The sequence below is a fragment of the Polaromonas sp. P1_H6 genome, assembly GCF_056405195.1.
The window spans coordinates 1-56,842 of sequence record NZ_JBFUCN010000009.1 but is presented as its reverse complement, the minus strand read 5'-3'; the positions used below and the strand labels follow the sequence as shown (position 1 = coordinate 56,842).

The following is a 56,842-nucleotide window of genomic DNA, read 5'->3' as shown; positions in this document are numbered from 1 at the left end:
CGCACGCTGGCCGGCGCCATGGCGCTGAGCCTGTTCGCGCAGGCCGGCTTGATCACGCACCTGTATTCGCTGCTGGTTTCGGCCCTGGGCGCCCMGGGCGCGGGCCTGGCGATGGCGCTGGCGACCGCTTGTGCGATTGGCGGGCGCACCATCGTGGCCAAATGCATGCCGGCCGGCGCCGACCGGCGGCTGGTCGCCAGTGTGAGTTACGCGGTGCAGATCGCCGGCTCACTGGCTTTGGCCTGCGCAGCGGAACACCAGGGCGCGCTGATCCTGCTGGGCGTGGTGCTGTTCGGCGTCGGCATCGGCAACGCGACCTCGCTGCCTCCGCTGGTGGCGCAGGTGGAGTTCGTCAAGGAAGACGTGGCGCGCGTGGTGGCGCTGATCGTCGCGATGTCGCAAGGCCTGTGGGCGCTGGCGCCGGCCACGTTTGCCCTGCTGCTGGTGACCAGCCATGGAAGCCCCGCGCACCTGGGTGCCGGCACGGGACTTTATTTCGGCGCGACGGTGCTGCTGCAGCTGGCCGCGATTGCCTGCATGCTGGGCGGCCGCAAGCCCGCAGGCTGAAGTTCAGCCCAGGCGCGGCGTGGAATCCGGCAAACAAGCCGCGGCGCGCGCCAGCAGCAGCTCGCGCTCGCGCAGGTTGCGCGTAAGCGAGGCGGCGCGTTCGAATTCGGCATGGGCCTCCTCGAGGCGTCCCAGCTTGAACAAAAAGTCGCCGCGCACGCTGGGCAGCAGGTGGTAGTTTTTCATCAAGGGCTCGGCCAGCAGCGCGTCGGCCACCTCCAGCCCCGTGGCAGGGCCGAAAGCCATGGCCAGCGCCACGGCGCGATTCAGCTCGACCACCGGCGAGGGCGCGAGCTGCGCCAGCGCGTCGTAGAGCGCGGCGATGCGCGTCCAGTCGGTGTCTGCCCCCGTGGGCGCGCGCGCATGGCAGGCGGCGATGGCGGCCTGCAGCGCGTACGGCCCCAGCGCGCCGCCCAGTGCCTCGGCGCGCGCGAGTGCGGCAAAGCCGCGGCGTATCAGCAAATGGTCCCAGCGCGCGCGGTTCTGTTCCAGCAGCAGGATGGGCTCACCCGATGGCCCGGTGCGCGCCTTGGCACGCGAGGCCTGGATTTCCATGAGGGCGACCAGGCCGTGGACTTCGGGCTCCTGCGTCGCGAGCTCGGCCAGCACACGCCCCAGCCGCAGGGCTTCGTCGCACAGCGCGGGCCGCATCCAGTCGCTGCCCGAGGTGGCCGAATAGCCTTCGTTGAAGATCAGGTAGATGACTTCCAGCACCGAGGCCAGCCGGGCATCGCGCTCTTCGGGGCCGGGTACTTCAAAGGGAACGCGCGCCTCGGCCAGGGTGCGTTTGGCGCGCACGATGCGCTGGGCCACGGTGGGCTCAGGCACCAGGAAGGCGCGCGCGATCTCGTCGGTGCTCAGGCCGCCCAGCAGCCGCAGCGTGAGCGCGATGCGCGCCTCGGTGGACAGCACCGGGTGGCAGGCGGTGAAGATCAGGCGCAGCAGGTCGTCGCCGTAGTCATCAGCGCCGTCGTCCCCGTCGCCGGGCTCGTCTACGTCGGCGAAAGCCATGTCCTGCTCCAGCTCGAGTTCATGGCCCAGCTCTTCATGCTTGAGCGCCAGCAGCTTGCGCCGCCGCAAATAATCAATGGCACGGTGCTTTGCGACGGCCATGAGCCAGGCGCCCGGGTTGTCGGGAACACCGGTCTTGGGCCAGCGCTCGAGTGCCGTGACCAGCGCATCCTGTGCGATCTCTTCAGCCAGGCCCACCTCCTGCACCATGCGCGCGACCTTGGCGATGACCTTGGCCGACTCGATGCGCCAGACGGCGTCGATGGCGCGGTGGGTTTCATGCGAGGCCATGCCGCTTCAGGCGCCCTGGCTTTTTCCGCTCGGGGCCTGCTGCATCTCGGTGAAGCCGGCGGCGGCTTCCTGCACGTCGCTCGGGAAGTCCGACATTTCCATCACCTGGCGCAGCTCGATGGTTTCGTTTTCGGCGGCGGGGCAGCGCGAAGCCCATTGGATGGCTTCCTCGCGCGAGGCCACATTGATCATCCAGAAGCCCCCCACCACTTCGCGGGCTTCGGCGAAGGGGCCGTCGCTCACACGCGGCTTGCCGCCGGGGAAACTCACGCGCGCGCCCATGGACGGCGGATGCAGGCCTTCGAGCGAGAGCAGCACGCCGGCTTTTTGCAGTTCTTCGTTGTACTTCATCATGGCGGCCACGGCGTCGGCGCTGGGCAGGGTGCCGGCGGCGGCGCTTTCGTAGCCTTTGGGGATCATCAGCATCATGAATCGCATTTGAATAACTCCTTGAGTGTGGGTTGAGATTGCGAGCCGGGTTGGGGTGCGTCACCCTGGAGTGCCTGGCTCTAACTCTATGACGAATGGTTTTGGGGAAATCGACAAGGTTTCCCCGAGAAAATTTCAAACAAGCTTCTTACTTTTCCGCAGCGGCCTTCATGGCGGCCAGGCCGTCTTCAAAGTCCTTGCCCACCATCTTGTCGATGTTGAAAAAGACATGCATGACCCTGGAGATCAGGGGTGCGGGGCCCGCCATCTCCCAGCTCACCACGCTGCCGCCGGCCTGCGGCTGGATGCTGAACACCACCTTGTTATGGGCTTCAAAGGGCTTGCTGAAGTTCAGGTCTATCTTGACGAGGGAAGATGGCACGGACTCAGTGATCAGCATGTCGCCCATGCCGACCTCCTTGCTCTCCCAGGCATAGGCCGCGCCCTTGCCGGTGGCCGGGCCGCTGAAGCTGCGCTTCATGGCCGCGTCCTTTTTCTCCCAGGGCGACCAGGCGCCCCAGTTCTTGTAGTCGTTGATCAACGGAAAGATTTTTTCGGGCGGCGCCTGGACGGTGACCTGACGCTGGACACGAAAAGTCTCGGGCTTGCCGGCGGCAAGCACCAGCACCGTCGCGACAAAAAGCACGATAACGACGGCGGCAATGATGGCAATGGTCTTGAACATGTAAATCCCCTTTTTGGTGTTCGTTCACTTCATGAATGGGCGAGCGCCGGGTTTATCGGGCACGCACGCTGTGCGGCCTCCAAAAAACGTCTGCTCACCGTTACGACGAACGGAAAACATGAAATCGACATGCCCTGCCAAAAAAATTTCAGATTTTTTTGGCCGCACCCCGACCTTCAGGCCGCGGCGAAATCGGCGGCCTCATACAGCAGCCGGATTTCAACCTCGACCTCCTCGGTGTCGCTGAAAGGAAACGGGTAGCCCAGCGCCCAGTCCACCGCGGCCTGCAGCGAGCGCGCCTGGATGATCCAGAAGCCGGCCAGCAATTCCTTGGCTTCGGCAAAGGGCCCGTCCATCACACTGGGTTTACCCCGGGTGAATTTGAGACGAGATGCGCTGGCGCTGGGCTTGAGGCCTTCGCCCATCAGCAGCACGCCGACCTTGACGGCCTCGTCGTTGTGCTGGGCCATGCGCCCCAGCCACTGCTTGTCGGGCACGGTGCCGGCTTCGGCCCTGTCGTTGGCCTTGAGCAAAATCATGAAACGCCGAAAGCCTTCGGGCAAAGCCGGCGCGCCTTCACCGGCCACGCCGCGCAGGCCGCCGGGGCAGCCGCCTTCGCGGACCTCCAGCGAACTGTTGCCGCCGGCATCTTCCTGCGGCCAACGTTTGAGCCACTCGATGACTTCCTGGCGCGAGGCCGCCTCGACCATAGTGAAGCCGGCGATCAGCTCCTTGGCTTCGGTGAAGGGGCCGTCGACGACCGTGGGCTTGCCGCCGGAGAAGCGGATGCGAGCACCCTTTGAACTCGGCTGCAGGCCCTCTCCGCCCAGCAGCATGCCGGCCTTGGCCAGTTCTTCGTTGTAAGCGCCCATGGCGGCCAGCAACGCGGGGCCGGGCAGTTCACCAGCCTCGGTGCTCGCGTCGGATTTGCGCAGGATCATGAATTGCATGCGTGGAGTCTCCTTAGAACCCGGTTTTTACCTCAAACGCGGGGCGAGTGCGTTTCAGCTCCGCGCTTCGACCTGCCGGCGCAGGCGCTCCTCGGCCTCGCGCAGTTCGGGCGTGAACTCGGCCCCGAAGTCTTCGGCCGAGAACACCTGGCGGATTTCGATTTCAGCTTCGCTCTCAGGCGGAAACGGGCAGCGTTTGACCCATTCAATCGCCTCTTCCTTCGACGAAACCTGCAGCATCCAGAAGCCGGCCACCAGTTCCTTGGTTTCGGGGAAAGGCCCGTCAATCACGGTGCGCTTGCTGCCGGAAAACCTGACACGCGCGCCTTTGGAACTGGGGTGCAGCCCCTCGCCCGCGAGCATCACGCCGGCCTTGACCAGTGATTCGTTGAACTTGCCCATGTCGGCCAGCAGTTGTTCGCCGGGCATTTCACCGGCTTCGCTGTGTTTGTCGGCTTTCACCAGAACCATGAATTTCATATCGGACTCCTTTGGGTTGGGAGCGGAGAGCCCGGACAACCCGGGCAGAAACATCCTGCTCTTACCGGTACGACGAACGGGCGGAGCGAAATCGACAGCAGGGGCGCCGTCTTTTTTCAGTTTTTTTGTAACAGCCGCTGAAACCCGGGCGCAGGCCCGGGCTCCGCCTCAGGTGAGCAGGGCTACGGCCGCCGAAAAGCTGAAAAAGGCCAGCACAGTGGACAACAGGATGATGCGCGCGATGCGGCCGTTGTCGGCGCCGAAGCGCTCGGCCAGCATCGCCACGTTGCTGGCGCTGGGCAGGGCCGCCACCAGCACGATCACGGTGAGCGCAAACCGATCCAGCGGCACGCCCAGCGCGATGGCGCCCAGCCCCACCAGGCCCACGAGCACCGGATGGACCACCAGCTTGATCAGCGCCACCGGCACGTAGTCCCTGAGCGGCGTGGCCGCAACGCTGTTCATCTGTGAGCGGGCCAGCACCGCGCCTATGGTGAACAGCGCCACCGGCGAGGCGGCGTCGGCCAGCAGCCCCACGGTCTGCATCACCGGCCCGGGGAGCGCCACCCCGAAGCCTGACGACAGCGCGCCCAGCACGATGGCCCAGGGCATGGGATTGAGCGCCACGCCCTTGAGCGCCTTCTGCGCGGCGACTTCGGCGCCGTGGATGTCGGCCGAATCCAGCCGCGACAGCGCGATGCACAGCGAACTCGTCACCAATAGATCAACAAGGATGGTGACGATGGCCGGGCCGGCGGCCTGCGCGCCCAGCAGCGCCACCAGCAGGGGCACACCCATGAAGCCGGTGTTGGGAAAGGCCGCGACCAGCGCGCCGAAGGACGCATCGTTCCAGGCAATGCGGCCCTTGCGCGTGAGCATCACGGTGAAAGCCACCATCAGCAGCGCGCACACCAGGTAAACCGCGACCAGGCTGGCGTCCAGCAGCTGCGCGATCGGCGTGCCGGCGCCGAAGCGGTAGAGCATGCAGGGCAGCGCGAAATACAGCACAAAGGTGTTGAGGCCGGGGATGGCCAGATGCGGAAGCAGGCCGCGGCGCGCGGCCAGGTAGCCGCACAGCACCAAGGCGAAAAAGGGGAAGGTGACGAAAAGAATGCCGAGCACGGCGCTGATTGTCGCCCACGCCTTGCGTGTGGGTGCGTCGCAAAGCTCCGCCCGCCTGTCGATTGGGCAAAAAAAATAGCTGCAGCGCAGGGAGTGCCTGCGCTGCAGCTACTTATTCATGACAGGGCAAATGACGGCAGGACGGCTGGCGGGTGGCGTGATTCCGATGCGAATCCCGCCAGCCCGCCGCCGAACGCCTGGCCTTCGCCCGGCGCCGCCGCTTTAAAAGCTGTGCGCAATGCCCGCGTAAATGGTTCTTTGCGACTGGTTGATCGCCGGATTTCCCGATACCGTGTCCACCCCGAAGTTGGCGCCACTGGAGTTGCTGACGTTGCCGAATGCCGCGTACAGCAGCGTGCGCTTGGACATGCTGTAGTCCGCGCCCACCATGCCCAGCGTGGCCTTGCCGGCCACCCGGTCAGACTTGACGTGGAAGACCGAACCGATCAGCGTGAGCGCCGGCGTCACATCGTAGCGAACGCCGACCCAGGCATGCTTGAGCTTGGTCGCTGCGGTGAGGGCCGCGTCAGCTGCGGTGATGTAGTCGTAGGCCGCATACAGCTTGGCCGGGCCGATCTTGTAAGTGCCGCCGACGATGGTTTCCTTGGAGGTGTTGAAAACATCCGTGAAGGTGCCGGCGGCATTACGGCGCTGGGAATAGATGGCGCGCAGCATCAGGTCCTGGTTCGCATAGGTCAGAGAAAAGCCTTCGCCGCGGTTGGCCTTGTTGTTGCCCGCCTGTTCGCCGAGCGAGATCTGCCCCGTGGCATTAAAGCCGCCCATATCCGGCGTTGAATACTCGATCACATTGTTGGCACCGGGCCAGCTGCGTCCCCTGACCAGGGTGGCGCTGCCCACCCACTGCTGGCCGGTCGGGTCCAGGTCCCACACATCATTGCTGATGAACAGGTTCTTGCCGAGGCGAAAACTGCCCCAGCTGGCGTTGGACAGGCCGACATAGGCGCGGCGGTTGAACAGGTTCGTTCCGGCCCCCCCGTTTTTAAGCTCAAACCCGCTTTCGAGGGTGAAATTGGCCGCCAGTCCGCCCCCCAGATCTTCCTTGCCCTTCATGCCCCACATGCTGGTGCCCCACTGGTTGCTGGCCACCATGGTTTTGGAGAAGCTGGCATTGGCCACCGGGTCAAACACATGGTCGATATAGGCCAGGCCTGACACGACCCGTCCGTACAAGGTGACGGTGGACTGGGCAGAGGCCATTTGCGGAGCCAGCACGGCCGCGCAGGCAACGCCCAGGTACATACTACGGATAGCACTTTTCATGATTTGTCTCTCTTTTCTGTGGTTGGATTGAGTCAGTTGAAGAAGTCCGGATATGCCCATTCGCCGGCATGGCTGCCCAGAGCGAACCCGGTTCGGGCGGGGAAAACATGGCGGCCCGCTTTCACCGTGCTCTTCAGGCCCGGTGGCTGGCAGCGCCGCATGGCGTTTCGGCGGTGTGGATGTCTGTTCATGGCGCCCGGCGGCAGGAACACTGCCGTGTCGGCAATTTCGCGGTCGGTCGATAAGTCCATCGTGGGGCTCCGGTCTCGTCTGTTGGTCATGGGTGGGGCAGGCAATGAAGGGGCGGCGGGCCGTCAAGCCCTGAAGGCGTACTGCGCCAGCGACTCGCGCTTCATCTCGATCGAATAACCCGGCCGCTGCGGCGGCATGTAGGCGGCATTGCGAATCACGCAGGGATCCACAAAGTGCTCGTGCAGGTGGTCCACGTATTCGATGACCCGGCCTTCCTTGGTGCCGGCGATGCAGAGGTAGTCGATCATCGACAGGTGCTGCACGTATTCGCACAGGCCGACCCCGCCGGCATGCGGGCACACCTTGAGCCCGTACTTGGCGGCCATCAACATCACGGCCAGCACTTCATTGACCCCGCCGAGCCGGCAGGCGTCGATCTGCACCACGTCAATGGCGCCCTGCATGATGAGCTGCTTGAACATGACGCGGTTCTGGCACATCTCGCCGGTGGCGACCTGCATGTCGCCCTTGACCGCCTCGCGGATGCGGCGATGCCCCTCGATGTCGTCGGGGCTGGTCGGCTCCTCGATGAACCAGGGTTTCGCAAAACCCAGGTGGCCCAGCCATTCAATCGCCTCGTTCACATCCCACACCTGGTTGGCATCGATCATCAGGGTGCGGTCGGGGCCGAGCACCTCGCGGGCGACACGCACCCGCCGGATGTCGTCCTGCAGGTCGCGGCCCACCTTGAGCTTGATGTGCGAAAAGCCGGCATCCACCGCCTCCTGGGCCAGGCGCCTGAGCTTTTCGTCGTCATAGCCCAGCCAGCCGGCGGAAGTGGTGTAGCAGGCGTAGCCTTCCCGCTCCAGCGTCTCCAGGCGCGCGTCCTTGCCGGCGGCCTGGCGCGTCAGCAGCGCCAGTGCTTCGGCCGGCGTGATGCAGTCGGTGATGTAGCGAAAGTCGATCAGCCTGACGATTTCTTCCGGGCTCATGCGGGCCACCAGCTTCCACACCGGCAGGCCCTCCTGCTTGGCCCACAGGTCCCACACGGCGTTGACCACGGCGGCCGTCGCCAGGTGGATGGCGCCCTTGTCCGGGCCTATCCACCGCAGCTGGCTGTCCGAGGTGATGTAACGCCAGAAACGGCCCATGTCCGCGGTCACCCAGTCCATGTCCAGGCCGACCACCAGGTGGCGCATGGCTTCGATGGCGGCGCAGCAGATTTCATTGCCGCGGCCTATGGTGAACGTCAGGCCATGGCCTTCGAGCCCCGGCTGGCCGGTTTCCAGCACCACATAGGCAGCCGAATAATCCGGGTCCGGATTCATCGCATCCGAGCCGTCAAGATGCCGCGACGTGGGAAAGCGCACGTCGATGACACGCATGGATTGGATAGTGCTCATGAAGGATTGCCGTTTGCCTGGTGAAGAAGCGCTTCAGCGCGTGGCAGCCTTGAGGCCGCCGCACCCATCAGTCATACAGGACCGCCGCGATCTTGGGATCGTTGATGGTGGTCTTGTCGTAGTAATAGAAGCCGGTGTCTATGACCTTGGGCAGCTTCTCGCCCTTGAGGGACTTGACCGCCGCCTCGACGGTCTTGTAGCCGATGCCGACCGGGTTCTGGGTGATGGCGCCGGCCATGGAGCCGTCCAGGATGGCGGCTTTTTGCTGCTTGCCGGAGTCGTAGCCGATGATCACCAGCTTGCGCTTCATCTCCCTGGCGCCGTTCAACGCACCGATGGCCGAGCCTTCGTTGGCGCCGAAAATGCCCTTCAGGTTGGGATTGGCTTGCAGGATGGACTTGGTGATCTCGGTCGATTTGAGCTGGTCGCCGCCGCCGTACTGCACGCTGACGATCTTGATGTTGGGATAAGTCGACTTGATGCGGTTGACAAATCCGTCGGTGCGGTCGATACCGGTGCGGCTGGTCTGGTCGTGCACGACCAGGGCGACATCGCCGCTTTTACCGATCAGCTCGGCCATCTTGTCGGCGGCCAGGGCGGCGGCGGCCACGTTGTTGGTGGTGGTTGTGGTCACCGGAATGTCGCTGTCCACGCCCGAGTCAAAGGCGATGACCGGGATCTTGGCGGCCTGGGCTTTTTTCAGCAGCGGGATCGACGCCTTGCTGTCCAGCGCGGCAAAGCCGATGGCCGACGGTTTTTTGGCCAGCGCCGCCGCGAACATGTCGATCTGCTTGTCCACCATGCTCTCGCTCTCGGGGCCTTCGAAGGTCACCTTGACCTTGTAGTCCTTGCCGGCCTGCTCGGCCCCTGCCTTGACGGCCTGCCAGAACTGGTGCTGAAAGCCCTTGGAGATCATCGGGATGTAGATCTCGTCGGCGGCCAGCGCCGTACTCAAGGTGGAAGCCAGGCCAAGGCCCAGCGCGAGGCTTAAAAGTGTTCGTTTCAAAATCATGTCGTCTCCTGATCGTTATGGTTTGCTGCGATGAATATCAAAATCAAACGTCTGCATGGGCTGGGGATTTGGGGTTCTCCTTGCTAAGGACCGCACGCAGGCGGCCCGGCGGCTGAGACGGCGTTTGCTTGCATCTACCTGCGCTTTCGCAAGATGTCGGCATATACCGCCGCGATGATGATCAGGCCGGTCACCACGGTCTGCCACTCCTGGGCCACCGACATGATGCGCAGCCCGTTGGTCAGCACGCTCATGATGAAAGCGCCGATGATGGTGCCCAGGATCGTGCCGACCCCGCCGCTGAGCGAGGTGCCGCCGATCACGACGGCGGCAATCGCGTCCAGCTCGTAGCCCTGGCCCAGTGAGGGCTGTGCGGAGTTCAGGCGCGAGGCGATGAGCAGGCCGGCTATGCCGCAGATCGCGCCGCTCAGCGTGTAGACAATGATCTTCCAGCGGTCCACGTTCACGCCCGACAGGCGCACTGCCTCTTCGTTGCTGCCCAGCGCGAAGGTGTAGGTGCCCAGCACCGTCTTGTTCAGCACCAGGCTGGACAGCACCGCCACCACAAAGAGGATCAGCACCGCGTTGGGGATGGGGAGTTCGGGCAGGAAGTAGCCGATCAGCGATTCCTGGGAAATGAGCGAGAACTCAGGCGTGTCGTTGAAATAGATCGGCTTGGAATGGGTGATGACCAGCGACAGGCCCTTGAGCATGAGCATCATGCCCAGCGTGGCAATGAAGGGCGGAATCTTCAGCTTGGCAATCAGCATGCCCGAGATGAAGCCTGAGAGCGCGCCGAAGAAGATCGCCGCCAGCACGCCCAGGTAGAAGGGCAGGCCCCAGTAGGTCAACACCACCCCGGCCATGACGGCGCAGAACGTCATCAGGGTGCCCACCGAAAGATCTATGCCCGAGGTGATGATGACGAAGGTGCAGGCAATGGCCAGCACGCCGTTCACCGCGGTGGCCTGCAAAATGCCCACCATGTTGTCGGTTTGCATGAAGCTGGGTGAGGCCACACTGAAGAAAATCAGCAAACCCAGCAAGCTGGCAAACGCCAGAAGCTTTTGACGGGTATTGCTGCTGAAGGCCGCAGTTTTAAAACCCTGCAGCAACTTGGAGACGGTCATGGAGGAAGGTTCCGTTGTTGTTTTAGAAGGCGCCAACGGCAACCAGGCTGGAAACGGCCGCCGGCGCTTCGCGCTGGGTGGCCAACTGCATGATTTTTTCCTGGGTGGCCTCTCTGGCCGACAGCTCGCCGGTGATGCGGCCCTCACACATCACCACGATGCGGTGGCTCAGGCGAAGCACCTCGGGCAGTTCCGAAGAGATCATCACGATCGCGCGGCCTTGCGCCGCCAGCGCATTGAGCAGCTTGTAGATTTCGCTCTTGGCGCCCACGTCGATGCCGCGCGTGGGCTCGTCGAAAAACAGGATCTCGCAGTCGCGCACCAGCCATTTGGCGACCACGATTTTTTGCTGGTTGCCGCCCGACAGCAGCGCCACTTTCTGCTGCGCGCTGGGTGTCTTGATGCCCAGCTGCGCGATCAGTTTCACCGCCGTTTCCTGCATCGCGGCGGGCTTGAGGAAAAAGCTGAAGCTCAGAAAGCGCCGCAGGGTCGCCAGCACGATGTTGGTCTGCACGTCCATGCCGGTGGCCAGGCCAAAGTGCTTGCGGTCTTCCGACAGGTAGCCGATGCCGTGCTTCACCGCGTCGGCCGGGCTGTGCACCCCGATCCGGCGGCCCCTGACCCAGATCTCTCCCGAATCCCTTTTGTCGGCGCCGAATACGGCGCGTGCCACTTCGGTCCGGCCGGCGCCCATCAGGCCGGCAAAGCCCAGGATCTCGCCCTTGCGCACGCTGAAGCTGACATCCTTGATCGTGCGGCCGCGATTGAGGCCGCGCACCTCCAGCACGGTCTCCCCGCCCTGGTCGCCTGCCGGCGGTCGCTCGTCTTCCAGCAGCGCGCGCCCCACCATCATGCCGATGATGGTGTCCATGCTGGTGGTGGCGGTCGGCACGGTGCCGATGTACTGGCCGTCGCGCATCACCGTCACGCGGTCCGAGATGCGCTTGAGCTCGTCCATCTTGTGCGAGATGTAGACCATGCCGACGCCCTGGCGCTTGAGCTGGCCGATGATGCGAAACAGGTCGTCGATTTCGGCGTTGTTCAGCGCGGCGGTGGGCTCGTCCAGGATCAGCACGCGCGAGTCGAAGGACAGCGCCTTGGCGATCTCGACCATCTGCTGGCGCGCCACCGTCAGGTCGCAGACCAGCGTATGCGGCTCCAGGCTCAGGTTCAGGCGGTCGAAGATCGCCTGGGTATCACGGGCCATCTTTTCGGTGTCGACGAACAGGCCCAGCCGGCCGAGCGGCTCGCGTCCGATGAAGATGTTCTGTGCCACGCTGAGGTGGCCCATCAGGTTGAGCTCCTGGTGGATGATGCCGATGCCCAGTGCTTGCGCGGCGCGCGGGCTGGTGATCTCGACTGGCTGGCCGTCGATGCTGATCTCGCCGGCGTCCTTCTGGTAGACCCCGGCCAGTATCTTCATCAAGGTGGATTTGCCGGCACCGTTCTCGCCCATCAGGGCGTGCACTTCGCCCGCGGCAAGCTCAAACCGGGCGTTGTGCAGCGCGCGCACTCCCGGGAAGGACTTGCACAGCTTGGTGATGGCCACAAGAGGTGTCATGAGCGGTTGCTGGCAACTGCGGTGTTCACTCAGGTCCTTACGACGCCGCCGGCGCACAAGAAAGACGTGCCCCGAGCGCCGTCCCCGGCGCAAGCCGGTGCACAGGCTGCGGCCACCAGTCCGGACGCCGGCGCTGAGACCGATACCGTTTTCTTCTCAAATCGTCCTGGGCGCATAACAAAAACCTTTTTTAGCTGACGGGACCATTTACGAGGCAGGGCGCCAAAGGCAGGAAACTTATTGTTACAAATGGTTCATTGATGAACAATCTATTCACTTATGGATCGAAACGGTGTGAATCATAGAAATTTGCTCATCTTTCCAAGCTCCGGACTTTCCCTAGGTCAGGATTTAATTTATTGATGAACATTAAGTGCAAAAGTAAATAAACTCAACGCAATGAAGGCGAAAGTCCTCGCAAGCGCCATGTGACATATCAGGAGCGCTGCGTTACATATCAAAATTGCAATGCCTTTGCCCTCACCCAACCCGCCGCCATGACACCAAAATCTTTTCCCCCGACGATCGACCCGACCCCGAATGACGCTGGCGCCACCGCATCTCCGCCTCTTGCGGAAGACCGCTACCGCGCACCGGCGCTCGACAAAGGCCTGGACATCCTGGAGTTGCTGGCCCGTCAGCCGCAGGGCCTGACACGCGCGGAGATCGTCAAGGAAATGGACCGCAACGCGAGCGAGATCTACCGCATGCTGGAGCGCCTGGTGGCGCGGCAATATGTGATGCGCTCGCTCTCGGGCGACCGCTACTCGCTGAGCCTGAAGCTCTTCTCGCTGGCCCACATGCATCCGCCGCTCAACCGGCTGGTGACCCAGGCCATTCCCATCATGGAAGCTTTCGCGCAGAAGGCGGAGCAGGCCTGCCACATGGGCGTTTATGACCAGGGCAATGTGCTGGTCACCGCACAGGTCAACGGCCCCGGCACCTGGAGCATGACGATCCGCGTGGGGGTGCATGTCGGGCTGGTCGACACCGCCTCGGGCCGGGTGTTGCTGGCTTTCGCGGATGCCAGCCAGGCCCAGCAAATGCTGGCCCAGCACACGGCGCTCGAAGGCGAGGTGCCGATCGAGTCCGATGCATTGGCTGCCGCCCTCGGCGTGATCCGCAAGCAAGGCTATTTCGAGCGCGACAGCCTGCAATCTTTCGGCGTGGCCGATATTTCCTGCCCGATCTTCGGGCCCGACCACAGCGCGCTGGCGGCACTGACCTGCCCTTACGTGCGGCGCATAGACCGCCACGTCGGCCCCGACCAGAAAACCGTGCGACTGCTGCTGCAGCAGGCGGCCCAGGCCTTGTCCCTGACGCAGGGCGGCTTCGCCCCGGCGAGCCGGTATGCGTGAAGCCGAGCCAGGTCCGGCAGCGCTATTGCTTTGATAGCTTCCTGGGCCCGTGAGGATTCGCTGCGGGCATTTATTCCCTGAATCCGGAATTTCGGGTGTTCCCCGCACCGCGGACCGCAAAAGGGCAACCGCTATGATTTGCCCTTCACCGGCAGTCCTTGACATGGCCGGTCCCGCGCATTTTCTCTCCTTGGAATCGATTCTTTTTCATGACTCACGGCCTGAACCTCGCCCAACAAGAAGCCGTGAACTACCTGCATGGTCCCTGCCTGGTGCTGGCGGGCGCGGGTTCGGGCAAGACGCGGGTGATCACGCACAAGATCGGCCGCTTGATCCAGTCGGGGCTCAAGCCGGAGCAGGTTGCCGCGATCACCTTCACCAACAAGGCCGCCGCCGAGATGCGCGAGCGGGCCAAGGCGTTGATCGGCAAAAGCGCCAAGGGCGTGCTGATCTGCACCTTCCACGCGCTGGGCGTGCGCATGCTGCGCCAGGACGGCGCGGCCCTGGGCCTGAAGCCCCAATTCTCGATTCTCGACAGCGACGACGTGACCAGCATCATCAAGGACGCCGGCGGCAGCACCGATGCGGCCACCGCGCGGCAGTGGCAGTGGACCATCAGCCTCTGGAAGAACATGGGCCTCAACGCGGCCGAGGCCATGGCGCAGGCCAACGGCGACGAGGAACGCGCCATCGCGCGCGTCATGGCGCACTATGAAGAACGCCTGACCGCCTACCAGAGCGTGGACTTCGACGACCTGGTGGGCCTGCCGCTCAAGCTGCTGCGCGAGCACGACAGCGTGCGCGGCAAATGGCAGGAGTCGCTCAGCCATGTGCTGGTCGACGAATACCAGGACACCAACGCCACGCAGTATGAAATGCTCAAGCTGCTGGTGGGCCCGCGCGGCCGCTTCACCGCGGTGGGCGACGACGACCAGTCGATCTATGGCTGGCGCGGCGCCACGCTGGACAACCTCAGGAAACTGCCGCAGGACTACCCCAACCTCAAGGTGGTGAAGCTCGAGCAGAACTACCGCTCGACCAGCGCCATCCTGCGTGCGGCCAACAACGTGATCGGCCCCAATCCCAAGCTGTTTCCCAAGACGCTGTTCAGCGAGCTCGGCGAAGGCGAGCCGGTGCGCGTGGTCGACTGCGACAGCGAGGAACACGAGGCCGAGCGCGTGGTGGCGCGCATCCAGAGCCTGCGCGCCGAAGGCAGCCTGCAGGCCGAGGGCGGGCAGTACAAGGAGTGGAAAGACTTCTGCGTGCTGTACCGCGCCAACCACCTGGCCAAACCTTTCGAGAAGGCTTTTCGCAAGGCCAACATCCCCTACAAGGTTTCGGGCGGGCAAAGCTTTTTCGACCGCGCCGAGATCAAGGACCTGTGCTGCTGGATGCGGCTGCTGGTCAACAACAACGACGACCCGGCGTTTATGCGCGCGGTGACCACGCCCAAGCGCGGCATAGGCCACACCACGCTGGGCGCGCTGGGCAACTTCGCGAGCCAGTCCAAGCAGAGCCTGTTTGAGGCGCTGTTCAGCAACTCGCTGGGCTCGGTGCTGCCGGCCAAGGCGGTGGGCTCGCTGCATGAGTTCGGCCGCTACCTCAACGACCTCGAGTACCGCGCCAAACGCACCGTGGGCGCCGAGGACGCGCGCGCTTTCCTGAATGACTGGCTCAAGGAAATCGACTACGAAAAACACCTGTACGACGGCGAGGACAGCGAGAAGCTCGCGGCCGCGCGCTGGACCAATGTGATGGATTTCTGCGACTGGGTGGCCCAGCGCTGCGGCGGCCAGATTGACGACGCCTCGGGCGCGGTGGTGGCCGCCGAAACCAAGACCATGCTGGAGGTGGTGCAGACCATCGCGCTGCTGTCCACCATCAGCGAACGCGAAGGCGACCAGAACGTGGTGACGCTGTCCACCCTGCACGCGGCCAAGGGCCTGGAGTGGCCGCACGTGGTGCTGGCCGGCGTGAACGAGGGCCTGTTGCCCTTCAAGCTGGAAGACGACGACGGCACCAATACCGACAACATCGCGCTGCGCCTGCAGGAAGAGCGCCGCCTGATGTATGTGGGCATCACGCGCGCGCAGCGCACGCTGGCCGTGAACTGGCTGCGCAAACGCAAAAAAGGCCGCGACATGATCCCCGGCGCGCCCAGCCGCTTCATCGCCGAGATGGCGCTGGACAAGGCCACGGTGAAGGAAGACCCGCGCGAAAAGCTCAAAGCCTTGCGCGCGGAGTTTGCGAAAAAATCCGCTGAAGGGATTGCGGCAGCTGCGGCTTCCGAGACTCGTTAAAGCGCCACCGCTCCCATTTCTAGTTCAATGCGAGATTAGGCGCGACCCCGCAGACAGTGCTACAGCACGGCAAGGGGGCTGCAACGACATATCGCGTTGAAATAGGAATGGGACGTCACAGCCCGAGCCATTTGCCGAGGTCCATCAGCTTGGCCTGGTCATACTCGATGAACCCCTGCACGGCGAGCGCATCCAGCCGTTTTTTGCCGTCGGCGGATTGATCCAGCCCCACAAAGTAGGCGGTGATCTGGGCGCGCTCCGCGTCGGTCAGCTTGCCGCTGGCGAGCAGATGCTTGATGGGTACGGGCTTGCTGGTGGCCAGCACCTTGCCGCCCTTGGCCTGCCAGTCCTTGACCACCGCGCGTGACGCGGTGACGCCTGAGGCGACCATGTTGTTTTCCACCATGAAGGGCACCGCATCCTGCAGTTTGACGTAAACGGTTTCCACCGGTTGCGTCCCGAGCGCGTCTCGCAAGGTGGCGCGCATGATCACCGAGGTGATGGAGTCTTCACTGGGCGCGCCTATCTTGAGGCCCTTCAGGTCGTTGAGGGACTTGAGCGGGGAGTCGCTGCGCACCATGAAGGAAGCGCTGTAGTCGGTGAAGCCCTTGGTCAGTGCGATCAGGCGGTAGCCGTTTTTGGACATCGCCCGGATGGAATGGTGGGCCGGGTGCACATAGGCGATGTCGTAGCGCTGCTCGGCCATGCCCGCCGCGAGTTCTTTGTAGTCTGTTACGGGCTGTATCTTGACCGGGCGCTTGAGCAGCTTGCCCAGGTCCTCGGACAAGTCCCGAAAACGCTCGACGGTCGCGCCCGGATTGACGCGATAAGTCACGCCTTCATTCACGGCGAACACCAATGGCGCCCCCTGGGCCGAGGCTTGGCCAGCCAGCAAAGCCAGCACCAGCACACTTATGTATTGACGGATTTTCATGGTGGGGCCTTTCGGAGTAAAAAATGGAAACAAATTCAGTATCTCAGTTACAAATGGTTTCAACTCGCGGGTTTGCCTGAGTTGCGCGTCATAGAAGATGTATTCGTGAGATAGTGCGCAAGCCCCAGGCTGCGCGTTGCTTAAACCCCGCACCTCACCGCCCGGGTTTTCATTCCACCGCTGCGCAGACCGGCCGCCCCGGCCAGGTTTGCGCAGCGTTCCTGCAGCCCCGTTCCGAACGGCCTCGAGCCGTCGTTCATCTGTTCATGACTTCGAATACCTTCCGATTTGCTCTTTTGTTGATAGCAAGCTGCACTCTGTTTACCGGGGCAAGCGCCCAAACCAAAGCTGATAGCGGATGCCCCGCGGCGACGGACATGAAGGCCGCGCAGCTTTATGGCCTGTGGGCCGTGCGTTTTTCCAACCCGCCCGCCGGACTGCCGGCCCGCGCCACCATGCTGCTGGAGCGGCACGCCGAATTCGCCGAAAGCCTGGCCGGCGTTGTGAGCCGCGACCTGGGGCCGGCCGGCGGCTCCAAGGCCATTGCCGGCCATGCCGCCAAGGCCGCGCTGGCCGGCGACCTCGAGGGCGGCATGCTGCTGCTCGACGAGTCTTCCGACAACGTGAGCATCACCGGCACCTGGAACGGCGAGATGGTCGAGGGCTCCTGCGGCAAGGCCTTCAAGGGCAGCTGGAAAGACACCAGCAGCAGCGCGCCCGACAACGCGCCCGATATTCCCTTCACGCTGACCCGGCTGCCTTGAGCCCCAAGCGCGGGCGCCTGAAAATTCCTTTAAAACATCACCGAACCGACTGCCCAACCATGCGACCGATACCCTCCCTATTTGCCGCGCCCCTGCTGTGGGGCGGCCTCCTGGGGCTTTTCGCCATGTCCCCGGCGCCGGCGCAAACCTCTTCTTCGGCTTCGGCACGCGCCCCCGCCACGGGCTGGCAGGCTTGCCAGGCCATGAAGGCCGACCCGGCCGCGCAACTGGCCTGCTTCCAGCAATGGGCGGACGCGCAGACGCCGGCCAACATGCCCGCGCCCAGCCTCACCACGGCGCCGGCCAATCCGGCGACCGGCCAGCCGGCCACGCCGGTGCTGCTGCTGCCTTCGCTGAACACCGAGGCGCCGGACGGCAAACCCATAGGCTGCAAGAACACCAAGTACTCCGAACTCTCGCGCTTCTGGGAGCTGCAGCGCGGCACCGACTGCGACACTTTCTCGCTGCGCGGCTACCGGCCGATCTCGCTGGCGGTGGTCACCTCCGACAGCGTGAACATGCAGCCGTCGTCGCCGTCGCTGGGCCATACCGCGCTGACTTCGCAGCCCTATATGCGGACTGAAAACAAGATCCAGCTCTCGGTGCGCACCAAGATCGCCAAGGGCCTGCTGAAGAACGGCCCCGAGGACGAGGACGACCACGACTCGCTGTGGTTCGGCTACACGCAGCAAAGCTACTGGCAGCTGTTCAACGGCGCCATCTCACGGCCTTTCCGCACCACCGACCACGAGCCCGAAATCCTCTATATGTACCCGCACCAGATCCCGCTGGCCGGCGGCTGGACCTACCGGCTCTCGGGCCTGGGGCTGGTGCACCAGTCCAACGGCCAGTCGCTGCCGCTGTCACGCAGCTGGAACCGCGTCTACCTGATGGGCGCGGCGGAAAAGACGCTGGGGCAGGACTCGGGCCTGATCCTGCAGGGACGCATCTGGGACCGGCTCAAGGAGTCCTCGGGCAACGACGACAACCCCGGCATCGAGAACTACATAGGCCGCGCCGAGGTCACCGGCAGCTGGCAGATCAACAAGGCCAATACAGTGGGCGTGACGCTGCGGCACTCGCTGCGCAAAGAGGCCCGCGGTTCTGCGCGCCTTGACTGGATGATGGCACCCGCCTCGTCGCCCAACTACACCGGCCTGCGCTACCACGTGCAGCTCTTCAGCGGCTACGGCGACAGCCTGGTGGACTACAACCGCAAACGCAACGTCCTGAGCGTGGGCCTGAGCTTGGTCGACTGGTAGCCGCGGCGCCGCCGCCCATAGCCAGCACAAGACGGCGTGCCGGCTGATACACACAGGCGCGCACCGGCCGTAAGCTCGGGCCATGAACGAGCCCACCACCTTCACCCTGGCTTGCATCGTGGCCGGCGCGCTGCTGATCGCGATGACGCTGGGGGGCTCCTTCATCGCGCGCCTGCCGCTGAGCGCCGCCATGCTTTATCTCGGCGTGGGCGTGGCCGTCAGCCCGGTGGGGCTGGGGCTGCTCAAGCTCGACGCGCTGAAGAACGCCGTGCTGCTGGAGCGCCTGACGGAAGTGGCGGTGCTGGTCTCGCTGTTCACCTGCGGCATGAAACTCGAATTCCGCCGGCACGACGGCCGCTGGCGCATTCCGGTGCAGCTGGCGACGGTGTCCATGGTGCTCACGGTGGCGGCCGTCGCCGCGCTGGGCGTGTACCTGCTGAACCTCCCGCTGGGCGCGGCCGTACTGCTGGGCGCCATCCTGGCGCCCACCGACCCGGTGCTGGCCTCCGACGTGCAGGTGGCCGATCCCGGCGACCGTGACCGCCTGCGCTTCGGCCTCACGGGTGAAGGCGGGCTCAACGACGGCACGGCCTTTCCTTTTGTCATGCTCGGCCTGGGCCTGCTGGGCCTGCACGAACTCGGCGAAGGCGGCTGGCGCTGGTGGGCCGTCGACGTGCTGTGGGCGGTAGCCGGTGGCCTGGCACTGGGCTGGCTGCTGGGCACGCTGGTGGGCCGCGCCATCCTCTACCTGCGCATGCGGCACCGCGAGGCGCTGGGCTCGGACGAATTTATCGCGTTGGGGCTGATAGGGCTCACCTACGGCCTCGCGCTGCTCAGCCACACCTACGGATTCCTGGCGGTGTTCGCGGCCGGGCTGGCACTGCGCCGCATTGACGAGCCCCATGTGCGCCCGCAGGCGCCGGCACCCGTCCCCGGCGAAACGCTGAGCCCCGCGGACCAGGAGGCTTCGGGTGCCGAAGCGCCGGCCCACATGATGCGCGCGGTGGCGCGCTTCAACAGCCAGCTGGAAAGTTTTGTCGAAGTCGCCATCGTGCTGGCCGTCGGCGTGCTGGTGGCCACCGTGCGCTTTCGCCCGGAGGTGCTGTGGTTCATCCCAGTGCTGTTCCTGGTGGTGCGGCCGCTGGCGGTTTACATCGGCCTGCTGGGCACACGGGTCAGGGGCGCGCAGCGCAACCTGATGGGCTGGTTCGGCATACGCGGCATCGGCTCGCTCTATTACCTGCTCTACGCCATCAACCACGACATCCAACGCGCGCTGGCCCAGCAGCTGCTTTCGATCACGCTGGCCGTGGTGGTGGCCTCGGTCGTCGCGCACGGCGTTTCGGTCACGCCGCTGATGAAGCGCTACGAAGCGCGCAAGGCCGGCCGGCGGCGCTGAGAGCTGCTCAAAAACCCTCCTGGCGTTGTTGCACCGCCTTGCCGCACTGGTGTGCTGTCTGCGGCGGCGCGCCTAGCCAGGACCGCTTCGCTGGGTTTTGAGAGCGGCTCTCATCTCCCATTTTTTGCATCACCGAACCTGGCGGAAATGACCCGGTATTTCGTATGCCGTTGATATTGATAACTATTCTCATTTGTATAATTCCCTTTTTCGCCAATCCCAAAATCCAGGAGCCGCCATGACACCCGTGCTGAAACCCGTCTTTCTTGCCACCCTGCTTGCCCTGCTCGCAGCGCCCGCCATGGCCCAGCCCGCAGCGGCCGCAAGTGGCACCGTGGCGGCAGCACCGGCCGCGCAAGCCGTGACGGCGCCCGCCGTGGCCAAGCATTACGCGCAACTGGTGCTGGCCAGCTATGAGGACACGCTGGCCGGCGCGCTCACGCTGCAAAAGGCCGTGCAGTCCTTCACCGCCGCGCCCTCGGACGAAGGCCTCAAAGCCGCGCGCAAGGCCTGGCTGGACGCACGCGAGTTTTACGGCCAGACGGAGGCATTCCGTTTTTACGGCGGCCCCATCGACGACAAAAACGGCCCCGAAGGCCGCATCAACGCCTGGCCCATGGACGAGTCCTATGTCGACTACGTGAAAGACGCGCCCAACGCCGGCATCATCAACAATCGCAAGGCCGTCATCGGCAAGAAGCAGCTGGCCAGCCTGAACGAGCGCAACGGCGAAGAGAACATCGCCACCGGCTGGCACGCCATCGAATTTTTGCTGTGGGGCCAGGACCTGAGCACCACCGGCCCGGGCAACCGTTCGTTTGAAGATTTTGTGGACGGCAAGAAGCCCAACGCCGACCGCCGCCGCCAGTACCTGCAGGTGGCGACCGAGCTGCTGGTCGACGACCTGCGCAGCCTGACCAAGGCCTGGGCGCCCACGGCCACGTCCTACCGCGCGAAGTTCGAGCGCGGCGGCATGGAGTCGGTGCGCAAGATGTTTGTCGGCCTCGGCTCGCTCTCGCGCGGCGAACTCGCGGGTGAGCGCCTGGAAGTCGCGCTGGCCAGCCAGGACCAGGAAGACGAGCACTCCTGCTTTTCCGACAACACGCACCGCGACGTGGTGAACAACGCCAAGGGCATACAGAACGCCTGGCTGGGCCAGTACAAACGCGCCGACGGCAGCACGCTCAGCGGTGTTTCGCTGCGCGAACTGGTGGCCGCGAAAAACCCGGCGCTGGCCGAACGCACCACCCAACAGATCGCCGCGTCGGTCGCCGCCGCCGAAGGCATACGGGCGCCGTTTGACCGTGAGATCGTCGGCGCCAAGGACGCGCCCGGCCGCCTGCGCGTGCAGAAAACCATAGACAGCCTGGTGCTGCAAAGCAAGGACCTGGTCGAAGCGGCCAATGCGGCCGGCATCACCAAGCTGACCCTGGTCAAACCTTAAGTGTTGCGCACCGCTTTGCCCCGACCGCTCCCGCGCTCCCTGCGCGCGGGGCTGCTGTGGCTGGCCGTGACGGGCCTCGCGGGCCTGGCCTTCTGGGCATCCGCAGGGCCCGCCGGCCAGGACGGCGCCGCGCCCGATGACGAAAAAACCGGCGGCGACACCACCGTGTTCGCCACCGGCCAGAACGCCTTCTCATTTCCGCTGGCCAACCTGCCCGATGAGGAGCGCACGCGCTTCGTCATCGGCAATTCGTTTTTCAAGCGCAACTGGGTGCAGGCGCCATCGTCGACCACCGCGCGCGACGGCCTGGGCCCGCATTTCATCGCCCGCTCCTGCGGCGGCTGCCATGTGCAGGACGGCCGCGGTGCGCCGCCGGATTTCACGCGCGGCCTGTCCGACCAGCCCGTGGGCCTCTTGCTTCGCCTGTCGATTCCGGGCAAGGACGCGCACGGCGGCCCCCTGCCCGACCCGGTGTATGGCGACCAGTTTTCCAACTTCGCGGTCCAGGGCGTGACGCCCGAGGGGCAGATCTCGTTGCGCTACGACACCTTGCGCGGCAAGTTCGCCGACGGCACGCCCTACCAGTTGCAAAAGCCCCGCTACGGTTTCAGCAAGCTCAACTACGGCCCCATGGCCAAAGACGTGATGCTGAGCCCGCGCATCGCGCCGCAAATGGCCGGCGTGGGTTTGCTCGAGGCGATTCCCGAGGCTGAGATCCTGCGCAATGCGCGCGACCACGCGGCCCTGGGCGGGCCGGTGCGCGGCGTGGTCAACCAGGTATGGGATGCGCCCACGCAGCAAATGCGCGTGGGACGCTTCGGCTGGAAGGCCAACGTCGCCACGCTGGCCCACCAGACCGGCGGCGCTTTTCTCGGTGACATGGGCATCACCTCTCCGCTCTTTCCCAAGGAAACCTGCACGAACGCGCAGAAAGACTGCCTGGCCGCGCCGCGCGGCGCGCAAGGCAAGGCGCCCGAGATCGACGAGAAGACTTTTAGCGACGTGGTGTTCTACGAAAGCACGCTGGCGCCGGCCGCGCGGCGCAACCCCAAGGATGCCCAGGTGGTGCAGGGCCAGAAGCTGTTTGCCCAGGCGCAATGCGCCGCCTGCCACCGCCCGAGTTATGTGACCGGCGAGATTCCCTTTCCGCGCCTGGGTAGCAAGGCCGCGCAGGGCCAGACCATCTACCCCTATACCGACCTGTTGCTGCACGACATGGGCGAAGGGCTGGCCGACGGCCGGCCCGACTTTCTCGCGAACGGCCGCCAGTGGCGCACGCCGCCGCTGTGGGGCCTGGGCCTGGTGCCCGACGTTAACGGCCACAACCGCCTGCTGCACGACGGCCGTGCGCGCGGCGCGCTGGAGGCGGTGCTCTGGCATGACGGCGAGGCCAAGGCCAGCAAGGACAAGGTTTTGCAAATGAATGCGCAGGAGCGCGCCGCGCTGGTCAAATTCCTCGAATCGCTGTGAGTGCCATGAAATCCTTTTTTGCACCCTTGAAGCCGGCCTTGGTGCTCCTCGCCGGTGCCGCCGTCCTGCTGGGCGGCGCCGCGCAGGCGCAAACCGTCCCTTCCAACGTCGCGGTGCCGTTTTACACGGCCGGCGATTTCATGCGTGGCGTCTACCGCTTCTGGTACGCGCCGCAAGCCGCCGCGTTTGCCGAACAGGCCGGAGGCCTTCCCACGGCGATCGCCGCGGTCTGCGATGCGGACGCCGATGCGGCCGCGGCCAGGCTGGAGCAGGCGCGCGAACGCTGGAAAGCCAGCGCTCTCACCTGGGACCGCCTGAGCGGCGTGCAGATAGGCCCGCTGGTGCAGCGGCGCTCGGCGCGCCAGATCGACTTCACGCCGACGCGGCCCGAACTCATCAAGCGCGCGATCCAGGCTGCCCCGCAAGACGCCACCGCCATGGAAAGCGTAGGCACGCCGGCCAAGGGGCTGCCGGCGCTGGAGTGGCTGCTGTGGATCCAGCCCATCGCGCCAAGCACACCCGCCTGTCGCTATGCGGTGCAGGTGGCCGCCGACATCCAGCGCGAAGCCGACATCCTCGCCAAGGCCTTCGACGAACTGGCCGCCCGGCCGCCCGGCCAAGGCGAAGAAACCCAGGGCCCCGCGATGAGCGAACTCGTCAACCAATGGACCGGCGCACTGGAGCGGCTGCGCTGGGCCGAAATGGAAAAGCCCCGCCTCGCCGGCAGCGCGCAAGGCGGCCGCAACGCCGCCGCTTATGCACGTGGTGCCAGCGGCCAGACGGCCGCGCGCTGGGCCGCGCAGTGGCAGGCGTTGCGCACGCTGGGCGCCTCGCAAGCCTCCGAAGCGCCCCGGCCCGGCGAGGGCCTGGCGCCGATTGAAACTTATCTGCGCGGCCTGGGCCGCAACGAACCAGCCGACGCGCTGGCGCAAAGCGTGGGCAAGGCCGACAAGGCGCTGCAGAATCTCTCGCCCGCGAACCGGGCCGGCGTCATCGCCGCCGGGCGCTCGCTGGCCGACCTGAAAAAACTCGCGGAAGCCGAGATCGCGCCGGCGCTCGAGGTCAGCATCGGTTTTTCAGACGCCGACGGCGACTAGAAATCCGCCATGCAGCAAGCCCAGACGACATTGCAGCGCCGGCAGTGGCTGGCACTACTGGCCGCGGCCGGTGCGGGTGCCTGGTTCAAGCCGGCCCTGGCAGCGGCCGCCGCCCAGCCGCTGCAACTGGCGGCGGCCTGGGAGGCGGCCCATGGCTATCAGGTCGGTGTGCTGGCTTATCGCGGTGACACGCTGAAGGTCAGCGCCGCCCTGGACGTACCGACGCGCGCCCACGGCGTATGGGCCGAGCGCGGCGGCACGCTGCTGGCCGTGGCACGCCGGCCGGGGGACTGGCTGCTGCGCTGGCGACCCGTAGGCGAAGGCAGCGCCAAGGCCATCGCCTGGGCTTGGGCTGACCCGGACCGCGCCTTCAACGGCCACGTGATCGCCGGCCCCGGCGGCAAGACGCTCTACACCACCGAAACAAATCTCGAAACCGGCCAGGGCCTGGTGGGCCTGCGCGATGCCGCCACGCTTGAAAAAATAGGCGAATGGCCGACCCATGGCATGGACCCGCACGAACTGCTGCTGGATGGCGACGGCAGCCTGGTCGTGGCGAACGGCGGCATTCCCGCATTGCCGGAAACCGGCCGTCTGAAAATTCACATGGACCGCATGGACGCCTCGCTGGTGCGGCTGGACACGCGAAACGGGGCCCTGCTGGGCCAGTGGCGCCTGGCCGACAAACGCCTGAGCCTGCGGCACATGGCCTGGGGCCGCGCGCCGGCGGCGGGCAGTGCGCGTGTACTGGGCATCGCCCTGCAGGCCGAGCATGACGACACCGCGGCCAAAACCACCGCGCCCGTGCTGGCACTTTTTGACGGCCAGAAGCTGCAGACCTGTGCGGCAGGCGCCGGGCAGGTGCTTGCAGGTTACGGCGGCGACATCGCCTGGGCGGCAGGCGGCTTTGCCGTGGGTTGTCCGCGCGCCAACGGCGTGGCCGTGTGGCAAGCCGATGGGCGCTGGACGGGATTTTTCCCGCTGGAAGAGGCCTGCGCCGTCGCCTCAGCTTCTACGGCGGGCGAAGCTGACACCACACTCTGGGCCGGCGGGCGGCTAGTCGCGCTGATGCGCGACGGCACGGGCCGCACGGCTTCGCCAGTGCTCAAGAACGTGCGGCTGGACAATCACTGGACGCCGATGGCGGGCTAGAGTTCGCCTTTATCCGGCGCACTTCACTGCTTCTTCCACAGCTCACCGTCCCTGGAACGGTAAGTGCCACCCGTGGCGCAGCAGCCTCCCGCACCGAAGGCGATGCGCCCGAGGGTGACGGTGACGACACCGTTGTCTGCCTGCAGCGACTGCCGCTCGCAATACGTGAAGAATGGGTAGAGATCGGGTTCGAGCACCATCTGCCAGCCGTTCTCCCCGGACTCCTTGGACTCCCTGGCCTCCTTGGGTATCGCGCGGTAGACCTTGCAGTCATGCACCGCGAGGTGCACCGGCTTGCCGTCCAACGTCCCGTTGAATACGCGCTCCGGCGGCACCGCCGCCATAGGATCCGGCTCGGCAGGTGGCGCAACAGGGACACTGCCGGCGCCTGCCAGCCCCAATCCAACCCCCAGCCCGGCAGCCAGCAGGAGCTGACCCCAGAGCATGTTCCGCTCCGGCCTCGTCACCGGCGAAAACCCCTGCCACGCCAGCGTGGCCGCAGCCGCGGCCGACAGCACAGTGGGAACCCAGACCAGCAGCTCCGCTGCTTCGGTGGATGGACTGATCGTCCAGGCAACAGCCAGCACGGTCGTATTGACCAGCAACAGCACAAGGCTAGCCCATGGCCGGACCCGGGAGAACAAGCCGGCAATCAGCAAGAGCACCGCACACAGCAGCATCGCGGGCAGGACCACCACGCCTGAGAACAGCAGCTCGAACACGCCCAGCAGCCAGCCACCACTGCCTGCCATCTTGCCCACGGTGTACAGGTAAAGCGCCACTGCCAGGCCCGGCAGGGCCAGCAGCTGCGCGGCAACAAAGGCAAAGGCGTAAGGTGTGTTGGAGGTTCTCAAGATGACGGGGATTCTAGAGTGCGGCTGAGATACCGCCGATGCGGCCCAGGCAGACCGCTCCGCAGAAATCGCCGGCGGAAGAATTGAAAAAGTGTTCCTGCGTTTGTCAGGCACCAATGCAATCGCCCCGGCAACCCTTTCAGGCTGCCGGGGCGATTGCGCCAGAACCGGCCAAAGCCGGCCTTGCACAGCTTATTGCTGGCTGGGCTTCACGAGCTCGGCTGCAGCCTGGGGAGCCGTGCCGGTCTTTTCGGCACGCGGAGCGGCCAGGTTTTGCTGGGCGGTCGCGCCGTTGAAGCCCGATGCCGCGTTGGCCTTCTGGGCCTGCAGCACTTCGCTTTTGACTTCAGCGCGGGTTTTGCTCGAAGGCGCCTGCATCTGGTCCAGCAGGAAGGCGTTCAGGGGCTGGGCGGACGCGGCCACGGAAGTCAGGGCGGCAACAGCAACAACAGCGGCGGCAACAAAGTTCGATTTCATGATGAATATCCTCTCAAAAGTTAAGTGACGTTCCGGGCATGGCGGGCTCATCTCCCCGTCTGTCCAGCCTCGGTGAGTCGCCTTGTAAGTGGCTTCGGCTCATCGATGTATGAACTGTATTCCTGTTAAATCGAACAAAAAATACCAATTCCCACAATACATTGCTGTTAAATTAGCAACAATAAAGGTGTTATATAAGGGTTAACCATGGACCGACTCCAATCAATGCGCGTATTCCAGCAGGTGGTGGACGACGGCAGTTTTGCCGCCGCGGCGCGCAAATTCGACATGTCGTCCGCCGTCGTGACCCGCCTGGTCGGCGACCTGGAAGACCACCTGGGCGTGCGCCTGTTGCAGCGCACCACGCGCCGCCTGGCGCTGACCGATGCCGGCGAAACCTACCTGGCCCGCGTGCGGCACATCCTGAGCGACATCGACGAAGCCCACGCCGCCGCCCAGGCCCATGCGCAGGAAATGTCCGGCACCATACGCATCATGACGCCGCCGGTGTTCGCCGTGCATGTGCTGGCGCCGCTGGTGGCCGAGTTCGGCCGGCGCTACCCCAAGGTCGTGCTCGACATCCATGTGGACTCGCCGCTGGTGCCTCCGGTGGAAGACTACGACCTCACCCTGCTGGGCGCGGCCGACACCTTCGATGCCAACATCATCGCGCGACCCATTGCTTCGTCCGACGGCGTCCTTTGCGCCTCGCCGGATTACCTGCGCCGCAACGGCACACCGGCGCGGCCCGAAGACCTGCCGCAGCACCACTGCCTGCGCGTCAAGGCAACGGCCAACAGGCACCGCGTCTGGCGCCTGACCAATCCCAACGAAGGCAAGCGCGTCGTCGAAGTGCAGATCGAACCCAGCATGCTGGTCAACCACACCGACACCTTGATACGCGCCTGCGTGGACGGCGCCGGCATCATGAGCCAGTCCATCGACCTGGTGGCCAATCACCTCAACAGCGGCGCGCTGCAGCGCATCCTTTCGCCCTGGATCACCGGCACCAACACTTTGTATGCGGCGCTTCCCAGTCGCAAATTCATCCCGGTGCGCACCAGCGTGTTCCTCGAGTTCATGACCGAGTACACACGCAGGGTGATCAAAAAAATGGACACGCGGCAGGACTGAGTTTTTACCGGATTTTTCGCGCGGCCCTGGGCCGCGGCATGGAAGACCGGCGGCTCATCCCCACATAAGCAACAAGGCGGGCGCGATCACGCACCGGCCGGCTTCACGCATCCGGTGCGGCATCAAGCCATTCAAGCTGCGCGGCGAAGGCTGCACGCGTTCTTGACGCGATGCTTTCAAAACTTCCATGTGAGAAAAGTTCCGCGATTCCGCGTTTTCATTGTTCCAGTTTCGGCAATGGAATGTTCTGCAAACGCGCACTTGTCCAAGGGGCTTGGCGGAACAAGCTTGGATGCATCGGTGAGCCACATTCATAACAGCGACTCAGCGAGGAAGGCCCCTCGGGCACACAGCCCGTCCGACCGGATTTTTTCAAAAACTGTCTAAAGGAAATTCATCATGAAATCGAATCTCGTCTCCGCCTCCGTTCTTGCCGTCTCCGCACTCGCCTTCTTCGGCTCCGCCAGCAGCTTCGCCGAAGGCCGCGATCCGTTTCCGCAAGACCAGGTGAATTCGGTCAGCACCAAGACCCGCGCTGACGTTCGCGCCGAACTCGCGCAAGCCCAGCACGAAGGTTATTCCGTGAACATCGGCCCAACCTACCAGGCTCCCGAAGCCAGCGCACCCGCCAGTACCCGGAGCCGTGCCGAAGTGAAAGCCGAAGCCGGCAGCGCCGTGTCGGTCTCCACCCTTGAGCGCGACTACCCCGTCGTTCAATAAGCGCTCTACGCGCACTTGATTGCCGGACGGAGTTGCAAGAGGCTCCGTCCCAGGCCGTTAAAAACACAAAACCTCCTGCAGCGCTTGCGCTGCAGGAGGTTTTAAAGTGCGCGCCTGCCGAGCCTCAGACGAAGTGCCGTTCCCCTTGGAGGCTCTCTTGATGGAACAGAGCGCACCCGCATATGCGACCGCCGGGTTGGCCTCAACCCGCCAAGGCAGTCTCAAGAATAGGCCGTATGTCCCGGTTCCGAAAAGCCTCAAATCCAGATTCTTCTATGGCTTTACGGCGATTTTCATTGAAGACAATGTTGTGGCACTCTTGAACAAGCATTGACGGAGACGCCACGCAGATTCCGGCGCGAATATCCTCCTCAATAACCGTTTCTGGATCAATGTCTGCCACTACGGCTTTGCGATTGGCCAACAGATAAGAAACGCGAACGACTTCGAATATTTTTTTTGCCGTATAGAGATTGATATTCACGATGACTTTTGATCGCGCAATCAACTCATCCCTCTCCTTCCCATACAGGCCGCACACAAAGACTGACTTGAGCCCGGAATGGCACAGATGATGGAACGCATCCATGCGATCGGGTCCGGGTGCTCCGTACATCAGAACGTCGATGTCCTGGATCGGCGCTTTGGGAATTCGCGTCAGAGGTTCCGCATAACCCACCGGTACGATCCGGCAATCCGCATTGAGCTTCTTCCACACATCCGCATTTCCTTCACTGTAATCCCATATTTTGAAATTCGCCGCGGCATGCATCAGCGCCGGCTTCAGTAAAGTCGCGCCTCGAATTTGCTCGAAGTTATAAACAATTGTGGAGGGCGGCAGCTTGCTCACCACATCCATCTCAAGCATCTGGGCGCCAAAGATGATGTTCGTTGCCGACTCAGAGAAGGTGTCCACGCCGGACTCCACTGTGTGCCCCAACTCACGCAGGCCCCAGACGACGGACTCAACGACTTCCAGGTAGGCGTTTAATCCATACGCCCTGCCATTGCTCATGATGTGGGTGACGTGGTATTTCAATTAAATTCCTGGTATTGGCTGCAGCTGAAATTCATCGATCCAGCCCTGAAGCCGTTGTTAAGCATCATTGTCGATAGCCTGCCGGGCGCTTTGCAACGCAGCCTCGGCCAAGCCTTTTGCCGAGATGCCCTGGGGACGGCACTACGTCGGGCATCTTACAGGCGTTCCGTACCCTAAGAGGCGGCGGCGCGTCCTGAAAACTCGACGATCCCGCGAACCCCGCCGCGGACCGCCATTGACTCGCGGCGATCCGGGTCGCCTTACCTGGCTGGCTGGATTTCCGTGACAACGATGGCGCCGCCGGCAGATTCGGCCTTGAACCGGATCTTGTCGCCCGTTTTGACGGTGTCCAGCATGGCTGCGTCCTTGACCTGGAACACCATGGTCATACCCGGCATTTCCAGGTTTTTGATCTCGCCATGCTTGATGGTGATCTTCCTGGCCTCTTTATCGACTTTGCGGATTTCGCCGTCGGCCATCTCGGCGGACGGTTTCGCCGCTTCTTTGTTTGCTTCATCCATCGGCATGGCTCCGCTACCGGAGTTCATGGACGATTGCGCGTGTGCCGCGCCGGCAAACAGCGCGGCGAGGATCAGAAGGGTTTTGAGGGATCTCATGGTTTATTCCTTTTAAGAAGAGCTTGAAGATTTCGCGGGATACGACTTGAATATGCTGGTGCTGCCATCGGGTTTGACCAGCAGCACGTCGTAAGCGTCCTTGCGCTTTCCGTACATGGGGCCGTCCATGCCCGGAGAGCCGACGGGCATCCCGGGCACCACCAAACCGATGGCCTTCGGGCGCAGTGCCAACAGGCGCTGTATGTCACTTGCGGGGACATGTCCTTCAACGGCATAGCCGCCGACCTGTCCGGTGTGGCATGAGCCCAGCTTCGCGGGTATGCCAAGCCTCGCTCTTGCCGCCGTATTGCCGCCGTCGTTGACCCGCACGTCAAAGCCGCTGTCTTCCAGGTGTTTCACCCAGTCTTTGCAGCAGCCGCATTCGGGGTCTTTCCAGACCTCGACGAAGGGACGGGTTTTGGCGGACGTGCCGCCACTGAGAACGAGCTGCGTGCCGGCGACAAATACCGGGAGAGCTTTGAGAAACGAGCGTTTTTGCATAGCGGCCTCCATCAGCGCCCGGATTACCTGGATGCCACCACAGTGACCTTGCCCACCATCCCGGCCTGGTAGTGACCGGCGATCAGGCAGGCATAGTCAAAAGTTCCGGCCTTGTTGAAGGTCCAGATGATCTCCCCCGTCTTGCCGGGGCCGACGTGGGCCATGTAAGACTCATCGTGCTCCATGTTCGGAAATTTCATCATGAGCGCGGCATGCTCATCAAGGTCCTTCTTGGTGCCAATCACCATCTCGTGCAGGGTCTGCCCGCCGTTTTTGATCACGAACCTGATCGTCTCGCCCTGCTTGACTTCCAGCTTGTCAGGATTGAATCGCATGTTGTCTGTCATGGTGAAAGTCACGGTGCGGGTCACGGTTTTGGCGTCGCCGGCGATACCCCACGCTTTCTGCTCCTTTTTGACAGGCCCCTCCTTTTTTGCGTGGGTTTCGTCGCCATGCGCCAAAGCGAAGGTACTTGCGCCGGCGATCAGGGTGGCGAGGATTGTGGTGTTGATTCTCTTCATGGGTGTTCCTTGGGTTAGTGTGGATAAGAGGTTGTGGAAAAAGATCAAGTCACTCTCCGCCACTCAGACACAGGAGCTGCTGGCGGTTGTGTGTTTCATAAGTTTTCCTTGGTTTGGGATCAATGCTTCATGTTGCCCATGGGCTTGCGCACCTGGACTTCAACTTCTTTGGCCGGCATGTTCTGGACCGGCATGGATTTACCGCCCTCCGCGGCGAAGCGCGCGGGGTTGGGCAACGACCCGGTCCATTCATAGGCCACCTCGCCGGCGGGATGCTTGTACCAGCCGGGATCCTTGTAGTCGCCGGCCTTCTGGTCCTTGCGCACCTTGACCATCGAGAACATGCCCCCCATTTCGACCGAGCCGAACGGGCCGGTTCCGGTCATCATGGGTGCGGTGTTGTCCGGCAAAGGCATTTCCATCTCGGCCATATCAGCCATGCCGCGCTCGCCCATCACCATGTAATCCGGAATCACATGAGTGATCTCGCGCGCCACTTTGCGATGGTCCACGCCGATCATGGTCGGCACGTCGTGGCCCATCGCGTTCATCGTGTGGTGGCTCTTGTGGCAATGAAACGCCCAGTCGCCCTCCTCGTCGGCGAGGAATTCGATCTGCCGCATCTGGCCGACGGCGACGTCGGTGGTGACCTCGTACCAGCGGGTCGATTTCGGGGTCGGGCCTCCGTCAGTGCCGGTGACGAGGAACTCGTGCCCGTGCAGGTGGATCGGGTGGTTGGTCATCGTCAGGTTGCCGATCCGGATGCGCACCTTGTCGTTCTTGCGCACCACGAGCGGATCGATCCCGGGGAAGACCCGGCTGTTCCAACTCCACAGGTTGAAGTCCAGCATGGTCATGATCTTGGGCGTGTAAGCACCTGGATCAATGTCATAGGCATTGAGCAGGAACACGAAGTCCCGGTTCACCTCATCGATCAGGGGATGCCTGGCCTTGGGATGGGTGATCCAGAAGCCCATCATCCCCATGGCCATCTGCGTCATCTCGTCGGCATGCGGGTGGTACATGAAGGTGCCGGGGCGCATGGCCACGAATTCGTAGACAAAAGTCTTGCCCACGGGGATGGCCGGCTGGGTCAAACCCGACACGCCATCCATGCCGTTGGGCAGCCGTTGGCCGTGCCAATGCACACTGGTGTGTTCCGGAAGTTTATTGGTCACAAAGATGCGTACCCGGTCGCCTTCGACCACTTCGATGGTGGGCCCGGGCGACTGGCCGTTGTATCCCCACAAATGCGCCTTGAAGCCCGGGGCCATCTCGCGCACCACGGGTTCGGCCACCAGGTGGAACTCCTTCACGCCGTTGTTCATGCGCCAGGGAAGCGTCCACCCATTGAGGGTGACCACCGGGTTGTAGGGACGCCCGCTATTGGGCACCAGGGGTGCCATGGTGTCAGGCCTGGTCTGGCTCACCGGCTCGGGGAGCGCCGCCATGGCGACCCTGCTGACGGCAGCGGCGGCTACCGCCGTGGTCAGCGCGCCGGCGCCTGCCAGGAAATTTCTTCTGTTGGTCATTGGAGTTCCGTAGATTTTGTTTTGGCCCTCAATGGCCACCTTCGACGCCACCACCGGCGGCACCTGATACAGGCATCGCGCCCATGGCGGTCGGTTTTCCGATGATGGAAGCGGCAAGCGCCGCGTCCGCCAGCCAATACTGCTGGTAGGCATTGATGGCGGCTGTGACGCTGGAAATCTGCTCCCGGGTGTCGGCCAGCAGTTCGAAGACGCCGATCAGCATTCCGTTGTAGCGAAGGACGTTTTCTTCCGCCATCGACTTGCGCAGCGGAACAACTTCGTCGCGATAGTGCTTGGCGACGTCGTAGGCAGTCCGGTAGGCCGAGTAGCTTTCGCGCAGCTGTGACGAGGCGCCCCGCACGGTACTTTCGTAGCGGTTGGCCGCCGCCAGGGACTGGGCGTTCATGGCGTCGCGGCGTGCCGACCCCCAATCAAAGATCGGCAGGCGAATACCCAGCTCGTAACCCCTTCGCGGCGTCCTGGTGCCGGCGGCTTCGTCGATGACGGTGTCGCGACGGATTCCAAGCTCCACGTCGACCAGGCTGGTGATCAGATTCAGGCCTTGTGAGCGTCCGGCCACATCGAGCTGGTGGCGCGCCATCTGAACGTCGATACGTTGCTCCGTCGCATTGGCATTCACCGCGGCGGGCTGGCGAGGTTCTTTGGGCAGATCGGGCAACCGTTCAGGCAACTTCAACACGTCGGCCTGGGCATCCGTCAGGCCCAATTGCCGGATCAGTTCCTCCCGCGCGGCTGTCGCGGCGTGCTGGGCGGATGCCAGCTGCGCCGCGGAATCGGCGTAAAAACTCTGCTGGCGCGCCCGCTGCAGTTTGTTGAAGTTACCCACCTGCTGCATGCGCCGGGCAAGCTCGGCCCCGGCCTGCGCGGTGGTATTGACCTGGCCCGCATACTGCAAACTCTGCTGGGCACCTACGGCCCTGACCCAGGCTTGGCGGACCTGCGTCACCTGCTCGACCACACTGGCGCCAAGCTGCACTTTGGCCTGCGCCACCTGCCCGCGCGCGATGGACACGCGTTGCGGCAAGGTCAGCAAGTCCAGCAAGCCAAACGACAGCAGGCGGCCAAGTTCGAGTTCTGAGCCCATGCGGGTGCGTTCAAAGGTGAACAACGGATTGGTGATCCGGCCGTTCTGGCTTGCCGTGGCCATATCGGCCCAGCTTTGGGCCAACAAGGTTTGCACCGCAGGGCTGTTGGCCAGCGCCAACTGGACAGCGTCATCCATGCCCAGCGGTTTAGCCAGCAGTTCATCCGCGAGTTTGCCGCGTGCCTGGCGCTGCTGGCCGGTACGGCTGAGTTCGAGCTTGCCTTGGGTGAAGGTGTTGGTGCTGCCATTGGCATCGCCAAGAGCTTCTTCGAAATTGACGGAAGCGCAACCGGCCAGCACCAGCGTCGCCGTGGTCATCGCGCCGAGTTTAAAAATGGTGTTCATGGCGCTCCAGGGGTTTGGCTGGCGCGTTGCGTGCGCCACCCGGTGGCGGCGCTTCAGGCGTCTGCGCTTGCCTGGCTTCCTTGGCGTAGGCACGCCAGCCGCCGATACGGGCGGTGGTGTCGTTGGCTTCCTTCCAGTTCACCGTGGACTCTTCGGTGTAGGGCTTGTAGCCGTCCATGGCCGACCGGAAAGCCGGCGGTGGGTTTGCCTGGGGTGCGGGTGCCGGACTGGCCAGCGGCGCAGGGCTTTGCGCGGCCGACAGGCCCGGCAAAGCGGATATCAGAACCAGCCCGTAGGCCAGCAGGGAGTTAAACATGGGATTCCTCGCGGTTTCATGGAACGGCGACAGCAAAGGCCTCTCTCGCAAGGGAGATCAGCTTTGATGGCGAACGATGAAAAGCACCCGCACCGCGGAGCCCGAAGGTCCGCAGCCAGCCGGGTGCGTCAGGCGCGAGGTGGTTTCTCGGGCAGGGCCGAGGGTACGCTGTGAACCAGGGCCGAAGGCTCGATATATACAGTGCCGGGAATGGAATGGATTGCCACTGTCCGGGTAGCGGTGGTCATGCCGACCAGGTTGCAGCAAGAGGCACATACGCCGCATTTGTGGGCCGCGTCGGGTAGCTGGTTTTGCGCATCCGGGGCCTGCTCGGAGCCGGTTGCTTGCGTTGCCTCTGCATGCATCGCGTGATCGAGAGCATCCTTGGAAGCATCAGCATGGTGATGATGGTCTTCAGGATCGGCTGGCGTCTGCAAAGCCATATGGTCGACGCTCTTGCCGCAATACTGCATCGATGCCGAGGCAAAACCCTGCATGGGCAAAGCCAGCATCATGAGCCAGAGCAGGAACGTACAAAAACGCGACATGGTTTCTTGATTCTATGGATTCTTTTAAGTTCCGGCGGGATGCCACGACACCAAACCACGACTCTAAACCTTGCCACTGTAGGAAGGTCAAGGCGCTATTCGCCTCGATATGTAAGAAGGAGCACGTCTTTGTGGGGCAGCTGGCTAAAGGCCTGCAAGTTGCCGGGTTTCCAGCGCCGGCAGTTCGGGCGCATGCGAACATTGAAGCGATGCCTAATCCGGCTGTGCGCGGCCCGTATTTGAAGGCCTTCCCGGCCTTAGCTCGGACTACAACATTCACTGGAGGCGAGAATTCCTTGGCTAGATACGCCAGAGCCGAAATCCCAAGCATTCCACCGGAATTGTAGAAATCCTGCCCGAATTGTAGAAACGCCCCAGGACCCGAAAAGGGCGCTGGGGCGCATGGAATATGGTGGCCTGGGGCGGAATCGAACCACCGACACAAGGATTTTCAATCCTCTGCTCTACCGACTGAGCTACCGGGCCTGAGCCTCAGATTATATATCAGCCAAAAGGGGTGCCCGGCCGGCCGGTTGGGAGAGGCCTCAGATGCCGCGTTTGCCGCGCGTGAGGTCGACGCCCAGCTGCTTCAGTTTGCGGTACAGGTGGGTGCGCTCCAGGCCGGTTTTTTCCGCGACACGGGTCATGGAGCCGCCTTCCTTGGCCAGGTGGAATTCGAAATACGCTTTCTCGAATTCGTCGCGCGCATCGCGCAGCGGTTTCTCCAGCAGGAAGCTCTGCGTGGCCTGGGGTCCCATGTCGACGGGCGCCGGCAAGCTGCCGCCGGTCATCACGGCCTCGACCGTGAGGTCGGCCAGGGGCAGTGCCGAATTGCTGTTCGGGGCGGCCGGCTTGCGCGGGGCTGTCTTGCTGAGGCCTTGCTCGACGGCCTTGAGCAGCTTTTGCAGCGTGATGGGTTTTTCCAGAAAGGCCATCGCGCCTATCTTGGTGGCCTCGACGGCGGTGTCTATGGTGGCGTGGCCGCTCATCATGATGACCGGCATGCTCAGCAGGCCGCTGGAGGACCACTCCTTGAGCAGGGTCACGCCGTCGGTGTCGGGCATCCAGATGTCCAGCAACACCAGGTCGGGCCTGGAACGCCCGCGGGCGGCACGCGCCTGCGCCGCGTTTTCGGCGAGCTCGACCTGATGCCCTTCGTCATTGAGAATTTCTGAGAGAAGGTCGCGTATGCCCAGCTCGTCGTCGACCACCAGAATATTTGCCATGATTGAATTGCTGCCTGCCTGTTGTTGCGATGCCGTGCGGATCTCGAAATCGAAGTGTTACTGAATGTGTTGTTATGCCACAACTGCAAATGATAACGACACTTGCGCCCCTTGCACCGCGCCGTCCAAAACCCGGTTGGAAATATCGATGCGCGCGCCGTGTTCGTCGGCGATTTTTTTGACCACCGCCAGCCCCAGCCCGGTGCCCTTGACCTTGGTGGTGACGTAGGGCTCGAAGGCGCGTTTGAGGATGTGCTCGGGAAAGCCGGTGCCCCTGTCGCGCACGCTCAGGCGCACGCGCCTGGAGGTCTCGGAGTATTCGGTCTTGAGCGTGACGCGCGCGCCCTCTTTGCCCTCCTGGGCATCCTGCGCATTCTGCAGCAGGTTGTGGATGACCTGGCGCAGCTGCTGGGCATCGCCCTGGATCAGCGGGGCCTTGGGGTCGAGTTCGGTGACGACGGGCACGGCGGCGGCGGCATCGCTGCGCCGGCCGCCATGGCCGTCGCTGTGGCTGTCGTGCAGGTAGAGCTGCATCACGTCGTTGACCAGGGCATTGAGGTCCACGGGCTTGAGTTCGGCGGCCGGCAGCCGGGCGTAGTCGCGGAACTCATTGACCAGCCGCTTCATCGCGTCGACCTGGTCGACGATGGTCTTGACGGATTTGGTGAGCAGCTGCTGTTCGGCCTCGCCCACCTTGCCGGTGAGTTTCATTTCAAGGCGTTCGGCCGACAGCTGTATCGGCGTGAGCGGGTTCTTGATTTCGTGCGCCAGCCTGCGCGCCACCTCGCCCCAGGCCTGAGCGCGCTGGGCCGAGACCATTTCGGAAATATCGTCGAACACCAGCAGGAATTCCTCAGTGCCGGGCATCCTGGCGCCACGCGCGATCAGCGTGATGGCATTGTCGGGCGCGCCGGGCATGGCCGCGTTGAGTTCAAACGACTGCTGCCAGTGCTCCTGCGCATGCGGCGCCCCGTCGCTGAGGTAGTCGGCGAACTGGGCCAGCACGTCTTTGGCGAACACGCCCAGGCCCGGCACCTCGCCAAGCGACTTGCCGTGGTAAGCCGCCAGCGGCGCGCGCAGGATGCGCGTGGCGCCCGGGTTGCTGGACTGGATGCTGCCGCGCACGTCGAGCACGATGACGCCGGCCGTCAGGTTGTCCAGGATGGTCTGCAGGTTGGCGCGTGCCGCGTCGACCTGGCTCATGCTTCGCTGCACCGCGGAACGGGCATCGGCCAGTTGCTGTGTCATGTCGGCAAAAGAGCGCGTAAGCCCGCCGAGTTCGTCCTTGCCTTGCAGCGCTGCCTTGGGCGTGAGGTCGCCCTGCGCCACCTGACGCACGCCTTCGGCCAGCACCAGCAGCGGCTTGGCCAGCTGGTTGCCCAGCAGCACCGCCAGCAGCACCGCGCCGAACACGGCGAGGAACAGGCTGAGCGTGAGTGTGCCTATGTACATCTTGCGCAGGCCGCCGCGCGCCAGCGCGCGTTCCTGGTATTCGCGGTTGGCCTCCTGCACGGCAACAGCGTTGGCCACCAGGCCTTCGGGCAGCAGCTGGCTCACCTGCAAAAAGCGGGCATCGCCCAGCACGGCCACATTGGGGTTGTTGACCACGGCGATGGCTTTGATGCGCGGCGCGCTGCCGGCGTTGACCGCCGGACCAGCCGCGCCCGCCGCCAGTTCGCCGTTGCCGGCGGACACCACCTCGTCCAGCCCTTCGATCTGCGTGACGACACGCTGCGTGCGCGCGCTGCGCAGCTGCTGTACCGAGGGGCGCTCGGGTTTGAGCAGGAAGCGCGATTCCCCGGCGCTGGCGATCACCTGGCCCGAGGGGCTCCAGAGCACCACGTCGCTGGCCTGCAGCTGGTCGCGCAGGCGCTCCAGTGCCAGCCCCGCCATGGCATCGGGCGTTTCGGCGATCTGCGTGGCGGCCTGCCGCGTCTTGTTGCCGAGGTCCGCCGCCAGCGTGTCCAGCGTGGCGCGGCCCAGGTTCAGGCCTGCCGCCAGGGCGCCCTCCACTTCCACGTCGAACCAGCTTTCAATGGAACGCGAAACGAACTGGTAGGACACCACGTAAATCATCAGGCCCGGCATCAGGCCGACCAGCGCGAAGATGGCCGCTAGCTTGACCAGCAGGCGGCTGCCGAAGCGGCCGCGGCGCAACCGCAACAGCAGCCGCGCGACGATCCAGCCGATCACCAGCAGCAGCAGGCCGGCGACCGCGATATTGAGCATCAGCAGCAGCGCGTAGTTGCGTTCGTAGAGTTCGCGGTTACCGGTGGCCTGCGTCAGCAGAAACATCAGCACCAGGCCCAGCGCCACGATGGCGCCTATGCCGACGCCGACCGTCCAGCGAAAGGCTTTGCTGCTTTTGAGGGACCCGCCGCTGACCTGCAGGTTCACTTGGTGGCCTCGGTGCCTGGGGCTGCGGGGGCCTGGGGCGCTGCGGGCTCCAGCCTGAGCCGCTCCTTGATCTGCGCGGAAATATTCCAGTCCCGCTGGCCGGCTACACCGATCTGGAACGGCCGGGGCAATTGGGACAGGTCGAGCCGGAAACTGAAATCCAGCTTGTAGGAGGCATCCGGGTCCACGTCGCCGGCTTCCGCGATCTTCCAGCGGGCCACGCGCTGGATAGCCGACAAGGCCTCGGACAGGGTTTCGTAATTCTGGTTCAGGGTGGCCCGCAGGCCGGAGGAGCTGGTGATCAGTCCTGACGCGATGTTGACGCGCCAGCGCCGGGTCAGCGGCTGGTAGGCCAGGCGTATGGTGCGGGCGGTGCTGGCCACGCGCGGATCGGTCCAGTACCAGCGGTCGCGGTAGATGTCGGCTTCGACCACAAAAAACATCGGAATGCCCTTAAGCAGGGCGTCTTCCACCACCAGCGGGAGGTCGAAGCGGACCAGGGCGGACAGGTGGACGCCGTCTTCGCCGCGCTCCACGCGCAGCTGGGTGATCTCGGTGGCCGAGGCCAGCCCGGGCGCCCAGGCCAGCAGCACACAAAGGCAAGCCCCCCACAGCCAGCGCGCAGCGGCATGCCCCAGGCGCCGGCCGTTGTCAGCGGTCGCTTTTTTCAAGGAGTGCGTAATAAAAACCGTCGTGCTCACGCATCAAATTGTCCGGGAAGACCGTCGCTTCCACGCCACTTTGCGGGAGCAAATGCCCCGGTGAGGGCCTTAATAGAGCGTCGGTGTGGTGCGTAAGAAACGTTTGTATCTGGTTGTCGCCTTCCGCGCGAAAAACCGAGCAAGTGCAGTACAGCAGGCGCCCGCCGGGTTTGAGCAGCGGCCACAGCGTCTGGAGCAGCTTGGCCTGGATGGCGGCCAGCTGGGCGATGTCGGTGGGCCGGCGCAGCCAGCGCACGTCGGGGTGGCGCCGCACGATGCCGGAAGCGGTGCAGGGAGCGTCCAGCAGGATGCCGTCGTACTGCCGGCCATCCCACCAGCCGTCCGGCTCGCTGGCGTCGCCCACGCGAATCTGGGCCTGCAACCCCAGGCGTAGCAGGTTCTGTCCGACGCGCTCGCAACGACGCGCGTCAATGTCGAGCGCGGTCACTTCACAGTCGGCGATTTCCAGCAAGTGGGCGGTTTTGCCGCCCGGGGCGGCACAGGCGTCGAGGATGTTGAGCCGGGTGCCGCCCCCGTCCGGAGCGGCCAGTCCTTCCAGCAGCAAGGGCGCCGCCAGCTGCGCGGCGGCATCCTGCACCGAAAAATGCCCCTCGGCAAAGCCGGGCAGGCCGGTCACCGGGCGCGCGGCCGCCAGGATCACGCCATATTGCCCCACCGGGGCAGCGTCGATCTGCACCGCCGCCAGTGCCTGCAGGTAACCGGCCTGCGTCGTCTTGCGTTCGTTGACGCGCAGGATCAGCGGTGCGCGGCTGTTGTTGGCCTGCAGGACGGCCTGCCACTCCCCGGGATGGTCCTTGCGCACCCGGTCTATCCACCATTGCGGGTGGTTCCAGACGGCCTGGGGGCTTTTCTCAGTACGTGCCACCAGCTCGTCGCGTTCGCGCAGAAAACGGCGCAGGCAGCCGTTGATGAAACTGGCCTGGTGCTGCGTGGCGTCGCCGCGCTTGGCGGCCTCCACAGCCTGGTCTACAAGGGTATGGGCGGTGTAGGGCGCATCGTGCTCGGTCCAAATCAGAGCCAGGGCCACGCACAACAAGGCGTCGGCCTCGGGCGGCGGTGGGCGGCGGGCCAGTTGCTGGCGCAAGGCCTCGGCGCGGCCCAGCCAGCGCAGCGTGTGAAAGCCCAGCGACTGCACGCCGGGCCGCAGCGCGGCATCAACGTCTTCGAGCGCAGCGGTCATGGACTGGCCGTCGCGCACGGCCATCAGCAGGGAAGCAGCCCCTTGCAGCTGGCGCCACAAAGGGACTTGGGTCGGGTTGTCTTGCATCGATTCCGTGGGGCCGGCTTTTGGGAAGCCAGCCGTAAAACCGTTCAGGAGCGAACGGCGAATAGCTGTATTAGACCAGCCTCGCCGCTACCGGTCTGAGCCCCCGCCGGGACGTTCAGGCCAGGGTATCTGCCCAGATATTGCTGGCCCAATTCAATGCGTAGACGCCCTCCAGCTCGGTGGGGCCCGTGCTGACGCCCCCGGAGCCGGCGACGGCCTTGAAGGTTTTCTCGGCGGCCACGTATTCATGCACGCTGGCCACATGGATCACGTTCTTGTTGTCGACAAAGCTGTAGCAGGTGTTGGTCAGCATGGGAGCCGGATTGACGTCCCAGCCCGAAAGCTGCGCCACGATGGCGGCGGCCGCCACCTTGCCGTGGTTGTTGGCCATGTGCCCGCTCTTGGGCATGGCCGGCGCCACCTGAATGGAATCGCCGAGCACATGCACGTCTTTGGCGGCGGTGGATTCGAAGGTCAGGTAATTGACGCCGCACCAGCGATTGTTGGCCTGGTTGTTGAGGCCTGCCTGCATGGCGATGGTGCCGGCGCGCATCGCGGGGAGCACATTGAGCACGTTGGCCTTGACGTCGTCCTGCACATCGAACTTGATGATGCCGGTCTTCGCATCCACCGCCGTGGCCTTGTGCTGGCCGCGGTATTCGACGATGCCCTTGTACTGCTCGGCCCAGACCTTCTTGAACAGCGGCCCCTTGGAGGTGACGTCGGGGTTGGCATCCAGGATCAGCACCTTGCTGCGTGGCTTGGCCGCCTTGAAATAGCCGGCGATGACCGAGGCGCGCTCATAAGGGCCGGGCGGGCAGCGGTAAGGTGCCTCGGGGATCGTGATGGCGTAAACGCCGCCGTCGGGCATGGCCTCCAGCTGGCGGCGCAGCGCCACGGTTTCCGCACCGGCCTTCCAGGCCTGCAGCACCCGGCCGGAGGCGTTGGCCTCCTTGAGGCCATCAATGCTGCCGAACATCAGCTCCACGCCGGGCGAGACCACCAGCTTGTCGTAGGCAATGGTGGCGCCGCCGGCCAGCGTGACGGTTTTCTTCGCGGTGTCGATGGCGCTCGCGTAGTCCTTCACCACCGTGATGCCGTGTGCGCGCGACAGGCCTGCGTAGGAAGTGGTGAGATCGGATAGCTGCTTACCGCCGCTGAGCACCAGATTGGAAATGGGGCAGGAAATAAACACATCCTGCGGCTCGATCAGCACCACGTCGATTTTGTGGTCGGACAGCAGGCGCACATACTTGGCGGCGGTGGCGCCGCCGTAACCGCCGCCTATCACCACGACCTTGGCCTTGGACGGCACGGAAGTGCTGGCGCAACCGGCCAAGCCCAGCAAACTCAGGGCGGCCGTGGATTGCAGGAAGGAGCGGCGCTTGAAGCCGGCGAGTGAAGCAGAAGCGAAACCGGATTGAAGAAGCGTGTTCATGGTGTTCTTTCCCCTTACTTCTTTTGTGCGGCAAAGTAGCCGGCCAGCGCTTCGACCTGCGCATCGTTGAAGCCCTTGCTGATCTGGTGCATCACGGTGGCCGGCCGTGCGCCGGTCTTGAAGGCGCTCATCTGCGCGACGATGTAGCTTTTATCCAGGCCGGCCAGCGAAGTGACCTGGGAACCCTGCACCACCTTGCCGTCGGTGCCGTGGCAGTTGGCGCAGGTGGCGGCCAGGCTCCGCGTGTAGAGCGCCTCCTTGCTTTGCGCCTGGGCGAGGGGGCCGAGTGCCAGGCACAGCAAGGGCACGGCGAGTTTAGCGAGGTGTGGGGTTCTCATGGGGCCTCCAGGCGGTTTCAGACTTTGGTTTTTCTTGATCTGACAATTTAACGCGGTGCCCTTGGCACCCTATAGGGAGTATCCAGTACTTCGGTGCGCCGCGTCACCCCCGGCATTCGAACCATTGGTGATTTGCTTGGCACCAATTCATCGTTGATGGCGCTGCGTTCAAAAGATCGCGTCAGGCCGCGTCGGCAGTTCATCCCGCATCGACAGTGCCCCCATGGGCCGGCCGTAGATCTGGAAGATGCGCTCCGCAAGCGGCGGGTGGCTGGCGAACCAGCTGCCCCGGTCGCGGGCATCGACCAGCAGCATGTGCTGCACCGCCGGGTGCAGGCTGCGCGCCGGCGCCATGCCCTGCTCCTCTTCGCCGGCCACCTTGCGCAGCACGCCGCCCAGGCCTTCCCGGCTGCGCGTGAACTGCACGGCACGCGCATCGGCCAGGAACTCGCGCTGGCGCGAGATCGCCGCCTTGAGCGCACGCCCCGCCAGCCAGCCCAGCGATCCGGTGACGAGGATGGGGAACCCGGGCAAGGCAAGAAAGGAACGCTGGCCGTTCTCGTCGGCACCGCACATGCTGCGGCCCAGGCTGAAGATCATCTCCAGCCCGAACACCATGCCCGCCAGCCGCATGTTCAAACGTGTGTCGCCTTCGCGCAGGTGGCTCAGTTCATGGGCCACCAGGCCCTGGAGTTCGTCGCGCGTGAGCTTGTCGAGCGCGCCTTGCGTGACGGCAATGACCGCGTCGTCCTCGCCCCAGCCCGCGGCGAAAGCATTGATCGCGTCCAGGCGCGGCAGCACCATGGCCAGGGGCGGCTTCATGCTCGCAGCAATGGCCAGCTCACTCACGATGTTGCTGAGCTTTTGCTCGGCTTCCCGGCTGGCGGGCCAGGCCTCGCGGGCTCCGACGCGGCGCGCCAGCGCCTCGCCGCCGCTGCTCAGGGCCGAGGTCTCCAGCCACCAGCCGCCCAGCACGAACAACAGGGTCACCGAGGTATTGACGGTAAAAAAGTAGCCCGGGTAGCCGCTGAAGCCCGGCGTCACCAGCCGCCAGGCCAGTGCCAGCGCCCCATTGACGGCCAGCAGCAGGGCGACCAGGGTCAGGCCGAAGAGCAGCAGCAGCCGCAGGGTCTGGGCACGGGCGGTTTCCTGCCGTTCAAAGAAGCGCATCAGGCCCGAGCCGGCAATAAACAAACCATCTTGCCGCCACTACATTTGAATACGGACAGCCTGGCGTTCAGTCGCATTCTCGGTCGCGCGCAACATGGCGGAAGGCGCGAAGCCAAAAGTGCGGGCGATCAGCACAGCCGGGAACTGGCCCTGCGCGTTGTTGTAATCCAGCACCGCGTCGTTATAAGCCTGGCGCGCGAAGCCGACCTTGTTTTCGGTGCTCGTGAGTTCTTCACTGAGTTCGCGTATGGTCTGGTCGGCCTTGAGTTCGGGGTAGGCCTCGGCCACGGCGAAGAGGCGGCCCAGGCTGCCTTCGAGCGCCTGCTCGGCGACGGCCAGCGCGGTCACGGCCACAGCGTTGGCGGGCCGGCTGCGCACCGCATCACTGGCGCTGCGCGCCTGGTTGCGCGCCAGCGTCACGGCTTCCAGCGTGCTTTGCTCGTGCTGCAGGTATTTCTTGGCGGCTTCCACCAGGTTGGGAATCAGGTCATAGCGGCGCTTGAGCTGCACGTCGATCTGGCCGAAGGCATTGGCAATGATGTTCTTGAGCCGCACCAGCCGGTTGTAGGCGCCCACGGCCCAGAAGACCAGCAAGGCAAACACGACGATGAGGACAAGCGTGCTGAGGGACATGGGATTCCTTGATGCTGAAGAACACCGGCAGGAGAGGATCCCGGCCGGCGGCTGCCGCGAGGTTAACTGCTTTTGGGCCGGATCGGCAAGCCGGCCCTTTCCCCGGTGTGGCGGCCACGCGGCAAGCGCCCAAAAAAAAGCCCCACACCTTTGCGGGTGCGGGGCCGGGCGCCTTTCAGGGCGCGGGGAGCGTGTCAGCCGGCTTACTCGGAAGCGGCGCTGTCGCCACCACCGGTTTCAGCCGCGGCGGGCATCGCCTCCAGTTCGGCGGCTTCAGCTTCGGCGATGGCGCGGCGCTCGGCGTCGTCCATCTGGTCCTTGGCTTTGCGTGCCTCGTGGTAGGCCATGCCGGTGCCGGCGGGGATCAGGCGGCCGACGATCACGTTCTCTTTCAGGCCGCGCAGCTCGTCGCGCTTGCCCATGATGGCAGCCTCGGTGAGCACGCGGGTGGTTTCCTGGAAGGAAGCCGCGGAGATGAACGAATCGGTCGACAGCGAAGCCTTGGTGATACCGAGCAACAGGTTGCTGAAGGTGGCCGGGACCTTGCCGTCGGCGCGCAGCGCGTCGTTGGCGTCCAGCATGGCGGAACGCTCAACCTGCTCGCCGGCGATGTAGCTGGAATCGCCGACGTTTTCAACGACCACGCGGCGCAGCATCTGGCGAACAATCACTTCGATGTGCTTGTCGTTGATCTTCACGCCCTGCAGGCGGTAAACGTCCTGCACTTCGTCGACGATGTAGCGGGCCAGCTCTTCCATGCCCAGCAGGCGCAGGATGTCTTGCGGGTCGGCCGGGCCGTCCACAATCGATTCGCCCTTGTTGACCACCTGGCCTTCGTGCACCAGGATGTTCTTTTCCTTGGGGACCAGGTCTTCCCAGACCTTGCCTTCGGGATCGGTGATCTGCAGGCGAACCTTGCCTTTGGTCTCTTTACCGAAGGACACGGTACCGGTCATCTCGGCCAGCGTGCCCTTGTCTTTCGGCGTACGGGCTTCGAAGAGCTCGGCGACGCGCGGCAGACCGCCGGTAATGTCGCGGGTCTTCTGGCCTTCGATCGGGATACGGGCCAGCACTTCGCCGGGGCCCACGTCCTGGCCGTCGCGCACCTGGACCAGCGCGCCCACCTGGAAGCCGATGGTCACCGAGTGATCGGTGCCAGGGATCTTGACTTCGTGGCCGGCGGCGTCGATCAGCTTGACCTGCGGACGGATCACCTTCGTGGCGCCGCGGCGTTTCGGATCGATCACCACCAGGGTGGACAGGCCCGTCACATCGTCAACCTGCTTGGCAACCGTCACGCCTTCTTCCACATTCTCGAAGGCCACCTTGCCGGCGAACTCGGTAATGATGGGGCGCGTCAGCGGGTCCCAGTTGGCCAGGATGGCGCCGGCCTTGATCGTCTGGTCGGCTTTCACCGCCAGAATCGCGCCGTACGGCACCTTGTGGCGCTCGCGCTCGCGGCCGTGCTCGTCATGGATGACGATCTCGCCGGAACGGGCAATCACAACCAGTTCGCCCTTGCTGTTGGTCACATAGCGCATCGGTGCGTTGAAACCGATCACGCCGTTGGACTTGGCTTCGACGCTGGAGGCGATGGCCGCGCGCGATGCGGCGCCGCCGATGTGGAAGGTCCGCATCGTCAGCTGGGTGCCGGGCTCGCCGATCGACTGGGCGGCGATGATACCGACCGCTTCGCCGATGTTGATCAGGCCGCCACGGCCCAGATCGCGGCCATAGCACTTGGCGCACAGGCCGAAACGGGTTTCGCAGGTCAGTGCAGTACGCACTTTGACTTCGTCCACACCGGCTGCTTCGAGCTCTTCGATCAGGTCTTCGTCCAGCATGACGCCGGCCTTGGCCAGGACCGAGCGGTTCTCGGGGTGCAGCACGTCTTCCACCGCGGTGCGGCCGAGGATACGGTCGCGCAGCGATTCGATGACTTCACCGCCTTCAACGATGGCGCGCATGAGCGAGCCTTCTTGCGTGCCGCAGTCGTCTTGCGTGACCACCAGATCCTGCACCACGTCGCACAGGCGGCGCGTGAGGTAACCGGAGTTGGCGGTTTTCAGCGCCGTGTCGGCCAGGCCCTTACGGGCGCCGTGGGTGGAGATGAAGTACTCCAGCACGTTCAGACCTTCTCGGAAGTTGGCGGTAATCGGCGTTTCGATGATGGAGCCGTCAGGCTTGGCCATCAAACCGCGCATACCGGCGACCTGGCGAATCTGCGCCGCGGAACCGCGGGCACCGGAGTCGGCCATCATGTAGATGGAGTTGAAGGATTCCTGCTCGACTTCCTTGCCGTTGCGGTCGATGACGCGCTCCTTGGAGAGCTGGGCCATCATCACCTTGGACACTTCGTCGCCGGACTTGCCCCAGATGTCGACCACCTTGTTGTAGCGCTCGCCGGAGGTCACCAGGCCCGAGACATACTGCTGCTCGATCTCTTTGACTTCCTTCTGGGCGCGCGCAATGATGGCCGGCTTTTCCTTGGGGATCAGCATGTCGTCGATGCAAATCGAGATGCCGGCCTTGGTCGCCAGGCGGAAGCCCGACTGCAGCAGCTTGTCGGCGAACACCACGGTCTCTTTCAATCCGCACTTGCGGAAAGACACGTTGATGAGCTTGGAGATTTCCTTCTTCTTCAACGCCTTGTTGATGTTGGAGAAAGGCAGGCCCTTGGGCAGGATCTCGGACAGCAGCGCGCGGCCGCCGGTGGTTTCCCACAGCTTGGTCGACGGCACGAATTCGCCGGTGGCTTTGTCTTTGGTGTACTCGGTCAGGCGCACGCTGATGCGGGCGTTCAGGTCGAGTTCACCCGCGTCGAACGCGCGGCGGACTTCGCCGGTGTCCGAGAACACCAGGCCTTCGCCCTTGCCGTTGGTACGGTCGCGGGTCGTGTAGTAGAGACCCAGCACAACGTCCTGCGAAGGAACGATGGAGGGCTCGCCGTTGGCGGGGAACAAGATGTTGTTCGAAGCCAGCATCAGGGTGCGGGCTTCCATCTGCGCTTCCACCGACAGCGGCACGTGGACGGCCATCTGGTCGCCGTCGAAGTCGGCGTTGAAGGCCGAGCAGACGAGCGGGTGCAGCTGGATGGCCTTGCCTTCGATCAGGATGGGCTCAAAGGCCTGGATGCCGAGGCGGTGCAGCGTGGGCGCACGGTTCAGCATCACGGGGTGTTCCTTGATGACCTCTTCCAGGATGTCCCAGACCACCGGCGTGCCGGATTCGACTTCCTTCTTGGCGGCCTTGATGGTCGTGGCGATGCCACGGCTTTCGAGCTGCGCAAAGATGAAAGGCTTGAACAGTTCCAGCGCCATCAGCTTGGGCAGGCCGCACTGGTGCAGCTTGAGCGTCGGGCCCACGGTGATCACGGAACGGCCGGAGTAGTCGACGCGTTTGCCCAGCAAGTTCTGGCGGAAACGGCCCGACTTGCCCTTGATCATGTCGGCGAGAGACTTCAGCGCGCGCTTGTTGGCGCCCGTCATGGCCTTGCCGCGGCGGCCGTTGTCCAGCAGCGAGTCGACGGCTTCCTGCAGCATGCGCTTTTCATTGCGCGCGATGATTTCAGGAGCCTTCAGTTCCAGCAGGCGGCGCAGGCGGCTGTTGCGGTTGATGACGCGGCGGTACAGGTCGTTCAGGTCGGAGGTCGCGAAGCGGCCGCCGTCCAGCGGCACCAGCGGACGCAGGTCCGGCGGCAGCACGGGCAGCACGTCGAGCACCATCCAGCCCGGCTTGATGCCGGACTTCTTGAACGCTTCCATCAATTTCAAGCGCTTGGCGTTTTTCTTGATCTTGATTTCGGAACCGGTCAGGTCGTTGCGCAGCTTGTCGATTTCGACGTCCAGGTCCAGCCCTTCGAGCAGGTCCTTGATGCCTTCGGCGCCCATCTTGGCGGTGTACTCGTCACCGTATTCCTTGCGCTTGGCGTCGTAATCGTCTTCCGACATGATGCTGAATTTCTTCAGCGGGGTCATGCCGGGGTCGGTCACCACGTATGCTTCAAAGTAGAGCACGCGTTCGATGTCGCGCAGCGTCATGTCGAGCACCAGGCCCAGACGCGAAGGCAGCGACTTCAGGAACCAGATGTGCGCGCACGGTGCGGCCAGGTCGATGTGACCCATGCGCTCGCGGCGGACCTTGGTCTGCGTGACTTCAACGCCGCACTTCTCGCAAATGACACCGCGGTGCTTGAGGCGCTTGTACTTGCCGCACAGGCATTCGTAGTCCTTGATGGGGCCAAAAATCTTGGCGCAAAAAAGACCGTCGCGCTCGGGCTTGAAGGTGCGGTAGTTGATGGTTTCAGGCTTCTTGACTTCGCCGAAAGACCACGAACGGATCTTCTCGGGCGAGGCCATGCCGATCTTGATGGCATCGAAATGCTCATCCGGCGTGAATTGCTTGAACAGGTCGAGTAATGATTTCATGAGTTAAATCCTTTTCTTTCCTGTTGATTAGCTGCGTTCCAGCTCGATGTCGATACCGAGCGAACGGATTTCCTTGACCAGCACGTTGAACGACTCGGGCATGCCGGCCGTGATCGCGTGCTCGCCCTTGACGATGCTCTCGTACACCTTGGTACGGCCCTGCACGTCGTCGGACTTGACGGTGAGCATTTCCTGCAGCGTGTAGGCGGCGCCGTAGGCTTCCAGCGCCCAGACCTCCATCTCGCCGAAACGCTGTCCACCGAACTGCGCCTTGCCGCCCAGGGGCTGCTGCGTGACCAGGCTGTAGGGGCCGGTCGAACGGGCGTGCATCTTGTCGTCCACCAGATGGTGAAGTTTCAGGACGTGCATGTAGCCGACCGTCGTCGTGCGCTCGAACTGGTCGCCCGTGCGCCCGTCGTACAGCTGGGCCTGGGTGCGCGTCGCCGTCAGGCCCTTGGCCTTGGCGATGTCGTCCGGGTAGGCCAGCTTGAGCATGGTCATGATGTCTTCTTCCGAAGCACCGTCGAACACTGGCGTCGCGAACGGCACGCCGGTGGCCAGGTTGCTGGCCATCTCGAGCACGTCGGTGTCCGACAGCTTGGCCAGGTCTTCGGTGCGGCCGGACTTGTTGTACAGCGTGTCCATGAACTTGCGCAGCTCGGCCACCTTGGCTTCGGCTTGCAGCATGTCGCCGATACGCTGGCCCAGACCCTTGGCGGCCCAGCCCAGGTGGACTTCAAGCACCTGGCCCACGTTCATGCGCGAAGGCACGCCCAGCGGGTTCAGCACGATGTCGCACGGCGTGCCGTCGGCCATGTAGGGCATGTCTTCGACCGGAACGATCTTGGACACCACACCCTTGTTGCCGTGGCGGCCGGCCATCTTGTCGCCGGGTTGCAGGCGGCGCTTGACGGCCAGGTAAACCTTGACCATCTTCAGCACGCCGGCCGGCAGTTCGTCGCCCTGCGTGAGCTTCTTGCGCTTTTCTTCGAAAGCCAGGTCGAAGCTGTGGCGCGTCTGCTCCATGGCGTTCTTCACGCTTTCCAGCTGCGAAGCCACATCGTCGTCCGCCGGGCGGATGTCGAACCAGTGGTACTTCTCGACGTCGGCCAGGTAGGCCTTGTCGATCTTGCTGCCCTTGGCGAGCTTCTTCGGCCCGCCGTTGGCGACCTTGCCGACCAGCATCTTTTCGATACGGTCGAACGCGTCGGCTTCCACGATGCGCAACTGGTCGTTCAGGTCCAGGCGGAAACGCTTGAGCTCGTCGTCGATGATCTGCTGGGCGCGCTTGTCGCGAACAATGCCTTCACGGGTGAAGACCTGCACGTCGATGACGGTGCCTTGCGAACCCTGGCTCACACGCAGCGAGGTGTCTTTCACGTCGCTGGCTTTTTCGCCGAAGATGGCGCGCAGCAGTTTTTCTTCCGGCGTCAGCGTGGTCTCGCCCTTGGGCGTGACCTTGCCGACCAGCGTGTCGCCCGGCTGGACTTCAGCACCGACATAAATAATGCCGGACTCGTCAAGGCGGTTGAGCTGCTGCTCGGACAGGTTGGGAATGTCGCGCGTGATTTCTTCGGAGCCCAGCTTGGTATCGCGGGCCATCACCACGAGTTCTTCGATGTGAATCGAGGTGTAGCGGTCTTCGGCCACCACACGCTCGGAGATCAGGATCGAATCCTCGAAGTTGTAGCCGTTCCAGGGCATGAAAGCCACCAGCATGTTCTGGCCCAGGGCCAGCTCGCCGATGTCCGTCGATGCGCCGTCGGCGATCACATCACCCTTGGCCAGCTTGTCGCCCATCTTGACGATGGGGCGCTGGTGGATGTTGGTGTTCTGGTTGGAACGCTGGTACTTGATCAGGTTGTAGATGTCCACGCCGACTTCGCCGGCCAGGGCTTCCGCATCATTGACGCGCACCACGATGCGGGTGGCATCGACGTAATCGACAACACCGCCGCGATTGGCCGTCACCACGGTTCCGGAGTCGACCGCGGAAACGCGCTCGATGCCGGTGCCGACGAAGGCCTTCTCGGGACGCAGTACAGGCACAGCCTGGCGCTGCATGTTGGCGCCCATCAGCGCGCGGTTGGCGTCATCGTGCTCCAGGAAAGGCACGAGGGAAGCCGCCACCGAGACGATCTGCGCAGGGGACACGTCCATGTACTGGATGCGCTCGGCGCCGACCAGCACGGATTCGCCGTTTTCACGGGCGGACACCAGGTCGCCGGTCAGCTTGCCGGACTCGTCCAGCAGGGCATTGGCCTGGGCGATCACGTACTTGCCTTCTTCGATGGCCGACAGGTAGTCGATCTGGTCGGTGATCTTGCTGTCCACCACACGGCGGTACGGGGTTTCGATGAAACCGTACTCGTTGAGGCGGGCGTACAAGGCCAGCGAGTTGATCAGGCCGATGTTCGGGCCTTCGGGCGTTTCAATCGGGCAGACGCGGCCGTAATGGGTCACGTGCACGTCGCGCACTTCGAAACCGGCGCGTTCGCGGGTTAAGCCGCCCGGGCCAAGGGCCGAAACACGGCGCTTGTGGGTGATCTCGGACAGCGGATTCGTCTGGTCCATGAACTGCGACAGCTGCGATGCGCCGAAGAATTCTTTCAGGGCGGCGGAGATCGGCTTGCTGTTGATCAGGTCGTGCGGCATCAGCGGCTCTTGCTCGGCCTGGCCGAGGCGCTCTTTCACGGCCTTTTCGATACGCGCCAGGCCGGTGCGGTACTGGTTTTCGGCGAGTTCGCCGACACAGCGGACGCGGCGGTTGCCGAGGTGATCGATGTCATCGACTTCGCCGTTGCCGTTGCGCAGGTCGACCAGGATTTTGACCACGGCGAGGATGTCCTCGTTGGTCATGACCATGGGGCCGGTGGAGGAGTCGCGGCCGACGCGGGCGTTGAACTTCATGCGGCCCACGCGCGACAGGTCGTAGGTGTCCGGGTTGTAGAACAGGCGCTGGAACAGGGCCTGCACCGCGTCTTCCGTCGGCGGCTCGCCGGGGCGCATCATGCGGTAGATCGCCACGCGCGCGGCGAACTCGTCGGCCGTTTCATCGGCGCGCAGGGTTTGCGAGATGTACGCGCCCTGGTCGAGTTCGTTGGTGTACAGCACCTGCAGGTCCTGCACGCCGGCCACGCGCAGCTTCTTCAGCAGCACTTCGGTCAGTTCGTCATTGGCCTTGGCGATGATTTCGCCGGTTTCGGCGTCAACGATGTTCTTGGCGACCACGCGGCCGACCAGGAAGTCTTCCGGCACGCTGATGGTGGTGGTGTTGCTTTGCTCGAGTTCGCGGGTGTGGCGAACCGTGATGCGCTTGTCCTTGGCGACGACGACCTTGCCGTTCTTGTCGGTGATGTCGAAGCGGGCCACTTCACCGCGCATGCGCTCGGCGACGAATTCCATCTGCGCGCCGCTGTCCATCAGGCGGAAGTTGTCGAACACGAAGAAGTTCGCGAGGATGGATTCCGGGTTCAGGCCGATAGCCTTGAGCAGGATGGTGACCGGCATCTTGCGGCGGCGGTCGACGCGAAAGTACAGCACGTCCTTCGGGTCGAACTCGAAGTCGAGCCAGGAACCGCGGTAGGGGATGATACGAGCCGAGAACAGCAGCTTGCCCGAGCTGTGGGTTTTGCCCTTGTCGTGTTCAAAGAACACGCCGGGGGAGCGGTGCAGCTGGGACACGATCACGCGTTCGGTCCCGTTGATCACAAAGGAGCCCTTGTCGGTCATGAGCGGCACTTCGCCCATATAGACTTCCTGCTCTTTCACTTCCTTGACCACCTTGGACTGCGACGTGGATGATTCGCGGTCATAAATGATCAGCTGCACCTTGGCGCGCACGGCCGAGGCGAATGTGAGTCCACGGGTCTGGCACTCGCGCACGTCGAAGGCGGGCTTGGCCAGGTTGTACTCGATGAACTTCATCTCGACAAAACCATTGTGCGAGACGATGGGGAATGCGTTGTCAAACGCTGCCTGCAGGCCTTCGATGGTGCGCTTCTGGGGGGCACGGTCGGCTTGCAGGAACGCTGTGTACGCGTCTTTCTGCATTTGCAGCAAATAGGGAACAGTCAACACGCTTTCGCGGTTGCCGAAGCTTTTGCGGATGCGTTTACGTTCGGTGTAGGAATAGGCCATGAGTTCTCCGCGTTGATGGGCTCTGGCGACTCTCGTGCCCAAATACACCACGTATTCAGGCAGCTTGGTGGTTGGCCACTACCAACCATGGCGGACGGTGACGCATTGCACGTCACCCGAACCAAGGCGTTTTCTGCAGTCGGGGTCAGAAAACACTGGAAAGCAGACGGTTAAGTCTGCTTTTCGGTGTGCTCCTTGAAACACGAAAGGCTGGAAGCCCGACTACGGTCTTCCAGCCTTCTCGAACACCAAGAATTACTTGAGTTCGACTTTCGCGCCGGCTTCTTCGAGCTTCTTCTTCGCAGCTTCTGCGTCGGCCTTTGGAGCGCCTTCCTTGACGTTCTTCGGAGCGCCGTCCACCAGGTCCTTGGCTTCTTTCAGGCCCAGACCGGTGATTTCGCGCACGGCCTTGATGACCGACACCTTGTTTGCGCCAGCTTCGAGCAGCACGACGTTGAAGTCGGTCTTCTCTTCAGCGGCAGCAGCGGCACCGCCGCCGCCAGCAGCAGCGGGAGCAGCCATTGCGGCAGCGCTCACGCCAAATTTCTCTTCGATGGATTTCACCAGTTCGTTGAGTTCGAGGACCGTCATGCTATCCAGCGCGGTCAAAAATGCGTCTTTATCGAATGCCATTTTGATTTCCTAAAAAAGTTGGGTAATTACGCTGCTACAGGTTCAGCTGCTGCAGGGGCTTCGGCTTCGCCGCCGCCCTTTTTCGCCGCCAGGGCGCCCAGCACAACGGCCGTACGCGAAATTGGCGACATCAGCAAGCCACACACCTGGGCCAGCAACACTTCCTTGGAAGGGATGTTGGCCAGTTGCTTCACGCCGTTCACGTCCAGGGTCTTGCCACCGAATGCACCACCGCGAATGACCAGCTTGTCGTTGGTCTTGGCGAAGTCAGATACCACTTTCGCGGCAGCTACTGCATCGGTAGAAAAGCCGTAGATCAGCGGACCGGTCATCTGGTCGGACACGACTTCGAATGCACTGCCGGCCACTGCTCGGCGAGCCAGAGTGTTCTTCAGAACACTCAGGGTCACGCCTTTGTCGCGGGCCTGGCTGCGCAGACGGGTCATGTCAGCGACCGTGATACCACGGTATTCCGCCATCACGAGCGTTTGAGCTTTAGCGGCGAGGCCAGTCACTTCATCAATGACGGCTTGTTTCTCACTGCGGTTGAGACTCAAGGTCTACTCCTTAAAAATGTGCCGTCGGGTGTAAGCCTGCTTGCGCAGGCTGCCTGCCCTTCAACACGCTCATGTTCAGCGACCAACTGTTTTCAGATTCTTTGCAAAACCATTCAAGCAGCGGGACCGCCATCTGCGTTGGCTGTCTTTCGATTAAGCGGCAAGCCCAAAAAGCCCACCGCGCCAACGGTCTTGGATGACCTGCCGGAGCGAACCCCGGCAGCCCACCACATCGGGCAACCCTTGCGGGGCCGCCCAAATTTTCGCGATTACGCTGCGATGGTTTGCGTGTCGACGCGAACGCCCACACCCATCGTGGACGAAACCGCCACTTTCTTCAAATACACACCCTTGCTCGAAGCCGGCTTGGCCTTTTGCAGCGCATCGATCAATGCAGCCAGGTTGCCCTGCAGCTTGTCGGTGTCGAACGAGCGGCGGCCGATGGTGCCGTGCACGATACCGGCCTTGTCGACGCGGAACTGGACCTGGCCGGCTTTTGCGTTGCGCACAGCCTGGGCGACGTCCGGCGTCACGGTGCCGACCTTGGGGTTGGGCATCAGGCCGCGGGGGCCGAGCACCTGGCCCAGGGTACCCACGATGCGCATGGCATCGGGGGAAGCAATCACCACGTCGAAGTCCATCTTGCCAGCCTTGATTTCGGCGGCCAGATCGTCCATGCCGACGATGTCGGCGCCGGCGGCCTTGGCTTCTTCAGCCTTGGCGCCTTGGGCAAACACGGCCACACGCTTGGTCTTGCCGGTGCCGTTAGGCAGCACGACCGCGCCGCGAACGACCTGGTCGGATTTCTTGGCGTCGATGCCGAGCTGCACAGCCACGTCGATGGACTCATCGAACTTGGCGACGGCGAACTCTTTCACAAGGCCCAGGGCCTCGGGCAGCGTGTACAGCTTGTTGCTGTCGATTTTGTCGCCGATGGTTTTTTGGCGCTTGGTCAGCTTGCTCATACAACACCCTCCACCGACACACCCATGGAACGGGCCGTGCCAGCAATAGTACGAACTGCAGCGTCGAGGTCAGCAGCCGTCATGTCTTTCATTTTGGTCTTGGCGATTTCTTCCAGCTGTGCGCGGGAAATCTTGCCGACCTTCACCGTGTGCGGCGTGGAAGAACCCTTGTCGAGCTTGATGGCCTTCTTGATCAGGACGCCTGCGGGAGGCGTCTTGATGACGAAGGTAAAGCTCTTGTCGGCAAATGCCGTGATCACCACAGGCAGCGGCAGACCGGGCTCGACACCCTGGGTCTGCGCATTGAATGCCTTGCAGAATTCCATGATATTCAGGCCACGCTGACCGAGCGCAGGGCCGATCGGGGGGGACGGGTTGGCCTTACCAGCTGGCACTTGCAGCTTGATAAAGCCGACGATTTTTTTCGCCATACTTTTCTCCTTGCGGGTCATAACGCCTGGGCGCCGCCGCTAGGGCAGGCCCGGGCTCCCCGGGGGTTACACAACTCAAAAACAGCCCTTGAGGACCGTTTCGCGCCGAGTTGCAAGGCGCGAAATTAAATACCAAACCGAAATTACGTTTTTTCGATCTGGCTGAATTCCAGTTCCACCGGCGTGGCGCGACCGAAAATCGTGACCGACACACGCACTTTGTTCTTGTCGTAGTTGACTTCTTCCACCGTGCCGTTGAAGTCGGTGAACGGGCCATCCTTGACGCGGACATATTCGCCCGTCTCAAATTCGACCTTGTGGCGCGGCTTCTCGGTGCCGACCTGCATCTGGCTGACGATCTTCTGGACGTCTTCCTCGGAAATCGGAGCCGGGCGGTTCTTGGCGCCGCCGACAAAGCCGGTGACCTTGTTGGTGTGCTTCACCAGGTGCCAAGTTTCATCGTCCATGACCATTTCGACCAGGACGTAACCAGGAAAGAAGCGGCGTTCCGTCGTTTTCTTCTGACCGTTCTTGATTTCGACCACTTCTTCGGTGGGCACCAGGAAACGGCCGAACTTGGACTGCATGCCCGCGCGGTTGATGCGTTCGACGATATTGCGTTCGACCGCTTTTTCCATGCCGGAATAGGCATGGACGACATACCACTGCATGCCTGGCGTCGGCGTGAGGGACGTACCCGCCGCCACTTCGCTGACTACCGTGCCATTCAGATCGCTCATTATCGTTTCCATCCCAAGAGCAGGTCGTAAAACACCCATTCGAGCGTCTTGTCCGTAAACCACAAAAACAGCGCCATGATCACCACAAAACCGAACACATAAGCCGTCATCTGGATGGCCTCCCTGCGGGCCGGCCAGACGACTTTTTTGACTTCGCGCCATGAATCGCGGCCGAAAGCCACGAACTGCTTACCCGGCTCGGACAGCATGAACACCGCCACGGCCGCCACCAGCCCCGCAATCAGGGCAGCCCACTGGACCACTTGACCTTGCTTGGCCAGCAGGTAAAAGCCCACCAGGGAGGCCAGCACCAGAGCAACGGCCGCGCCCAGCTTGGCCTTGTCGGCGCTGGTACTGACGGTTTCAACTTGAGAAGTGGCCATGGTTGGCGGATTTCCTGTTCAATCTTCGGGCGTCTTTCCAGACGCTTAAGCCCACCTGGGGTTTTGACCCCCGGCGGGCTTGCTTTTTAACTTTTCAAACCACCTTCAGCGTCGACACACATCAACCATCAGGTGGCAGGGGCAGTAGGAATCGAACCTACAACCTTCGGTTTTGGAGACCGACGCTCTGCCAATTGAGCTATACCCCTCCATCAAACCTTGCAAATTACGCAATGATCTTGGCAACGACGCCGGCGCCGACGGTCTTGCCGCCTTCGCGGATGGCGAAACGCAGGCCTTCTTCCATGGCGATCGGGTTGATCAGCTTGACGGTGATCGACACGTTATCGCCTGGCATGACCATTTCCTTGC

General features: G+C 63.6%; 52 protein-coding genes and 2 tRNA genes (1 of these 54 cut by a window edge). 12 read left to right on the top strand and 42 right to left on the bottom strand.

Annotation, left to right across the window (positions count from 1 at the left end; all coding sequences use genetic code 11):
- Positions 1–567, top strand: the 3' portion of a protein-coding gene (locus tag AC1D1F_RS10610; protein WP_477700718.1) for an MFS transporter. Its footprint begins 720 nt before the window's first position; the window shows 567 of its 1,287 coding nt (coding positions 721–1,287); its start codon lies beyond the left edge, outside the window; it ends in the stop codon at positions 565–567.
- A 3-nt stretch (positions 568–570) separates the two neighbouring features.
- On the opposite strand, the gene AC1D1F_RS10605 is transcribed toward AC1D1F_RS10610, so the two are convergent.
- From AC1D1F_RS10605 to AC1D1F_RS10550, 12 genes are all read right to left on the bottom strand, one after another.
- The gene (locus AC1D1F_RS10605; RefSeq protein WP_477676463.1) at positions 571–1,869 is read right to left on the bottom strand and encodes an RNA polymerase sigma factor; all 1,299 of its coding nucleotides are present in this window, start codon (positions 1,867–1,869) and stop codon (positions 571–573) included.
- Between the two features lie 6 nt (positions 1,870–1,875).
- Entirely contained in the window at positions 1,876–2,307 is a 432-nt protein-coding gene (locus tag AC1D1F_RS10600; protein WP_477676464.1) for a YciI family protein, read from the bottom strand.
- 139 nt (positions 2,308–2,446) lie between these two features.
- Positions 2,447–2,983 (bottom strand): SRPBCC family protein, encoded by a 537-nt coding sequence (locus AC1D1F_RS10595; protein ID WP_477676465.1) that lies wholly within the window; start codon positions 2,981–2,983, stop codon positions 2,447–2,449.
- 176 nt (positions 2,984–3,159) lie between these two features.
- Positions 3,160–3,933 (bottom strand): YciI family protein, encoded by a 774-nt coding sequence (locus tag AC1D1F_RS10590; RefSeq protein WP_477676466.1) that lies wholly within the window; start codon positions 3,931–3,933, stop codon positions 3,160–3,162.
- A gap of 54 nt (positions 3,934–3,987) precedes the next feature.
- Positions 3,988–4,413, bottom strand: a complete 426-nt coding sequence (locus AC1D1F_RS10585; RefSeq protein WP_477676467.1) for a YciI family protein — start codon at positions 4,411–4,413, stop codon at positions 3,988–3,990.
- Positions 4,414–4,581: 168 nt separating this feature from the next.
- Positions 4,582–5,535: an AEC family transporter gene (locus AC1D1F_RS10580; protein ID WP_477679213.1), complete on the bottom strand. Its 954-nt coding sequence runs from the start codon at positions 5,533–5,535 to the stop codon at positions 4,582–4,584.
- A gap of 222 nt (positions 5,536–5,757) precedes the next feature.
- On the bottom strand, positions 5,758–6,816 hold the full coding sequence (locus AC1D1F_RS10575; protein ID WP_477696223.1) for a porin: 1,059 nt from the start codon (positions 6,814–6,816) through the stop codon (positions 5,758–5,760).
- A 32-nt stretch (positions 6,817–6,848) separates the two neighbouring features.
- Positions 6,849–7,067, bottom strand: coding sequence for a hypothetical protein (locus AC1D1F_RS10570; protein WP_477678818.1), 219 nt, complete (start codon positions 7,065–7,067; stop codon positions 6,849–6,851).
- Positions 7,068–7,130: 63 nt separating this feature from the next.
- Complete coding sequence (locus tag AC1D1F_RS10565; protein WP_477678819.1) at positions 7,131–8,411, bottom strand: L-fuconate dehydratase; 1,281 nt, start codon at positions 8,409–8,411, stop codon at positions 7,131–7,133.
- Between the two features lie 67 nt (positions 8,412–8,478).
- On the bottom strand, positions 8,479–9,420 hold the full coding sequence (locus tag AC1D1F_RS10560; protein ID WP_477678821.1) for a substrate-binding domain-containing protein: 942 nt from the start codon (positions 9,418–9,420) through the stop codon (positions 8,479–8,481).
- Between the two features lie 137 nt (positions 9,421–9,557).
- Entirely contained in the window at positions 9,558–10,553 is a 996-nt protein-coding gene (locus AC1D1F_RS10555; protein WP_477696224.1) for an ABC transporter permease, read from the bottom strand.
- Positions 10,554–10,575: 22 nt separating this feature from the next.
- The gene (locus AC1D1F_RS10550) at positions 10,576–12,114 is read right to left on the bottom strand and encodes a sugar ABC transporter ATP-binding protein (protein ID WP_477696225.1); all 1,539 of its coding nucleotides are present in this window, start codon (positions 12,112–12,114) and stop codon (positions 10,576–10,578) included.
- 497 nt (positions 12,115–12,611) lie between these two features.
- On the opposite strand from AC1D1F_RS10550, the gene AC1D1F_RS10545 reads away from it, so the two are divergent.
- Positions 12,612–13,472, top strand: coding sequence for an IclR family transcriptional regulator (locus tag AC1D1F_RS10545; RefSeq protein ID WP_477675331.1), 861 nt, complete (start codon positions 12,612–12,614; stop codon positions 13,470–13,472).
- Positions 13,473–13,681: 209 nt separating this feature from the next.
- Positions 13,682–15,772 (top strand): ATP-dependent helicase, encoded by a 2,091-nt coding sequence (locus AC1D1F_RS10540; RefSeq protein ID WP_477696226.1) that lies wholly within the window; start codon positions 13,682–13,684, stop codon positions 15,770–15,772.
- A 115-nt stretch (positions 15,773–15,887) separates the two neighbouring features.
- Here the strand turns inward: AC1D1F_RS10540 and AC1D1F_RS10535 are convergent, their stop codons facing one another.
- Complete coding sequence (locus tag AC1D1F_RS10535; RefSeq protein WP_477675333.1) at positions 15,888–16,706, bottom strand: phosphate/phosphite/phosphonate ABC transporter substrate-binding protein; 819 nt, start codon at positions 16,704–16,706, stop codon at positions 15,888–15,890.
- Positions 16,707–17,083: 377 nt separating this feature from the next.
- On the opposite strand from AC1D1F_RS10535, the gene AC1D1F_RS10530 reads away from it, so the two are divergent.
- From AC1D1F_RS10530 to AC1D1F_RS10500, 7 genes are all read left to right on the top strand, one after another.
- A complete protein-coding gene (locus AC1D1F_RS10530; protein WP_477675334.1) occupies positions 17,084–17,470 on the top strand; it encodes a hypothetical protein in 387 nt (128 codons plus the stop codon).
- 59 nt (positions 17,471–17,529) lie between these two features.
- Positions 17,530–18,732: a phospholipase A gene (locus AC1D1F_RS10525; protein WP_477675335.1), complete on the top strand. Its 1,203-nt coding sequence runs from the start codon at positions 17,530–17,532 to the stop codon at positions 18,730–18,732.
- An 82-nt stretch (positions 18,733–18,814) separates the two neighbouring features.
- Positions 18,815–20,131: a cation:proton antiporter gene (locus tag AC1D1F_RS10520; RefSeq protein WP_477700717.1), complete on the top strand. Its 1,317-nt coding sequence runs from the start codon at positions 18,815–18,817 to the stop codon at positions 20,129–20,131.
- A 238-nt stretch (positions 20,132–20,369) separates the two neighbouring features.
- A complete protein-coding gene (locus AC1D1F_RS10515; protein ID WP_477675337.1) occupies positions 20,370–21,575 on the top strand; it encodes an imelysin family protein in 1,206 nt (401 codons plus the stop codon).
- A 15-nt stretch (positions 21,576–21,590) separates the two neighbouring features.
- Positions 21,591–23,045, top strand: coding sequence for a di-heme oxidoreductase family protein (locus AC1D1F_RS10510; protein ID WP_477675338.1), 1,455 nt, complete (start codon positions 21,591–21,593; stop codon positions 23,043–23,045).
- Positions 23,046–23,050: 5 nt separating this feature from the next.
- On the top strand, positions 23,051–24,142 hold the full coding sequence (locus AC1D1F_RS10505; RefSeq protein ID WP_477675339.1) for an imelysin family protein: 1,092 nt from the start codon (positions 23,051–23,053) through the stop codon (positions 24,140–24,142).
- Positions 24,143–24,151: 9 nt separating this feature from the next.
- Positions 24,152–25,294 carry a DUF1513 domain-containing protein gene (locus tag AC1D1F_RS10500; protein ID WP_477675340.1) on the top strand — a complete coding sequence of 381 codons (1,143 nt, stop codon included), beginning with the start codon at positions 24,152–24,154 and terminating at the stop codon, positions 25,292–25,294.
- Positions 25,295–25,317: 23 nt separating this feature from the next.
- Here AC1D1F_RS10500 and AC1D1F_RS10495 read toward each other — a convergent pair whose 3' ends face one another.
- Together AC1D1F_RS10495 and AC1D1F_RS10490 are read right to left on the bottom strand one after the other, a co-directional pair.
- Positions 25,318–26,148, bottom strand: a complete 831-nt coding sequence (locus AC1D1F_RS10495; protein ID WP_477675341.1) for a hypothetical protein — start codon at positions 26,146–26,148, stop codon at positions 25,318–25,320.
- Positions 26,149–26,340: 192 nt separating this feature from the next.
- Positions 26,341–26,625 (bottom strand): DUF4148 domain-containing protein, encoded by a 285-nt coding sequence (locus AC1D1F_RS10490; protein WP_477675342.1) that lies wholly within the window; start codon positions 26,623–26,625, stop codon positions 26,341–26,343.
- 207 nt (positions 26,626–26,832) lie between these two features.
- Between AC1D1F_RS10490 and AC1D1F_RS10485 the strand changes: the two genes are divergently transcribed.
- Complete coding sequence (locus AC1D1F_RS10485; RefSeq protein WP_477675343.1) at positions 26,833–27,759, top strand: LysR family transcriptional regulator; 927 nt, start codon at positions 26,833–26,835, stop codon at positions 27,757–27,759.
- A gap of 399 nt (positions 27,760–28,158) precedes the next feature.
- Positions 28,159–28,479: a DUF4148 domain-containing protein gene (locus tag AC1D1F_RS10480; RefSeq protein WP_477675344.1), complete on the top strand. Its 321-nt coding sequence runs from the start codon at positions 28,159–28,161 to the stop codon at positions 28,477–28,479.
- 202 nt (positions 28,480–28,681) lie between these two features.
- Here AC1D1F_RS10480 and AC1D1F_RS10475 read toward each other — a convergent pair whose 3' ends face one another.
- From AC1D1F_RS10475 to AC1D1F_RS10345, 27 genes are all read right to left on the bottom strand, one after another.
- Entirely contained in the window at positions 28,682–29,518 is an 837-nt protein-coding gene (locus AC1D1F_RS10475; protein ID WP_477675345.1) for a hypothetical protein, read from the bottom strand.
- Positions 29,519–29,778: 260 nt separating this feature from the next.
- The gene (locus tag AC1D1F_RS10470; protein ID WP_477675346.1) at positions 29,779–30,135 is read right to left on the bottom strand and encodes a copper-binding protein; all 357 of its coding nucleotides are present in this window, start codon (positions 30,133–30,135) and stop codon (positions 29,779–29,781) included.
- A 12-nt stretch (positions 30,136–30,147) separates the two neighbouring features.
- Positions 30,148–30,636 (bottom strand): DUF411 domain-containing protein, encoded by a 489-nt coding sequence (locus AC1D1F_RS10465; RefSeq protein ID WP_477675347.1) that lies wholly within the window; start codon positions 30,634–30,636, stop codon positions 30,148–30,150.
- A gap of 23 nt (positions 30,637–30,659) precedes the next feature.
- On the bottom strand, positions 30,660–31,157 hold the full coding sequence (locus tag AC1D1F_RS10460; protein WP_477675348.1) for a cupredoxin domain-containing protein: 498 nt from the start codon (positions 31,155–31,157) through the stop codon (positions 30,660–30,662).
- A 119-nt stretch (positions 31,158–31,276) separates the two neighbouring features.
- On the bottom strand, positions 31,277–32,689 hold the full coding sequence (locus tag AC1D1F_RS10455; RefSeq protein WP_477696228.1) for a multicopper oxidase family protein: 1,413 nt from the start codon (positions 32,687–32,689) through the stop codon (positions 31,277–31,279).
- Between the two features lie 28 nt (positions 32,690–32,717).
- The gene (locus AC1D1F_RS10450; protein ID WP_477675350.1) at positions 32,718–34,139 is read right to left on the bottom strand and encodes a TolC family protein; all 1,422 of its coding nucleotides are present in this window, start codon (positions 34,137–34,139) and stop codon (positions 32,718–32,720) included.
- Positions 34,123–34,455 (bottom strand): hypothetical protein, encoded by a 333-nt coding sequence (locus AC1D1F_RS10445; RefSeq protein WP_477675351.1) that lies wholly within the window; start codon positions 34,453–34,455, stop codon positions 34,123–34,125. The genes AC1D1F_RS10450 and AC1D1F_RS10445 overlap by 17 nt, the downstream gene beginning before the upstream one ends.
- Before the next feature lie 128 nt (positions 34,456–34,583).
- Positions 34,584–35,003: a hypothetical protein gene (locus AC1D1F_RS10440; protein ID WP_477675352.1), complete on the bottom strand. Its 420-nt coding sequence runs from the start codon at positions 35,001–35,003 to the stop codon at positions 34,584–34,586.
- 410 nt (positions 35,004–35,413) lie between these two features.
- Positions 35,414–35,489, bottom strand: a tRNA-Phe gene (locus tag AC1D1F_RS10435).
- Between the two features lie 59 nt (positions 35,490–35,548).
- On the bottom strand, positions 35,549–36,229 hold the full coding sequence (locus AC1D1F_RS10430; protein WP_477680942.1) for a response regulator: 681 nt from the start codon (positions 36,227–36,229) through the stop codon (positions 35,549–35,551).
- A 72-nt stretch (positions 36,230–36,301) separates the two neighbouring features.
- Positions 36,302–38,626 (bottom strand): sensor histidine kinase, encoded by a 2,325-nt coding sequence (locus AC1D1F_RS10425; RefSeq protein WP_477675354.1) that lies wholly within the window; start codon positions 38,624–38,626, stop codon positions 36,302–36,304.
- On the bottom strand, positions 38,623–39,297 hold the full coding sequence (locus AC1D1F_RS10420) for a DUF4390 domain-containing protein (RefSeq protein ID WP_477696230.1): 675 nt from the start codon (positions 39,295–39,297) through the stop codon (positions 38,623–38,625). The genes AC1D1F_RS10425 and AC1D1F_RS10420 overlap by 4 nt, the downstream gene beginning before the upstream one ends.
- The gene (gene rsmB, locus AC1D1F_RS10415) at positions 39,278–40,615 is read right to left on the bottom strand and encodes a 16S rRNA (cytosine(967)-C(5))-methyltransferase RsmB (protein ID WP_477696231.1); all 1,338 of its coding nucleotides are present in this window, start codon (positions 40,613–40,615) and stop codon (positions 39,278–39,280) included. The genes AC1D1F_RS10420 and rsmB overlap by 20 nt, the downstream gene beginning before the upstream one ends.
- Positions 40,616–40,730: 115 nt before the next feature.
- Positions 40,731–42,053 (bottom strand): FCSD flavin-binding domain-containing protein, encoded by a 1,323-nt coding sequence (locus tag AC1D1F_RS10410; RefSeq protein ID WP_477700716.1) that lies wholly within the window; start codon positions 42,051–42,053, stop codon positions 40,731–40,733.
- Positions 42,054–42,067: 14 nt separating this feature from the next.
- Positions 42,068–42,391, bottom strand: a complete 324-nt coding sequence (locus AC1D1F_RS10405) for a c-type cytochrome (RefSeq protein WP_477677347.1) — start codon at positions 42,389–42,391, stop codon at positions 42,068–42,070.
- Positions 42,392–42,559: 168 nt separating this feature from the next.
- On the bottom strand, positions 42,560–43,561 hold the full coding sequence (locus tag AC1D1F_RS10400) for a M48 family metalloprotease (RefSeq protein ID WP_477677348.1): 1,002 nt from the start codon (positions 43,559–43,561) through the stop codon (positions 42,560–42,562).
- 39 nt (positions 43,562–43,600) lie between these two features.
- Positions 43,601–44,194 carry a LemA family protein gene (locus AC1D1F_RS10395; protein ID WP_477677349.1) on the bottom strand — a complete coding sequence of 198 codons (594 nt, stop codon included), beginning with the start codon at positions 44,192–44,194 and terminating at the stop codon, positions 43,601–43,603.
- A gap of 203 nt (positions 44,195–44,397) precedes the next feature.
- A complete protein-coding gene (rpoC, locus tag AC1D1F_RS10390) occupies positions 44,398–48,621 on the bottom strand; it encodes a DNA-directed RNA polymerase subunit beta' (RefSeq protein WP_477696233.1) in 4,224 nt (1,407 codons plus the stop codon).
- A 27-nt stretch (positions 48,622–48,648) separates the two neighbouring features.
- Positions 48,649–52,761 carry a DNA-directed RNA polymerase subunit beta gene (rpoB, locus tag AC1D1F_RS10385; RefSeq protein WP_477696234.1) on the bottom strand — a complete coding sequence of 1,371 codons (4,113 nt, stop codon included), beginning with the start codon at positions 52,759–52,761 and terminating at the stop codon, positions 48,649–48,651.
- A gap of 255 nt (positions 52,762–53,016) precedes the next feature.
- Positions 53,017–53,394 carry a 50S ribosomal protein L7/L12 gene (gene rplL, locus AC1D1F_RS10380; protein WP_122955013.1) on the bottom strand — a complete coding sequence of 126 codons (378 nt, stop codon included), beginning with the start codon at positions 53,392–53,394 and terminating at the stop codon, positions 53,017–53,019.
- Positions 53,395–53,420: 26 nt separating this feature from the next.
- On the bottom strand, positions 53,421–53,951 hold the full coding sequence (rplJ, locus tag AC1D1F_RS10375; RefSeq protein WP_477700715.1) for a 50S ribosomal protein L10: 531 nt from the start codon (positions 53,949–53,951) through the stop codon (positions 53,421–53,423).
- 269 nt (positions 53,952–54,220) lie between these two features.
- Positions 54,221–54,916: a 50S ribosomal protein L1 gene (gene rplA, locus AC1D1F_RS10370; RefSeq protein WP_477678878.1), complete on the bottom strand. Its 696-nt coding sequence runs from the start codon at positions 54,914–54,916 to the stop codon at positions 54,221–54,223.
- Positions 54,913–55,347 (bottom strand): 50S ribosomal protein L11, encoded by a 435-nt coding sequence (gene rplK, locus AC1D1F_RS10365; RefSeq protein ID WP_007871338.1) that lies wholly within the window; start codon positions 55,345–55,347, stop codon positions 54,913–54,915. The genes rplA and rplK overlap by 4 nt, the downstream gene beginning before the upstream one ends.
- A gap of 143 nt (positions 55,348–55,490) precedes the next feature.
- A complete protein-coding gene (gene nusG, locus AC1D1F_RS10360) occupies positions 55,491–56,018 on the bottom strand; it encodes a transcription termination/antitermination protein NusG (protein ID WP_228778638.1) in 528 nt (175 codons plus the stop codon).
- Positions 56,019–56,086: 68 nt separating this feature from the next.
- Complete coding sequence (gene secE, locus AC1D1F_RS10355; RefSeq protein WP_477655119.1) at positions 56,087–56,470, bottom strand: preprotein translocase subunit SecE; 384 nt, start codon at positions 56,468–56,470, stop codon at positions 56,087–56,089.
- 133 nt (positions 56,471–56,603) lie between these two features.
- Positions 56,604–56,679 (bottom strand) — tRNA-Trp (locus tag AC1D1F_RS10350).
- Between the two features lie 17 nt (positions 56,680–56,696).
- Positions 56,697–56,842: EF-Tu C-terminal domain-related protein (locus AC1D1F_RS10345; RefSeq protein WP_477680957.1), on the bottom strand; the 146-nt coding region annotated here is incomplete at its 5' end.

What these genes read in the sequence shown, in the direction of transcription:
- rsmB (WP_477696231.1), bottom strand. Translation starts at nt 40,615, where the DNA reads ATGCAAGACAACCCGACCCAAGTCCCTTTGTGGCGCCAGCTGCAAGGG.
- rplK (WP_007871338.1), bottom strand. Translation starts at nt 55,347, where the DNA reads ATGGCGAAAAAAATCGTCGGCTTTATCAAGCTGCAAGTGCCAGCTGGT.
- AC1D1F_RS10400 (WP_477677348.1), bottom strand. Translation starts at nt 43,561, where the DNA reads ATGCGCTTCTTTGAACGGCAGGAAACCGCCCGTGCCCAGACCCTGCGG.
- AC1D1F_RS10450 (WP_477675350.1), bottom strand. Translation starts at nt 34,139, where the DNA reads ATGAACACCATTTTTAAACTCGGCGCGATGACCACGGCGACGCTGGTG.
- AC1D1F_RS10605 (WP_477676463.1), bottom strand. Translation starts at nt 1,869, where the DNA reads ATGGCCTCGCATGAAACCCACCGCGCCATCGACGCCGTCTGGCGCATC.
- AC1D1F_RS10445 (WP_477675351.1), bottom strand. Translation starts at nt 34,455, where the DNA reads ATGTTTAACTCCCTGCTGGCCTACGGGCTGGTTCTGATATCCGCTTTG.
- AC1D1F_RS10465 (WP_477675347.1), bottom strand. Translation starts at nt 30,636, where the DNA reads ATGCAAAAACGCTCGTTTCTCAAAGCTCTCCCGGTATTTGTCGCCGGC.
- AC1D1F_RS10585 (WP_477676467.1), bottom strand. Translation starts at nt 4,413, where the DNA reads ATGAAATTCATGGTTCTGGTGAAAGCCGACAAACACAGCGAAGCCGGT.
- AC1D1F_RS10590 (WP_477676466.1), bottom strand. Translation starts at nt 3,933, where the DNA reads ATGCAATTCATGATCCTGCGCAAATCCGACGCGAGCACCGAGGCTGGT.
- AC1D1F_RS10575 (WP_477696223.1), bottom strand. Translation starts at nt 6,816, where the DNA reads ATGAAAAGTGCTATCCGTAGTATGTACCTGGGCGTTGCCTGCGCGGCC.
- AC1D1F_RS10555 (WP_477696224.1), bottom strand. Translation starts at nt 10,553, where the DNA reads ATGACCGTCTCCAAGTTGCTGCAGGGTTTTAAAACTGCGGCCTTCAGC.
- AC1D1F_RS10455 (WP_477696228.1), bottom strand. Translation starts at nt 32,689, where the DNA reads ATGACCAACAGAAGAAATTTCCTGGCAGGCGCCGGCGCGCTGACCACG.
- rplA (WP_477678878.1), bottom strand. Translation starts at nt 54,916, where the DNA reads ATGAGCAAGCTGACCAAGCGCCAAAAAACCATCGGCGACAAAATCGAC.
- secE (WP_477655119.1), bottom strand. Translation starts at nt 56,470, where the DNA reads ATGGCCACTTCTCAAGTTGAAACCGTCAGTACCAGCGCCGACAAGGCC.
- AC1D1F_RS10570 (WP_477678818.1), bottom strand. Translation starts at nt 7,067, where the DNA reads ATGGACTTATCGACCGACCGCGAAATTGCCGACACGGCAGTGTTCCTG.
- AC1D1F_RS10405 (WP_477677347.1), bottom strand. Translation starts at nt 42,391, where the DNA reads ATGAGAACCCCACACCTCGCTAAACTCGCCGTGCCCTTGCTGTGCCTG.
- AC1D1F_RS10395 (WP_477677349.1), bottom strand. Translation starts at nt 44,194, where the DNA reads ATGTCCCTCAGCACGCTTGTCCTCATCGTCGTGTTTGCCTTGCTGGTC.
- AC1D1F_RS10440 (WP_477675352.1), bottom strand. Translation starts at nt 35,003, where the DNA reads ATGTCGCGTTTTTGTACGTTCCTGCTCTGGCTCATGATGCTGGCTTTG.
- rpoB (WP_477696234.1), bottom strand. Translation starts at nt 52,761, where the DNA reads ATGGCCTATTCCTACACCGAACGTAAACGCATCCGCAAAAGCTTCGGC.
- AC1D1F_RS10540 (WP_477696226.1), top strand. Translation starts at nt 13,682, where the DNA reads ATGACTCACGGCCTGAACCTCGCCCAACAAGAAGCCGTGAACTACCTG.
- rplL (WP_122955013.1), bottom strand. Translation starts at nt 53,394, where the DNA reads ATGGCATTCGATAAAGACGCATTTTTGACCGCGCTGGATAGCATGACG.
- AC1D1F_RS10470 (WP_477675346.1), bottom strand. Translation starts at nt 30,135, where the DNA reads ATGAGATCCCTCAAAACCCTTCTGATCCTCGCCGCGCTGTTTGCCGGC.
- AC1D1F_RS10530 (WP_477675334.1), top strand. Translation starts at nt 17,084, where the DNA reads ATGAAGGCCGCGCAGCTTTATGGCCTGTGGGCCGTGCGTTTTTCCAAC.
- AC1D1F_RS10525 (WP_477675335.1), top strand. Translation starts at nt 17,530, where the DNA reads ATGCGACCGATACCCTCCCTATTTGCCGCGCCCCTGCTGTGGGGCGGC.
- AC1D1F_RS10550 (WP_477696225.1), bottom strand. Translation starts at nt 12,114, where the DNA reads ATGACACCTCTTGTGGCCATCACCAAGCTGTGCAAGTCCTTCCCGGGA.
- AC1D1F_RS10520 (WP_477700717.1), top strand. Translation starts at nt 18,815, where the DNA reads ATGAACGAGCCCACCACCTTCACCCTGGCTTGCATCGTGGCCGGCGCG.
- AC1D1F_RS10565 (WP_477678819.1), bottom strand. Translation starts at nt 8,411, where the DNA reads ATGAGCACTATCCAATCCATGCGTGTCATCGACGTGCGCTTTCCCACG.
- AC1D1F_RS10515 (WP_477675337.1), top strand. Translation starts at nt 20,370, where the DNA reads ATGACACCCGTGCTGAAACCCGTCTTTCTTGCCACCCTGCTTGCCCTG.
- AC1D1F_RS10490 (WP_477675342.1), bottom strand. Translation starts at nt 26,625, where the DNA reads ATGAAATCGAACTTTGTTGCCGCCGCTGTTGTTGCTGTTGCCGCCCTG.
- AC1D1F_RS10480 (WP_477675344.1), top strand. Translation starts at nt 28,159, where the DNA reads ATGAAATCGAATCTCGTCTCCGCCTCCGTTCTTGCCGTCTCCGCACTC.
- AC1D1F_RS10460 (WP_477675348.1), bottom strand. Translation starts at nt 31,157, where the DNA reads ATGAAGAGAATCAACACCACAATCCTCGCCACCCTGATCGCCGGCGCA.
- AC1D1F_RS10430 (WP_477680942.1), bottom strand. Translation starts at nt 36,229, where the DNA reads ATGGCAAATATTCTGGTGGTCGACGACGAGCTGGGCATACGCGACCTT.
- AC1D1F_RS10485 (WP_477675343.1), top strand. Translation starts at nt 26,833, where the DNA reads ATGGACCGACTCCAATCAATGCGCGTATTCCAGCAGGTGGTGGACGAC.
- AC1D1F_RS10600 (WP_477676464.1), bottom strand. Translation starts at nt 2,307, where the DNA reads ATGCGATTCATGATGCTGATGATCCCCAAAGGCTACGAAAGCGCCGCC.
- AC1D1F_RS10595 (WP_477676465.1), bottom strand. Translation starts at nt 2,983, where the DNA reads ATGTTCAAGACCATTGCCATCATTGCCGCCGTCGTTATCGTGCTTTTT.
- AC1D1F_RS10500 (WP_477675340.1), top strand. Translation starts at nt 24,152, where the DNA reads ATGCAGCAAGCCCAGACGACATTGCAGCGCCGGCAGTGGCTGGCACTA.
- AC1D1F_RS10410 (WP_477700716.1), bottom strand. Translation starts at nt 42,053, where the DNA reads ATGAACACGCTTCTTCAATCCGGTTTCGCTTCTGCTTCACTCGCCGGC.
- AC1D1F_RS10505 (WP_477675339.1), top strand. Translation starts at nt 23,051, where the DNA reads ATGAAATCCTTTTTTGCACCCTTGAAGCCGGCCTTGGTGCTCCTCGCC.
- rpoC (WP_477696233.1), bottom strand. Translation starts at nt 48,621, where the DNA reads ATGAAATCATTACTCGACCTGTTCAAGCAATTCACGCCGGATGAGCAT.
- AC1D1F_RS10545 (WP_477675331.1), top strand. Translation starts at nt 12,612, where the DNA reads ATGACACCAAAATCTTTTCCCCCGACGATCGACCCGACCCCGAATGAC.
- AC1D1F_RS10535 (WP_477675333.1), bottom strand. Translation starts at nt 16,706, where the DNA reads ATGAAAATCCGTCAATACATAAGTGTGCTGGTGCTGGCTTTGCTGGCT.
- nusG (WP_228778638.1), bottom strand. Translation starts at nt 56,018, where the DNA reads ATGCAGTGGTATGTCGTCCATGCCTATTCCGGCATGGAAAAAGCGGTC.